Below are 56,387 nucleotides of genomic sequence, written 5' to 3'. Positions count from 1 at the left end.
AGCTCCGGGCTCTACGTCTGCGAAATGATCACCGCGCGCGCCATGGTGGCCCGCAACCCGAAGACACTGCACATGACCACCTTCGCGGACGTGGAGACGCCGCGCTCGATGCAGCTCTACACCGTGGACCCCAAGTTCACGTATGACGCGGTGCGCATGATCGTGGAGGAAAACATCGCCGACCACGTCGACATGAACTTCGGCTGTCCCGTCCCCAAGGTCACCCGCAAGGGCGGCGGCTCCGCTATCCCCTACAAGCGCCGCCTGTTTGGCAACATCGTCGCCGCCGCCGTGCGCGCCACCGAGGGAACCGACATCCCCGTCACCGTGAAGTTCCGCGTGGGCATTGATGCTGAGCACCACACCCACCTCGATTCTGGCCGCATTGCCGCCGAGGAGGGCGCGGCCGCCGTCGCCCTGCACGCCCGCACCGCGGCGGAGCGCTACTCCGGCACCGCGCACTGGAACGAGATCGCCCGGCTGGTCGAGCACATGGACGGCACCGGGGTGCCCGTCATTGGTAACGGCGACATCTTTGCTGCCGGCGACGCGCAGCGGATGATGCAGGAGACCGGCTGCCACGGCGTCGAGGTCGGCCGCGGGTGCCTCGGAAGACCGTGGCTGTTCGCCCAACTCGGCGCGCAGCTACGCGGCGAAGAAGTCCCCGCGGAACCGACGCTGGGCAAGGTTGTCGGGATCCTCTACCGTCACGCGGAACTGCTGGCGGACCACGACGGCGAGGAGCACGCCTGCCGCGACATCCGCAAGCACACCGGCTGGTACCTGCGCGGATTCCCCGTGGGCGGTGAGTTCCGCAAGGAGCTCGCGCAGGTGACGTCACTCGGCCAGCTGTGGGACCGGCTGGCACCGATTGCAGATTCTGATGCGAAGGCGGAGCAAGCTGACAGCGCGCGCGGCCGCCAGGGCGGGTCCTCCAAAGTCGCGCTGCCAGAAGGATGGTTGGATGATCCCGAAGATGACGCGGTCCCACAGGGCGCGGAAATTGAAAACAACGGCGGGTAGCCCGGAGGCACCGAACGCACGCGAGCCCGAGGAGCCCTCGGAGCACGCCGCGCCTGCCCACGCAGGCGAAACGGGTGACGGGGGTGACGGTGGCGTCGATAAGCATGACGGCCCGCCCCAGCTGCGGACCGCGTACCGCGAGCACCTCGAGGCGTTCAACGCGGACCTGCTCGAAATGTGTGACCGGGTGCGGGCGGCGATGGCGCAGGCCTCCGAGGCCTTGCTCCACCAGTCCCTCGAGGGCGCGGAGGATGTGCTGTCGCAGGTCGACGCACTGCGCGAGCTCAAGACCCGGTGCGAGGAGCGCGGCATGAGCCTGCTTGCGCTCGAGAGCCCCGTGGCTTCTGACCTGCGGCAGGTGCTGTCGTCGATCTACATTGTGGAAAACCTGTCGCGCATGAGCTCCCTCGCCATGCACGTGGCCACGCTCACGCGCGCACGCCACCCGGATGCCGTAGTGCCCGGCCCGCTCGCCGGCTTCATGGAGGAGATGGCGCGGCTCTCCGACGCCATGGTGGCCCAGACCCGCGAGCTCCTCCTCCACCCCGACGCGGAGTGCGCGGCGCAGCTGCACACGATCGACGAGGACATGGACGACATGAAGGCGTATCTACTCAACCTGGTCACCGCCCCGGAGTGGGAGTACAGCAACCGGGAGGCCGTGGATGTGGCCATGGTGGTGCGGTACTACGAGCGCTTCGCCGACCGATGCGTCAACGTGGGCAACCGCATTGTCTTCCTGGTCACGGGGCTGCAGCCGGAGCAGTACCGGGAGCAGCGCGACGGCGACTACGACTTGAAGGAAAAGTTCGCCACGATCGAGCGGCGCTTTACCCGCAAGTAGTACCGAGACATGCGACGGCGCCCCGGATTGCTCCGGGGCGCGGTACTTTCTGCAGGGACTGTCGGCCCTTAGCCGAAGCGGCCGGCGATGTAGTCCTCGGTCTCCTTCTTCTCCGGGTTTTCGAAGATGGTGGTCGTGTCGTTGAACTCGACCAGGTTACCCGGCTTGCCGGTTGCCTCGAGGGAGAAGAACGCGGTCTTGTCGGACACACGGGCTGCCTGCTGCATGTTGTGGGTCACGATGACGATTGTGTAGTCGGCCTTCAGCTCGTGGATGAGGTCCTCCACCGCGAGGGTGGAGATCGGGTCGAGCGCGGAGCAGGGCTCGTCCATGAGCAGGACCTCGGGGCGCACAGCGATCGCGCGGGCGATGCAGAGGCGCTGCTGCTGGCCGCCGGAGAGGCCGCCGCCCGGCTTGTCCAGGCGGTCCTTAACCTCGTCCCACAGGTTCGCGCCGCGGAGGGACTCCTCGGCGACCTCCTTGAGCTTCTTCTTGTTCTTCTCGCCGGAGAGCTTCAGGCCGGCGACGACGTTGTCCTCGATGGACATGGTCGGGAACGGGTTCGCCTTCTGGAACACCATGCCGATGGTGTTGCGGACGGACACCGGGTCCACGTTCTTGCCGTAGATGTTGTGGCCGTCGAGCAGGATCTCGCCCTTGACGCTGGCCTTGGGGATGACCTCGTGCATGCGGTTCAGAGTGCGCAGCACGGTGGACTTGCCGCAGCCGGACGGGCCGATGAAGGCGGTGACGGCCTGTGCGGGGATCTTCATGTTGACGTCGCGGACGGCGTGGAAGTCGTCGTAGTAGATGTTGACGTCGTTGAGTTCGAGCTTAGACATCGGGGATTCTCCTCAGATGATGGTTGTGTGGGGCGGTTACTTCTTCACGGAGTACTTCTTGGCAATCGCGCGTGCGAGCAGGTTGAGCACGACGACGATGACTACCAGGGTGAGGGCTGCGCCCCACAGGCGTTCTGCGGCAAAGCCGGTTGCACCGGACTTCCACATTTCGAGCATGAACAGCGGAAGCGAGGACTGCGGCTCGCCGAACAGGCCGAACCAGTTCAGTGCCGGGGTGGAGCCGACGAGGATCAGCACCGGAGCGGACTCGCCCATGACGCGGGCCACTGCGAGCATGATGCCGGTGACGATGCCGGACAGGGCGGTCGGCAGCACGATGCGCAGGATGGTCTTCCACTTCGGCACGCCGAGCGCGTACGACGCCTCGCGCAGGTCCATCGGGACGACGCGGAGCATCTCCTCGGTGTTACGCACCACCAGCGGGACCATCAGCAGGATCAGGGAGAGCGACACGGCGAAGCCGGAGCGCTCCATGCCCAGGATGGTGATCCAAAGTGCGTAGATGAACAGCGCGGCGACGATGGACGGCACACCGGAGAGGATGTCCACCATGAAAGTGGTGAGCTTGCCCAGTTTGTTGCCGTTGGAGTATTCGACCAGGTAGACGGCGGTGAACACGCCGATCGGGATGGAGATCAGCGACGCGATGAGCGTCTGCATCAGCGTACCGGCGATTGCGTGGAGGGCGCCGCCGCCTTCCTTGGACATGCGGACGCCGACCATATCGTCGGTCCACCAGCCAAGGTCGAGCACCGCGGGGGCACCGCGGAGGATCACGGTGATCAGGAGCCAGAGCAGCGGCACGAGCGCGATGATCATGCACAGCCACATCAAGCCGCCCATGACGGAATTCATGGTCTTACGGCCCGAGGAGATGTCGGTGAAGGGGTTGTCTTTCGCGGAGCGAGTGCTTTCCGACGCCACGTTGGCCGTCGCGTTGCCCGCGCCCTGAGCACCGGCGTTGTTGGGAACTGCTGTAGACATTCGCTTGCCTGCCTTACTTCTTGTTGACGATCGCGCGGGCGATCGAGTTGACAACAAAGGTCAGCACGAACAGGACAAGGCCTGCCGCGATGTAGGCACCAGCAGAGATTGGGTTGTTGAACTCTGCGGATGCGTTCGCGATGGCGGTAGCGAAGGTGGTGCCACCGTCAAAGAGCGAACCACGGAAGTCATTGGCCGGCGCGACCACCATGTAGAGCGCCATCGTCTCACCAAGCGCGCGGCCGAGGCCGAGCATGGAGCCGGCGATGAAGCCGGAGAGGCCGAACGGGATGACGGTCATGCGGATGACTTCCCAGCGCGTTGCGCCGAGCGCCAGTGCGGACTCGATCTGCCCCGGAGGGGTCTGGACGAAGATCTCGCGGGCAGTGGCCGCGATGATCGGCAGGATCATGATGGCCAGGACGATGCCACCGGTGAGCATGTTGCGGGCCGTGGAGAACGGCGGGGAATTCTGGTAGGTGGCGAACAGGAAGAAGCCACCGCCCCAGGAGTTGATCCACTCGTAGAACTTGCCCAGGGCCGGGCCGAGCACCTGCGCGCCCCAGAGGCCGTACACGATGGAGGGGACCGCGGCGAGCATGTCCACGAGGGTGCCCAGTGGGCGCACCAGGTTCTTCGGCGCGTAGTTGGAGAGGAAGAGCGCGATGCCGAGTGCGACCGGCATGGCGAGGATCAGCGCGATGAGCGAGATCATCACGGTGGAGAAGAACAGGTTCGGGATACCGAACTGCATTGCGTCCAGGTTGGCAGTCTGCCAGTTGCCGCCGTAGGTGAAGAAGCCACCGACGCCGCCTTCGTTTCGGCTCAGCGGCGGGATCGCCTGGAGCACCAGGAACAGGCCGATCGCGATGATGATCACGGTGATCAGCGTTGCCGAGGCGGTCGAGAGGAATTCAAATACGCGGTCGCCCGGGCGCTTCACGCCCGCGCCGGAGGTCGTTTCCACCGGGGCCGCCTTGGTGGTTTGTACCGGCGTACCGGTAGCGGACTGGACCTCGGGCTGCGCAGGCGCAGCCGTCGACCCCGCTCGGCGGTCGTCCGCCGGAGTCAGTTCGTTGTCAGCCATGGTTACTGGTCCTTATATGGTTGAAAAGAGGGGGAGCCAAGCTCCGAATGTTCAATTTTTTGGTAACGGTTTGCACACTTGGTGTTAACCGTGCCCTCACATGGGCGTGCCCCCCGCAACGGCATTCGCCGCGTTGGGGGGCACCACACCGCCAAGTGGCTTACTGGATGGCGTTGACTGCCTCGCGCAGGCGCTCAGCGTGTGCGCCGGCGACCGGGATGAAGCCCTCAGCTGCGAGCTCGTCATCCTGGGAGTCCAGAGCAACGTTCAGGAAGTCCTTCACCATCTTGGAGGTGGACTCGTCGTAACCAGCGGAGCAGACGATCTCGTAGGTGGTCAGCACCAGCGGGTATGCGCCCTCTGCGTCGGTCTTGAACAGCTTGTCAGCGTCGACGACCATGTTGTGACCCTCGGTCTTGAACTCCAGGGTGTCCAGGGTCTTCTCAATGGACTCGTCGGTCAGCTCGACCGGGCCGGAGCCGAAGTCGATGTTGGCCTTCTTGTCAGCGAAGCCAGCCTCGACGTAGGTGATTGCGCCCGGGGTGTTGTTGACCTCGGTAGCAACGCCGGAGGAGCCGTTCGCACCGGTACCGACCTCGCCCGGGAAGGACTTGCCGGAGCCGGTCCACTTGCCGTCCGAAGCAGCAGCCAGGAACTTCTGGAAGTTGTCGGAGGTGCCGGACTCGTCAGAGCGGTAGAACGGCTTGATCTCCTGGTCCGGCAGTTCAGCGTCCGGGTTGGACTCGGCCAGAGCCGGGTCGTTCCAGTTGGTGATGTTGCCCTGGAAGATGTCGACGATGTTGTCGACGGTGAGGTTCAGCTCGTCAACGCCGTCCAGGTTGTACGCGATGGCAACCGGGCCGATGACGAACGGCAGGTGCCATGCCTCGTTACCACCGCAACGCTCAGCGGCAGCCTCAACCTGGTCGTCCTTCAGCGGGGAGTCGGAGCCAGCGAACGCAGCCTGGTTAGCGATGAAGTTCTTCTGGCCGGAGCCGGAACCGGTGGCGTTGTATGCCAGGGTCGCGCCCGGAACTTCCTCGGCGTAGCGAGCTGCGAAGTAGTCCATTGCGTTCTGCTGAGAGGTAGCACCCTCGCCGACCAGCTGGCCCGTCTGGCCGGAGAGCTCTGCGCCGGCACCCTCGGATTCGGAACCCTCAGCGGCGGAGGAAGCCTCGGAGGAGGTGTCGGTGGAGTCAGAGTCAGAGGAATCGCCACAAGCGACGAGGGCTGCGGAGGAGACTGCGACGGCGCCGATGATGGCGGCGGTGCGCTTAAAGTTGCGGTTCACGGGATACCTTTCCGGTGCTTAGTTAGTTACCACTCGAGCATCGGTGCCACTCTCGGCCGGTTTTGCCCACAGCGAGGTGGACGAAACTCTTTCCGATTACTCACGGTTACTCAACCTAGAAGTCAGCGGTTAACCCCAAGTGTCTGGTTTGGTAAACAGTCGGTGAACTTCGCCAACACGCCCGAAAAAGCCTGATAAAACACTGCAGATGCGATGAATGTCACACACTCAGGGGTTGACTCACGCCCCCTTAGCCCCACTAGCAACAGCAGTTACGCGCTTTCCGACGCCCCGCCGTACACCACGTGCCGCTCCGCCACAGCAAAGCCGAGGCCCTCGTACCGCGCCACAGCCGGCGCGTTATCCGCCTCCACGTACAGGATGACGCGCTCCCTCCCCTCCCCCACCAAGTGGGAGAGTGCAAGCTGCATCAGCGGGGCGCCGAGCCCGCGGCCACGGTAATCATTGGCCAGGCCGACGACGTACAGCTCGCCCGTACCGTCCGGGTGCACCTTGGTCCAGCTGAAGCCCGCGAGCTCGTCCCCGCAGGAGAGGAACCAGACCCCCTCCGGGTCAAACCACTCCGCCCGCATCGCGCGGTGGAGACGCTCCAGGTCCCACCCGCCCTGCTCGGGGTGCCAGGAAAATGCCTCGTTGTTGACGCGCAGCCACTCGCGCTCGACCGCGTCCTGCTCGCCCGCCGCTTTCGCGCTGGCAAGGGTGCGTGCCTGGTAGCCGTCCGGGAGCGTGAGCTGCGCTGCGTCCCGCAGGTGGTCCCCCTCGCACGCCATGACCAGGAGCTCGCGCGTGGACTTCAGCCCCAGCGACTCCGCCAGGGCGCGCGCCCCCGGCAGATTGCCGTGCGCCCACAAGCCGGCGTCGGGGCGCTGCTCGAGCACCCGGCGCGCCAGCTCGGCACCGATTCCGCGGCGGCGGACCTCCGGGTGCACCACCAGCTCCGTGGAGCCGTCCGGGGCGATGGAGGCCAGGCCCGCGAGCCCACCGGGTACGTCGGTGGAAGGGGTGGTGAGGAGGGAGTGGTTGAGGGTGGCGTCGCTAAGCGCCTGCTCGAATGCCTCGGAGAAGGGGGCGACCCCGTCGGCGTCGGTGGCTGCGTGGAGGATGGTGCTGTAATCGTGCATGGACCCAGGCTACGGTACAAGTATGCAATTGAAGCGAAGTGCGGCTGTCGGGGTCGCGGCGATCGCGCTGCTGGGCTACCTCGCGGACACGGCGGCGGGGATGCGCGCCGAGCAGGCACTCTCCGCGCGCGCCGCTGAGCTGGGCGAGCTGTCCACCGCCCCCGCTGCGTATGTCGGCGGCCTGCCTTTCGGCCGCACCGTACCCCGCATCACAGTCGACGCCCTGGATGTGCCCGTTGCCGGCGTCGGCGTGGGCAACGTGGGCGTCAAGCTTGTCGACGTCACCCTGCCCCACCCCCGCACCGCGCACCTCGTGGACGACCTGCCCGGCGCGAAGGCGAGCCTCGTGCGCCGCATCGTCCGGCTCGACGGCGTGGCCTTCGGGCAGCTGCTGGGCATGACGAACCTGGACATCGCGAGCCCCTACGACATCTCCCCGTCCGGCGGCGGCGCGAGCGAGGCGCGGCTGACCGGCACGATCCCGGGCACGGAGGACCCCGTGACGGTGGTGGTGACGCTGCGAATCGACGGCACAAAGTTTGTCATGCGCCCGAGCGAGCTCGTGGACGTCCCCCCAGAGCTCACCGACCGGGCCGTAGACACGTTCAGCCTGGAGCGCGATACCCGGGACCTGCCGCTCGGTGGCCCCGCCGACTGCGTGCAGCTCACCGGCGGATCGATCGAGTTTTCGCGGGACCGTATTAATACCGTCGTGGAGGAGACGGACCTTACCCCGCTCCTGCGGGACCCGTCGACGGACGAGGGCGCCCGGCAGGCGGAGGATTCGCCGCTGGCGTCGGACGCGGAGGATGCCTCGACAGGCTAAGCAGGCGAGGCAGGCGAGGCAGAGTGCGGTCGCGGCACGCCAGCGACTACCCTGGCTGGCATGGCTGATACAGAGAACACCACTCCCGAGAACACCGGCTCGCTCAACGGCAACGACGCCGTCAACCTGGCCGCGGAGCAGTCGAAGAACACGGCGCACCGCAACATCCCGGCGCTGGGCTTTGAGGACTTCCCGCTAGAGGAGGACACGGCGAACCTGCGCCAGGGTCCGAGCCTGCACGACGGGCTGCTGGCGCTGTTGCCGCTGGTCGGCGTGTGGACCGGCACCGGCCAGGCCAACGACAACGGCGAGGAGTACGCCTTTGGCCAGCGCCTGGTGATCTCTCATGACGGCGAGAACTACCTGCGCTTCGAGTCGCGCATCTGGCGCATCGACGAGGACGGCAACGCCACCGGCGCCGACCAGCGCGAGGTGGGCTTCTGGCGCATCTCCCTGAAGGACGAGATCGAGGTGACCCTCACCAACTCCCGCGGCCTCGTCGAGGTGATGTACGGCGAGCCGGTCAACGAGCGCGCCTGGCAGCTGCAGAGCGCCACCACCCTGGCCACCGAGTCCGGCCCGAAGCAGCACGGCGCGGGCAAGCGCCTCTACGGGCTCATGCCCAACAACAACCTGGGCTGGGTCGACGAGCGCGCCGTCGGCGGCGAGATGGTTCCCTACATGTCCGCCGAGCTCAAGCGCATCGCCGGCTAAGCCCTATCCAGCGCGGCGACGATCAGCTTTTGCACCTCCGCCGCGTTGTCCGGCGCCGGCAGCTTCTTCCCGTTCAGCTTGCGCACCCGCGCGTACATGCGCGTGGAACTGACCAGCCAGACGGATTCCGCCTTGAACAGCTCACTGAGGTACATGTCCTTCTGCTTACACTTCCACCCCTTCTTCTCCGCGTGCGCGAACAGCGCCGCTTGGGTGGTGCCGGGCAGGATCCCCGGTCCCGGCTTCGGGGTGCGCAGCCGCCCGCCCTTCTTCACAATCACCACCGTCGAGGTCGCGCCCTCCAGGACACGGTCCGTCTCCGGATCGATATAGATGACGTCGTCGTACCCCTCTCCGCGGGCCCACCGCAGCGCCGCCATGGACGCCGCGTAGTTCAGCGTCTTCGCGCCCACCCGCATCCAGGGGACCTCCGCCTCCCCGCCTTCGCCGCGGTTGATGGTGTAGCCGCGCGGGGTGGTCACCACGCTCACCCCGTTCTTGCGCTCCTCCAGCACCGAGTCCGGGATCGGCCGGATGGTCAGCCAGGCGGTGGGCACGCCGGTAGTCTCGCGCCCGCGCGACATGGTCCAGACGCACTTCGCGTCCACGTCCTGCGCAGCAAGCCCACGTTCACGCACGTAGTCGGCCACCGCCTCCCGGGTCGCCTTAATCCAGTGCTCCCTGCCGGGGTCGGGCAAGTCGAGAGTGGCGGCGGAGCGCCGGAACCGCTCCACGTGCTGCTCCAGGTTCGCGGGCTCGCCCTTGCGGATGAGGATCGTTTCAAAGATCCCGTCGCCGCGCGTCACAGCCGCGTCATCCCAGAAGATGTGGGGCGTGTTCGCGTTTTGTCTGCGCACGGAGCCGCCGAAGGGCTCGACGAGGTAAATGACCGGAGCGGGTGGGAGCATTGATGCCATACTGTCCCATTATGCCCGTATGATCGGGGTCTATGTCGTATTCGTCCGATCTTTTACAACTGCCAGGCGCCACCCCCATCGAGTCCAACCCGCTCGCCGAGGGAGTGGCCTGGCACTACGGCAATCCGCTCGTGGAACAGCAGGGCTTACGCCTCATCGACCGCTCGCACCGCCGCGTCATCGCCGTCTCCGGCCCCGACGCCGCCGAGTTCCTGAACAACCTGCTTTCGCAGAAGCTTATCGACGCCACGCCGTCCCTCACCGCCGCCGCCCTCGACCTGGACATCCAGGGCCACATCCTGCACCACGCCGACCTCGCACTCGTGGATGGCACGTTCTACCTCGACGTCCCGCCCGCGCAGTTCGACTCCTTCGTGGACTACCTGCGCAAGATGGTGTTCTGGTCCGACGTCACCGTGGAAGAGGCCGACTTGGCCATCCTCACCCTGCTTGCAGACGACGCCGAGTTCCCCGCCATCGACGAGGCCGTCTTCACCCGCCGCGTCAGCGACTTTGCGCCCGCCCGTCTGGACGTGGCGGTGCCGCGGGGGGAGGCGCTCGGCGTGGCCAAGCGACTCCACGAGCACGGGGTGGCGTACGCCGGCATGATGGCGTTTACGGCCGCGCGGGTGCGCAACGTCGAGCCCGAGCTGGGCGTGGACCTGGACGAAAAATCCATCCCGCACGAGGCGCCGCGCCTGATCAACCGCGGCGAGCACATCGGGGCCGTCCACCTGAACAAGGGCTGCTACCGCGGGCAGGAGACCGTCGCGCGCGTGGAAAACCTTGGCCGCTCCCCTCGCCTGCTGGTCATGCTGCAGCTCGACGGCTCCGCGCCGCACGACCCGCAGCCGGGCGAGACGATCACCTCCAACGGGCGCAAGGTAGGCCGACTGGGCACCGTCGTCCAGGACGCCGACTACGGCCCGGTCGCGCTCGGTTTGGTCAAGCGCTCCGCCCTCACCGCCCCGCTGGACATCGAGGGGGTCGCTGCGAGCGTGGATCCGGACTCGCTGCCTACCGACGAAGGCGAGAAGCTTGGCCGTCTCGCGGTGGACAAACTGCGCCGCGGGCGTTAATCCCAGCTCAGGGGCCGGGTGAGCATTTTCGTGGCGTACAGGCTATTATGTCCCCCAGGACAATAACTATCGAAAGTATGAGGCCGCCTTCTTAGGCCGCCCTAGAACCACCTCAAGGGGGTCACGCCATGGGCCGCGGACGCGCCAAAGCAAAGCAGACCAAGGTTGCTCGCCAACTTAAGTACAACACGCCTGAAATGGACCTCGATTCTCTGCAGCGTGAGCTTGCAGGCAAGGCACCGCAGCGGCGTTGGGACGAGGACGGTGACGAGGTGGATGACCAGTACGCCGAGTACGCGGACTGGGACGATGATGACGAGGACCGGAAGTAAGTCCGCCCGGCCCCACAACGCCACCATTCACACCGTTTGAGCACAAGCACCCGGCAACCCCGGGTGCTTTGTTCATGTGCGGGGTGCACCGCGCCTAGTACTGCGGGCGGCTAGTACTGCGGGTGCTCGCCCACCAGCACTGCGCGCTGGGTCTCGCCGTTGTCCGCAGCGCGGACCTCGCCGAGGACCCAGGAGTCCACGTGGCGGGCGGCCAGGATCGCCAGCGCGCGGTCCCGGTCCTCCGGCGCGACGACGGCGACCATGCCGACGCCCATGTTGAAGGTCTTCTCCATCTCCTCGTCCGGCACCTGGCCGACCGACTTGATCGTGCGGAAGATCTGCCCCGGCGTCCAGGTGGCGCGGCGCATCTCCGCAACCAGGCCCTCCGGGATGATGCGGACCATGTTGCCCGCCAGGCCACCACCGGTGACGTGGCAGAAGGTGCGGACCTCGCACTCGGAGGCCAGCTCGAGGCAGTCGCGGGCGTAGATGCGCGTCGGCTCCAGCAGCTCCTCGCCGAGGGTGCGGTCGAACTCCTCAATGTGGCCGTCAAGCGGCAGACCGGCCTTCTCCAGCAGGACGTGGCGCGCCAGGGAGTAGCCGTTGGAGTGCAGGCCGGACGAGGCCATGGCGATAATCGTGTCGCCCTCGCGCACGCGGTCCGGGCCGAGCAGCTCATCCGCCTCCACGACGCCGACGGCGGTGGCGGAGACGTCATAGTCGTCGGCCTCCATCACGCCGGGGTGCTCCGCGGTCTCGCCGCCGAGGAGCGCGCAGCCGGCCTGGACGCAGCCTTCGGCAATACCGCCGACGATGTCCGCGATCTTCTCCGGCACGACCTTGCCGGTGGCGATGTAGTCCTGCAGGAACAGCGGCTCGGCGCCGCAGACGACCAAGTCGTCGACGCACATGGCGACCAGGTCGATGCCAATGGTGTCGTGCTTGTCCATCGCCTGGGCGACGGCCAGCTTGGTGCCCACGCCGTCGGAGCCGGCCGCGAGCAACGGCTCGCGGTACTTGCCCAGGGCGAACAGGCCGGCGAACCCGCCGATGCCGCCCTTGACCTCCGGGCGGGACGCACGCTTCGCGTGGCCCTTCAGCAGCTCGACGGCGCGGTCGCCGGCCTCGATGTCAACGCCCGCGGCGGCGTAGGAGACGGAAGGGTCGGAGTTCTGGTTAGTCATGTCGGGTGTCACCTTTCTGGATGCGCCGGACAAGGTCGGCGTTCGGGTTGCCGTCGGGAAGCCCGAGCGGGTAGTTGCCGTCGAAGCAGGCCGCGCAGAGGTTTTCTGCGGGGTGGTTGGTGGCGGCGATCATGTCGTCGATAGGCACGAAGGCCAAAGAGTCAGCGCCGATCATGGTGCGGATGGACTCGGCGACCTCCGCATCGGTGCCGCCGCGGCCGTGGTTCGCAATGAGTTCGCCGGGGCTGGCGAAGTCGATGCCGTAGAAGCACGGCCACTTCACCGGCGGCGACGCGATGCGCACGTGTACCTCGGCGGCGCCCGCCTCGTGCAGCATGCGGATCAGCTTGCGCTGGGTGTTGCCGCGCACGATCGAGTCGTCCACCACCACGAGCCGCTTGCCCTCGATGACGGCGCGCACCGGGTTCAGCTTCAGCCGCAGCCCGAGCTGCCGCAGCGTATCGGACGGCTGGATAAACGTGCGACCCACGTACGCGTTCTTCATCAACCCCTGCTTGAAGGGGATCCCGGACTCCTCGGCGTAGCCGATCGCCGCGGGGGTGCCCGACTCAGGCACCGGCATGACCAGGTCGGCCTCCACCGGGGCGACTCGCGCTAATCGACGCCCAATCTCAACGCGGCTGGCATTCACCGTCTGGCCGTCCAGCACCGAATCCGGGCGCGCCACGTAGACGTACTCGAACACGCAGCGGGCCTGGCGCGGCGCCTCGGCGAAGCGCTCGGAGCGGATGCCGGTGGCGTCGATAGCCACGAGCTCCCCCGGCTCGATGTCGCGCACGAAGGAGGCGCCGACGATGTCCAGGGCGCACGTCTCGGAGGCGACGACCCAGCCGCGCTCCAACCGGCCCAGGGAGAGCGGGCGCACGCCGTGCGGGTCGCGGGCGGCGTAGAGGGTGTCGCCGTCGGTGACCATGAAGCAGAAGGCGCCTTGGAGGCGTGGGAGGAGGTCGAGGGCGGCGTCGATAAGCGTGTGCTCCCCGCGGATTCGGTCAGCGAGCAGCGCGGAAACGACCGCGGTATCGGAGGACGAGCCCTGGCCCTGCACGCCATCGGCCGGGATGAGCTTGCGCTCGATCGCCTCGGCCTGCAGCTCCTGGTAATTGGTCAGGTTGCCGTTGTGCGCGAGCGCGACGTCCGTGCCGTTTGGCGAGGTACGGAACATCGGCTGCACGTTATCCCAGGAATTGCCGCCCGCGGTGGAGTAGCGCGTGTGCCCGATGGCCACATCGCCCTGGAGGGCATCGAGGACGGACTCGTCGAAGACCTGGCTGACCAGGCCCGTGTCCTTAAACACGACGATGTTGGAGTGATCGCCCACCGCAATGCCCGCGCCCTCCTGGCCGCGGTGCTGGAGGGCGAACAAGCCGAAATAGGACAGTTTGGAGACGTCTTCACCAGGCGCCCACACGCCGAACACGCCGCACTCATCGCGCGGTGTGTCGTCGAGCTGCGCCCGGGAGTCCCCGTCATTTTCCATGCTCACGGTATGCACGGCCCTTACTTTAACGGACCGCGCCTACGAAAGGGCAATTACGGGCAACCCCCGCGCGATCTCGCCCGCCCGGGAGCCGGAGGCGTCGATCCTGCCCGCGGCCACCTCATCCTCAAACGTGCTGCGACCGGTGGCGATGCGGAGCCACGTCTCCGGAGCCATCTCCACCACGTTCGGCGGGGTGCCGCGGGTGTGCCGCGGGCCCTCGACGCACTGCACCGCCACAAACGGGGGCACGCGAAGCTCCACCGACTTGCCCGGGAGTTCTTCGGCGAGGGTGCGGGCGGTGCGGCGGGTGGCGTCGGCAAGCAATGCCCTGCCGGGTGTCTCCCCTTGACCATCGAGCCACGCGTCGACCGCCGCCACCGCCTCGCGCGTTGCCGCCGGGTCCTGCTTCGAGCTTCTGCTGGATGCCATGCGCTCCATACTAAGATGCCTAGCCATGACGAACACAGCAGTCCCCATGAACAGGTCGGCGTCCATCACTCTGCGGTTCATGGCATCGCCTACCGACGTCCTCATCGCCGGCGCCCAAGGCGTCTCGGGCGGCCGCGTCCTCGAATGGATTGATAAGGCCGCCTACGCCTGCGCCGCGCAATGGTCCGCCACCTACTGCGTGACCGCCTACGTGGGGCACATCCACTTCACCCGGCCAATCCCGTCCGGCCACATCGTGGAGGTGCGCTCCACGATCGCCATGACCGGGCGCAGCTCCATGCACATTGTCAACGAGGTGCTCTCCGCCGACCCCCGCGAAGGCAAGTTCACCCGTGCCTGCGACTGCCTCGTCATCTTCGTGGCCAAGGACCCGGAGACTGGCAAGTCCATGCCCGTGCCGACGTTCGTGCCGATTACCGACGAGCAGCGCCGCGTCGAGAAGGCAGCGAAGTCCCGCGTGGAACTGCGCAAAGCCATCGAAGCGTCCATGGAAGAGCAGACGTACACCGACGAAGGCACCGCGCCGCGCCTGACCCACCGGTTCATGGCCAAGCCCACCGACGTGAACTGGGGCGGCAACGTCCACGGCGGCACCGCAATGGAATGGATCGACGAGGCCGGCCTCGCCTGCTCCATGGAATGGTCCGGCGAGCGCACCGTCGCCGTCTACGCCGGCGGTATCCGGTTTTACAAGCCCATCCACATCGGCGACCTCATCGAGGTGGAGGCGCGCATCACGCGCACCGACTCCCGTTCCATCCACGTCTCCACCTTCGTCCGGGCCGGCGACCCGCGCGGCGGGCGCGACCAGCTCAGCAACGCCATCCACGCCTCGTTTACCTACATCGGCATCGACGTCGACGGCAACCCGCTGCCCGCGCGCCAGTTCGTGCCGGTAACTGACGAGGACAAGCGCCTCTGGGAGCACACCCAGACGCTCAAGGACCTGCGCGGCCAGTACGAGCCGGAGCCGCTGGTCGAGCGGCCGGGTCCGACGCAGCGGGTGGACTAGGGGCTATTTGGGGGGTGTTGGCTGGGTTGCTGGGGGTTGCTGGGGGTTGCGCCGCTGAGTTTTTCGCTGCGTAACTCCGTCGTCTAAATGGAGCTAGCTCCGTTTAGGGTTTACGGGTCCGTGCGACCTGGGGTTTTACCGGCGGGGCAGGTCTAAATGGAGCTAGCTCCGTTTAGGGTTCACGATTCTGCGCGACCTGGAGTTTTACCGGCGGGGCAGGTCTAAATGGAGCTAGCTCCATTTAGGGTTCACGGTCCCGCACGACCTGGCGATTCACCGGCCGGGCACGTCCAAATGGAGCTAGCTCCGTTTATGCCCCTCGTGCAGCCGCGTCAGCACCCGGATCTGCAACAGCACCGGATAGAGGTGCCCGAGTATCCCAACCACCAGCAAAACAACTGCGGCCACCCACCCGCCAGCCAACGCCGCCCACACCACAGCGACCATATGGAGCACCACCGCCCACGCATGCCCGGCAGCTGCCGCCTGCATATGCCGCGGATTCCTGCGGTCAGCAGCGCGAGACGCAGCAGTGCCAGATTCAGCAGCACCAAACCCGCGCATAGCAACAATCTGCCGGTTCCACCCGACCCGGGTGAGAAACGCATTGAAGTGGTCCACGCCCAGGCCCCGAGCAGTACTGGCTGAGAGAGAAAATCTGCCCCACACCGAGCATGGCAGCAGTCGATGCAAAGAGTCGCCGACGAAAGGCGCCAGCCCGAACCCCAGCAACGTCGCAGAAATGACAAAGCCCGCCGCGCCGGCACCTGTGGCACCGGCGACGACGGACAGGCCGAAGGCAGCGGCGAGCGTCAGCAGTAGCGCAACCACGTGACGCCCGCCTAGGCGCTACACCGCCGCGTTGGGCGCGTGCGCTGCAGCAAAGTGTGACGGGAGGGTTGCGGCCCAGGCGTCGCGAAGCTGCGCAATGGACAGCTGCTCGCCGCCGAAGTGCAGTTCGCCGTCTGCACGCGTGCTGCCGATCACCGCGGCCGGGACGCCCGCAGCATCCGCGCGCTCAACCAGCGCGTCCGCGCGGTCTGCGGTCACGGCGACCAAGACTCGGGACGCGGACTCCGAGAACAGCGCGGTGAACGCGTCCTCGTGCACGGCCGCGAGATCCAGGTCGGCGCCCTTGCCGGAGGCCTGCAGCATCTCGAACACGGCCTGGGACAGGCCGCCCTCGGACAGGTCGTGGGCGGCGGTCACGCCGCCGTGGTCGGCGACGTCGGCGAAGAACTGCGCCAGGCGCTCCTCATTGGCCAGGTCCACCTTCGGCGGCACGCCGCCCAGACCCGCGCCGGAGATGTCCTGCCACACGGAGCCGCCAAACTCGTCGGCGGTCTCACCGAGCAAGACCAGGGAGAACTCCTCCTCCGTCGAAGGCACGGCGTGCGGGTTCGCCTTCGCCACGTCGTCGATGACGCCGAGCACGCCCACGACCGGGGTGGGCAGGATCGGGGTCTCGCCGGTCTGGTTGTAGAAGGACACGTTGCCGCCGGAGACCGGGATGTTCAGCTCGGCGGCGCCGTCGGCAAGCCCGTGCACTGCTTCGCGGAACTGCCACATCACGTCGGGGTTCTCGGGCGAGCCGAAGTTCAGGCAGTTGGTCACCGCGACCGGAGTCGCGCCGGTGACGGCAACGTTGCGGTAGGCCTCGGCCAGTGCCAGGCGCGCGCCCTGGTTCGGGTCGAGGTAGGTGTAGCGGCCGGAGGCGTCGGTAGCGATGGCGACGCCTCGGTTCGTCTCCTCGTTGATGCGCAGCACGCCGGAGTCCGCGCCGTGGGCCTGCACCGTATTGCCGCGCACGTAGCGGTCGTACTGCTGCACGATGTAGTCGCGCGAGCACAGCGCGGGCGAGGCCACCATCTTCAGCCATGCGGCCGAAAGGGCCTCTTGCTTATCGACGCCCCCTCGCTCCCCAACCTCGTCAATCCAGTCAGGGCGGGCGTAGGGCCGCTCGTAGACCGGACCTTCGTCGATCGACGACGGCGGCGCGTCCAGCACGACCTCGCCACCGTGGGTGACCACGTAGCGGTCCTTCTCGTCGGTGACCTCGCCGATGACGGCGGCGCCCACCTCCCACTTCGCGCAGATCTCCATGAAGCGATCCACGTTCTCCGGGGTGACCACGGCGCACATGCGCTCCTGGGACTCGGAGGCGAGGATCTCGGCGGCCGACATGTTCTCGGCGCGCAGCGGGACGTTGTCCAGGTTGACGCGCATGCCGCCGTCGCCAGCCGCTGCCAGCTCGGAGGTGGCGCAGGCCAGGCCGCCGCCACCGAGGTCCTGGATGCCCACGACCACGCCGGCGTGGTAGAGCTCCAGGCAGCACTCGATGAGCACCTTCTCCGCGAACGGGTCGCCAACCTGCACGGCCGGCAGCTTGCGCTCCTCGCCTTCCTCGAAGGTGGCGGAGCCCAGCACGGAGACGCCGCCGATGCCGTCGAGGCCGGTGCGCGAGCCGAAGAGCACCACCTTGTTGCCGGTGCCGGAGGCGAAGGCGAGCTTCAGGTCCTCTACCTTCAGCGTGCCCACGCACAGGGCGTTGACCAGCGGGTTGCCGGCATACGCGGCGTCGAAGACAGTCTCGCCGCCGATGTTCGGCAGGCCGAGCGAGTTGCCGTAGCCACCAATGCCGTGGACCACGCCGGGCAGGACGCGCTTGGTGTCCTCGGCATCCGCCGGGCCGAAGCGCAGCTGGTCCATGACAGCGATCGGGCGCGCGCCCATGGCCATGATGTCGCGGACGATGCCGCCCACGCCGGTTGCGGCGCCCTGGTATGGCTCCACAAACGACGGGTGGTTGTGGCTCTCCACGCGGAAGGTCACCGCGTCGCCGTCGCCGATGTCCACCACACCGGCGTTTTCGCCAATGCCGGCGAGGATCTTGGAGGCCATCTCCTCGGTCATCGTCTCGCCAAAGTAGCGCAGGTGCACCTTGGAGGACTTGTACGAGCAGTGCTCGGACCACATCACGGAGTACACGGTCAGCTCCGCGTCCGTGGGGCGACGGCCCAGGATGGACTTGATCTTGTCGTATTCCTCGTCGCGCAGGCCCAGCTCCGCGTACGGCTGCTGAAGGTCAGGGGTCGCTTGCGCGTTCTCGACGGTGTCGTCGTGCACGGTCATAGTCGTTTACGCTCCGATCTTCGAGATAGCGTCGATGGCGGATTCGAACAGGCCCAGACCATCAGTGGACGGGCCGGTGAGCAGCTCAATCGCGTGTTCCGGGTGCGGCATGAGGCCGACGACGCGGCCCGACTCATTGGTCACGCCCGCGATCGAATTGGCGGAGCCGTTGAAGTTGTCGGTGTAGCGGAAGACCACGCGGCCCTCCTGCTCCAGCTGGTGCACCGTCTCTTGCGAGGCCTGGAAGCGGCCCTCGCCGTGCTTCGCTGGCACCAGGATCTTCTGGCCAGCCTCGAAGCGGGAGGTCCACGCAGTGTCCGCGTTGGCGATCTCCAGGTAGGTGTCCACGCAGTGGAAGTCCAAGTGCTGGTTGCGGGTGAGCGCGCCCGGCAGCAGACCGGCCTCGGTGAGGATCTGGAAGCCGTTGCAAATGCCCAGCACCGGCATGCCCTTCTTCGCGGCCTCCACCACGGCACCCATCATCGGTGCCTGTGCGGCGATCGCGCCGGAGCGCAGGTAGTCGCCGTAGGAGAACCCGCCCGGGACGACGACGGCGTCCACGCCGGTCAGGTCGTCGTCGGCGTGCCACAGCTGCTTCGGCTCGGCTCCTGCGAGGCGGACGGCGCGGAGGGCGTCGACGTCGTCAAGCGTGCCCGGGAACGTGATAACCCCGATGGTTGCCGTCATCGAACAACCTCGAAATCCTCGATCACGGTGTTGGACAGGAGGGTCTCCGCGACGCGAGCGAGCTCCTCATCCGTGACGGAGTCGTCCACCTCGATCTCGAAGCGCTTGCCCTGGCGGACATCCTGGACCCCGTTCACCCCGATTCGCCCAAGTGCGCGCTGGACAGCCTGGCCCTGCGGATCCAGGATTTCAGCCTTCGGCATGACATTTACCACGACACGTGCCATGAGATTCCTTCATTAGTCAGAGGTCAGCAGACGTGGGCAAGTATATCCGACGCCCCCGGGGAACCAATAGCGGTCCAACAGATGAACAATGCCTGAACTTTAAGTTTTTACTGAGTTTATACCCAGCACAGTCTAGCGACCGGCGTTATTTTAGCTGGGAAATCACTCCATCTTCTCAGCAAAGGGTTCCACATGCGTTTCAACCACCACCACGGGTTCTCCGCAGCGTTCATCGTCGCGCTCGCAGCCGGCACCATCACCGTCCCCACCGCGCACGCGGCGACCGACGGCTCCAACGTAGTCATCAACGAGGTCTACGGGGGCGGCGGCAACTCCGGCTCGACCATCTCCAACGACTTTGTCGAGCTGTACAACCCCACCGACAAGGACATCGACCTTGCCGGGTGGGTGCTCGACCAGCAGGCCGCCAACGGTAACTCCGGAAACAAAGCAACGCTTTCCGGTACCGTGCCCGCGGGCGGATACTTCCTGATCAAGGGTGCCGCGGGCAATAACAAGGACAACCCGCTCGAAAATGCCGACTACGAGAGCAAATTCAACTTCAGTGGCAAGGAAGCGAGCGCAGTGCTTACCGACGCCTCCGGCAACCAAGTCGACCTCGTCGGCTGGGGCGGGGCGAAAAACTTTGAAGGCAATGCCGCCAAGGGGACGTCGAACTCCACCTCCATCCAGCGCAAAGAGGCGGGCGTAGACACCGACGACAACGCCGCTGACTTCCACGCAGCCGCGCCGACCCCGCAGGGCTCGGGCAGCGATCCGGTCGTGCCGTCTGAGCCGACCGACCCCGCTGACCCGTCCGACCCCGCGCAGCCAGCCCCGGAGCCCGGCGCGATCACCCCGATCGCTGAGATCCAGGGCACCGGCGCCGCTTCCCCGCTCGAGGGCAAGACCGTGACCACTGAGGGCGTGGTCACCGCCGTGTACGACGAGGGCGGCAAGAACGGCTTCTTCCTGCAGACCGCGGGCACCGGCGGCGCAGAGAAGAAGGCCGGCGACGCCTCCGACGGCATCTTCGTCTACATGGGCGGGAACAACGACTTCCCGCAGCGCGGCGACTCTCTCCAGGTGACCGGCAAGGTCTCGGAGTTTAAAAACCAGACCCAGATCACCGTTTCCTCCAAGCAGGAGCTGGACGAGGCGCTCGAGGCACCGAAGGCAGTGGGGCTCACCGAGCTCCCGGCCGGCGACGACGCCCGCGAGCCCTACGAGGGCATGCTGGTCCGCCCCGGCACTTACACGGTGACCAACAACTACAACCTGAACAACACGGGTGACCTCGGCCTGGTGGCGGGCACCGAGCCGATCTACAACTTCACCGACAAGAACAAACCGAGCGTCGATGGCTACCGCAAGTACGAGGCCGAGCAGTCCGCCCGCGAGGTGTACCTGGACGACGGCCGCACCAAGAACTATTTCCGCACGGATAAGAACACCCCGCTGCCGTACCTGGTCACCTCGGATAAGGGCGTGAAGTCCATCCGCACCACCGACCAGGTGGAGTTCCAGACCGACGTGGTTGTGGACTACTCCTTCGACCAGTGGCGCTTCCAGCCGCTGCAGCCGATCACCGGTAAGAACACCGCGGAAGAACTGCCGATCACGTGGGAGGACTCCCGCGCGAAGTCCATCGACGTGCCGGGCACCGTGAAGGGCGACTTCTCCCTCGGCTTCTTCAACGTCCTCAACTACTTCAACTCCCTGGGCAAGGATGAGGACAACTGCAAGGCTTACAAGGACATGAACGGCACCCCTGTCGGGTCCAACTACTGCAAGGTGCGCGGCGCGTACACCGAGGACGCGTTCAAGGACCAGCAGGCCAAGATCGTCACCGCGATTAACACGCTCGACGTCGACGTGCTCGGCCTCTCCGAGATTGAGAACACGGCGACCGTCACCGGTGACGTGTCCAAGCGCGACGAGACCCTGCAGAACCTGGTCGACGCGCTGAACAAGGCCGCGGGCGAGGAGAAGTGGGACCTGGTGAAGTCCCCGACCGAGCTCGGCACCGACGAGGACTACATCCGCGTCGCGTTCATTTACCAGAAGGACAAGGTCCGCCCGGTCGGCGAGTCCAAGATCTTCGACGACACCGCCTTCACCGGCACCGCCCGCCAGCCGCTGGCCCAGGAGTTTGAGCCGGCCGAAGGCGGCGACAACTTCGTTGCCGTGGTCAACCACTTCAAGTCCAAGGGCTCCGTTGCTAACAACGACAAGGATTCCAGCGACGGCCAGGGCAACAACCCGGACGTTCGTAAGGCCCAGGCACAGGCGCTCATTGATCACCTGAGCAAGGAAGACAAATGGACCGACCTGCCGACCTTCATTCTCGGCGACCTGAACTCCTACACCAAGGAGGACGCCATCACCGCCATCGAGGGCGGCGGCTTCTCCCTGGTCCACCACGAGAAGGACTTTGACCAGGCTTCCTACCAGTTCGGCGGCCGACTCGGCACCCTCGACCACGTGCTGGCCAACGTGTCCGCAAAAGACCTGGTCCAGGACTCCGCAGTGTGGAACATCAACGGCGACGAGTCGGTCGCGTTCGAGTACTCCCGCCGCAACTACAACGCGCAGGATTTCTTCGGCAGCGGCGACGACAAGCTCTACGGCTACGGCAACCCGTTCCGCTCCTCCGACCACGACCCGGTCAAGGTCGGCTTCAACATCAAGGTCGATCCGAAGCTGCTTGACGACGACTCCGCCACCGAAGAACCCACCCCCGCCGAAGAACCCACCGCCGGCCGCTCCATTATCAAGGCCGAGGTGCGTGACGACGGCCACCTCTGGGTGACCTACTCCGACGACAAGGACAACCCGGTCGACCTGGGCAAGGTCACCGGCGAGGACGGCGCCGCAGGCAAAGACGGCCAAGACGGCAAGGACGGCCAGGATGGCAAGGACGGCGAGCCGGGCGCCGCTGGTAAGGACGGCGTTGACGGCGCTAACGGTAAGGACGGCGCCAAGGGCGAGAAGGGCGACAAGGGTGACCCCGGCGAGCCTGGCAAGGACGGTACCGACGGCGTTGACGGCGCTAACGGTAAGGACGGCGCCAAGGGCGAGAAGGGCGACAAGGGTGACCCCGGCGCCGCAGGCAAAGACGGTGCCGACGGCGTTGACGGCGCTAACGGTAAGGACGGCGCCAAGGGCGAGAAGGGCGACAAGGGTGACCCCGGCGAGCCTGGCAAGGACGGTACCGACGGCGTTGACGGCGCTAACGGTAAGGACGGCGCCAAGGGCGAGAAGGGCGACAAGGGTGACCCCGGCGCCGCAGGCAAAGACGGTGCCGACGGCGTTGACGGCGCTAACGGTAAGGACGGCGCCAAGGGCGAGCAAGGCGAAAAGGGCGACAAGGGCGACAAGGGCGAAACCGGCGAGCCGGGCGCCGCAGGCAAGGACGGTGCCAACGGTGCCAACGGCAGCGATGGCAAGGACGGACAGGACGGCAACGACGGCCGTGGCATCGAGTCCGTTGCCATCAATGAGGATGGCGAGCTGATCGTCCACTACAACGATGGCCACGCCGAGAACGCTGGCAAGGTCAACGGCACCAGCGGCGAGGATGGCGCCGACGGTAAGGACGGCGCAGACGGTAAGGACGGGGCTGCTGGTAAAGACGGCCAGGACGGTGAGAAGGGCGACAAGGGCGAGACCGGCGCTGCCGGCCGCGGCGTTGCAGGCTTTGAGGTCGTCGACGGCGAGCTCGAGGTGACTTACACCGACGGCACCACTCAGAAGGTTGGGCCGATCGCTGGCCAGGACGGCGCCACCGGCACCGACGGCCAGGATGGCAAGGACGGCACCGACGGTAAAGACGGTAAGGACGGCGCTGCCGGCCGCGGCGTTGAGAAGGTCGAGGTCGACGACGAGGGCAACCTCGTCATCACCTTCACCGACGGCACCACCCAGAAGGCCGGCAAGGTGCAGCCGGACGCACCGAAGCAGCCGCAGAAGCCGGTCCAGGACGGCGGCGACCAGGGCACGTCCGCGGACGGCAGCTCCACCTTCGGCACGATCCTCGGCATCATCGCTGCGCTTATCGCGGGGCTCGGCCTCGCGGGCGCGGCTGCGTACCACTTCATGCCGCAGCAGGTGAACGATCTGCTCAACCAGCTGGGGTGCGCTAAAGGCCTCGCTGAGTAAGCCGCGAGGAAGCCCGCCCTACAGGAACGCCCTGTAGTCGGCGGGCTCTGCGCCGTTGGCCTGGGCGCACAGGACGGCCGCGGTGAAGTCGCGGCGGACCTTCTTTTTGTGCAGCTCGCGGGCGGAGATAGACAGACGGATCGTGTTGCCCTTCTCCGCGCCGCGGACGGCGGCAGCGATGATGTTGCGTCGCCACCACTTGGCCGTGCCGTAGCCCTCGCCGACGGAGAGGTTTCGGCAGCGGGTGAAGGGGGTGGCGGTGGCGTCGGTAAGCGAATAGATGCCCTTCGTTGACACGGCGAGGCGGAACCCGAAGTCCGGGAGCACGCCGAGTGTGCCTGGGGACATGCGCCAGCGCGGCGGGGCGAACATGTCGAGGTGGAAACCGAGCGCCTCCATCTGGCGGGTCGCGCCGGTGAGGCGCAGGCGCGCTTCGTGCTCGCCGAGCGACGCGAACTCGGAGCGGCGGCCCTGCACCGCCTGGTCGAAACCGTTGAGGAGCAGGGCGCGGTGCGCGGCCTGCTCGAGGAGCCAGCCGCGCGTGCGCGAGTCCTTGGCCAGGTGCCACTTCTTGTCGATGTGCGGCGCGACCAGCAACGACACCGGCACGCGCTTGCGGTCCAGACCCTCGACGATCCGGACCACGTCATCGAGCGTGTCATCAAAAATGGACGAAATTGAGACGAGAACGCGACCAGACATACCCGCTATTCTCCCACAGGCGTCACGGCTTTGCTCTTCACCAACGTCCACGCGTACTCGAACGCCGTCTGCTTCCACTTGGCGTAGCGGCCGGACACGCCGCCGTGGCCCGCGGACATCTCGGTCTTGAGCAGGATCTCGCCGCCGGTGGCGTGCTCGCGCAGCTTAGCCACCCACTTCGCGGGCTCGACGTAGAGCACGCGGGTGTCGTTCAGGCTAGTCACGGCCAGGATGTCGGGGTAGTCCTGCGCGGTGATGTTCTCGTAGGGCGCGTAACCGGCCATGTAGTCGTAGACCTCGGGGTCGTGGTACGGGTCGCCCCACTCCTCCCACTCGCCGACGGTGAGCGGCAGCTCGGGCTTGAGGATAGAGGTCAGCGGGTCGACAAACGGCACGATCGCCTGGATGCCCGCGAACTTCTCCGGCGCCATGTTCGCCACCGCGCCCATGAGCAGCCCGCCCGCAGAGCCGCCCTCGGCGACGAGGTGCTCCGGATCGGTAATGCCCAGCTGGATGAGCGTGTCAGCGCACGCGATGAAGTCGGTGAACGTGTTCGTCTTGTGCAGCATCTTGCCCTGGTCGTACCAGCTGCGGCCCATCTCGCCGCCACCGCGCACGTGCGCGCACGCCCACACCATGCCGCGGTCCAGCAGCGAGAGTCGCGCGATGGAGAAGCCTGGGTCCATCGACGCCTCGTACGAGCCGTAGCCGTACAGCAAGGTGGGCGAAGCGTTCGGGGCAGTCGCTTTTCGACGCACCACCGACACCGGAATCTCCACCCCGTCCTCAGTCTTCGCCCAGATCCGCTCGGCAACGTACTCGTCCGGGTTGTAACCGCCCTCAACCTCCTGCTCCTTGAGCAGGGTGAACGAGCCGTCCTCGACCCGGTAATCCAACAGCTGCGACGGCTGCGTGTACGAGGTGTAGCCCACCCGGACCACGGGCGCGTCCCACTCCGGGTTGCCGGCCAGGCTCGCGGTGTAGAGCTCCTCGGAGAACTCCAGCTCCTCGAAGGGAGCGAAGTCCTCGCCCGTGAGCGGCGCAACGGCCAGGCGCGAGATCCCGCCGCGGCGGTACGACATGAACACGAAGTCGCGGTAGACGTCCAGCCCCTCGATGCGGGTGGTGTCCGAGTGCGGGACGATGACGGGCAGGTCGCGCAGGTCCGGTAGCTCGGTGGCGAGTGCGACCGCGCTCACCGCGAAGTTCGGCCCCGCGGCGTTGTGCGTGACCAGCCAGTACTCGCGGTCCCCCAGCGCGGCGTAGTCCGGGTGGTACTCCACCCCCTCTTCGCGAGGGCGCATTACCTGGAACTCGGCGGTGGGATCCTCGAGCGGGGCGACGCGGTACTCGGTAGTCAGGGACGACGAGGACAGGATGTAGAGGAAGCGCTCCGCGCGGTCACCGCCCACGCCCACGCCGAACTTCTCGTCCTTCTCCTCGAAGACCAGCGCGTCCTCGGCCGCGTCCGTGCCCACCTTGTGGCGCCAGATCTGGTGGGGCCGCCAGGCGTCGTCGCAGCGGACGTAGAACAGGTAGTCATCGCCGGCCCAGGTCGCGCCGTAGAAGACGCCCTCGATGACGTCCGGGAGCAGCTCGCCGGTCTCCAGGTCCTTGATGCGCAGGTCGAAGCGCTCGTCGCCGGTGGTGTCCACCGAGTAGGCCAGGAGGCGGCCGGAGGTGGTGACCGAGGAGGCGCCGATGGAGAAGAATTCGTGGCCTTCGGCGAGCTCGTTGGCGTCGATAAGCACCTGCTCCCCGGGCATCTCCTCCGAGACCTCGGGTGGGGTCCAGGGGTCGTCGGCGGCGGGGACGCGGCACGAGAGGGCGTAGTTCTTGCCCTCGATGGTGCGGCCGTAGTACCACCAGTCGCCCGCGCGCTGCGGCACGGACATATCCGTTTCCTTCACGCGCGACTTGATCTCGCCGTAGATTGCGTCGGTCAGATCGCTCAGGTGCGCGGTGGCCTGCTCAGTGGCGGCGTTTTCCGCCTCCAGGTACGCGATCGTCTCCGGGCTGTCTTTGTCGCGCAGCCACTCGTAGTTGTCCACGAAGTCGCGGCCGTGGAACGAGCGGGTGATCGGGTGCTTCGGTGCCTTGGGGAAATCCATAGGCACCCAGCCTAGGGCACCGCGCTTACGCGTTGGCGCCCGGCCAGTCGCCGAACTTCTCGCCGCTCAGGCGCTCGTACGCCTCGATGTAGCGATCGCGCGTGGCCTCCACCACGGAGCCCGGCAGCTCCGGCGGCTGCGTGCCTTCCGAGGGGCGCCAGCCAGACTTCGGGCCGGTGAGCCAGTTGCGCACGTACTGCTTGTCAAAGCTGGGCTGCTTCTGGCCTTCCTTGTAGGAATCGGCGGGCCAGTAGCGGGAGGAATCCGGGGTCAGGACTTCGTCGGCAAGCACGAGCTCCCCGTTGCTGTCCAGGCCGAACTCGAACTTGGTGTCCGCCAGAATGATGCCCTTGGTCTCCGCGTACTCGGCGGCGCGCGAGTAGACCTCGAGGGTGCGATCGCGCAGGCGCTCCGCCAGCTCGGTGCCGATCTTGCCCGCCATGTACTTGAACGTCACGTTTTCGTCGTGATCGCCCTGCGCGGCCTTCGTCGCCGGGGTAAAAATCGGCTCCGGCAGCTTCGACGCCTCGACGAGGCCCTCGGGCAGCTTCACGCCGCAGACCATGCCGCGCTCGTCGTACTCCTTCTTGCCCGAGCCGGTGAGGTAGCCGCGGGCGACGCACTCGAACTCGACCATGTCCAGCTTCTTCACCACCATCGCGCGGCCCAGCACCTCCTCCGGGATCCGCGGATCATCGATCGGCCCCGCGAGGTGGTTCGGAATCCCGTCCAACAGGTCGAAGAAGAACATCGACGTTGCGGTGAGAATCCGCCCCTTGTCCGGGATCTCGGGCTCGAGCGAGAAGTCGAACGCGGAGATGCGATCCGAGGCCACCATGAGCAAGGTGTCCGCATCTACCTGGTAAATCTCGCGGACTTTGCCGCCGGAAAGGTGAGTGTAGTCAGAAAGCTCTGGACGCATGGCACCAAGCATATACCGCGCCACTACCATGTTCCGCATGGTCTCTCGCCTCCCAGTGTTGCTCGCGCTGCCGGTCGTCGCCGCACTCGCCGCGTGCTCGCCGCAACCCGCCAGCACGGACGCCGCCGACATGCCCGACTTCGCCCCCACCCGCGACAACGCCGTCCTCCGCTTCGGCGACACCGCGCGCGTCGCCACCGAGGACCTCGCAACCGGCACCCAGGTGCAGTGGGAGGTCACCGTCGAGCGCCCGCGCCGCATCACCGGCACCCAAGCCGCCAACAACCTCCGCTCGCCCGACCCGCAGCGGTTCGCCGCGTTCACCTGCTTCCCGGTCACGCTCACGCCCGTCGCCATCGGCAGCAACCCCACCGGCCCCACGGTGCCCGTGCCGGAGCTTTCGCTTATCGACGCCACCCCCGCCCCCTCCACAACCCTCACCGCCAACTCCGTCCCATCCCAGCCGGGCAGCGGCACGGGCCTGGGGGCGGGGTCGGGTTCTGGGTCGCGGGCTGGTGTTGGGGCTGGGTCTGGCGCTGGTGCTGTGCCTGGGGCCGCTTCGCCGTCCGCGGCGGAGGCGTACTGCGACATGGGCAGCGGCGCCCCCTCCGGCTACACCGCTGACCTGGAGGAAGGCCGCGCCTACACCACCGCGCTCGCATCCTGGGAGCGCCGCGTGGACCCCGGCGTTCCCGCCACCGGCGTGCGCCTCGACGCCACCGGCGTCCGCTGGGCGGAGTAGACCCCGCCCCGGGTCGGCGGTCGGCGCTGCTCCTTCCAAACGGAGCTAGCTCCATCTACGCGCGAGAAACCAGCAAAACCCCAGGTCGCCGATCAACACAACCCCCAAACGGAGCTAGCTCCATTTAGACGCAGACCACGCAGACCGCGCAGACTGCACCGACCGCGCCAAACACGCCCGCCGCCCCCCGGCCGCGGCGAGCTACAGGATCTCGCCCGGGCGGTAGTTGGCGGCGTCGGGGTACTTGTGCACGAGGGCGTCGATACGCGTGAGCACGCGGTCGACCTGCGACTCTGCCGCGCCGATAAACGCGTGCCGGTCCGCGAGGGCCTCCTCAAGCTGCGCGAGGTCCAGCGGCAGGCGATCGTCGTCGGCAAGACGCTCGACCAGGTTCTGCTCGGCGCCGTTCTCGCGCATGTCCAGGGCCATGGCGACGGCGTTTTCCTTGATCACCTCGTGTGCGGTCTCGCGGCCCACCCCGGCGCGCACGGATGCCATGAGGATGCGGGTGGTGGCCAGGAACGGCAGGTAGCGGTCCAGTTCGCGGGTGATCATGGCGGGGAACGCGCCGAACTCGTCGAGGACGGTGAGGAAGGTCTCCAGCTGCCCGTCGATGGCAAAGAAGGCATCCGGCAGCGCGACGCGGCGCACGACGGAGCAGAACACGTCGCCCTCGTTCCACTGCTGCCCGGCCAGGTCAGCGGCCATGGTGAGGTAGCCGCGCAGGATGACCTGGAAGCCGCCCACGCGCTCGCAGGAGCGCGCGTTCATCTTGTGCGGCATGGCGGAGGAGCCGACCTGGCCTTCCTTGAAGCCCTCGGTCACCGTCTCGTTGCCGGCCATCAGGCGGATCGTGGTGGCCAGCGAGGACGGCCCGGCGCCGAGCTGGACCAGCGCGGAGATCGCCTCGAAGTCCAGGGAGCGCGGGTAGACCTGGCCGACGGAGTCGAAGACCGTGTCAAAGCCCAGGTGGCCGGCCACCTTGGATTCCAGCTCGGCGAGCTTCGCCTCGTCTCCGCCCATGAGGTCGAGCATGTCCTGCGCCGTCCCCATCGGGCCCTTGATGCCGCGCAGCGGGTAGCCGTCAAGCAACGACTCGATGCGGTCGACCGCGACCAGGATCTCGTCGGCTGCGGACGCGAAGCGCTTGCCCAGCGTGGTCGCCTGCGCCGCCACGTTGTGGGAGCGGCCTGCCATCACCAGCGACTTGTACTCGGACGCCCGGTTGCCCACGGCCTTGAGCAGCGCGACCGCCTTGCCGCGGACCAGTTCGAGCGCGCGCACGATCTGCAGCTGCTCGACGTTCTCGGTCAGGTCGCGGCTGGTCATCCCCTTATGGATGTGCTCGTAGCCGGCGAGCGCGTTGAACTCCTCGATGCGCGCCTTCACGTCGTGGCGCGTGACGCGCTCCCGCTCCGCGATGGAGCTCAGGTCGACGCGGTCGATGACGGACTCGTAGGCGTCGATAGCCTCTTGCGGGATCTCCACGCCGAGCTCACGCTGCGCGCGCATGACGGCGATCCACAGCTGTCGCTCGAGGATGATCTTGTGCTCGGCGCTCCACAGCCTCGCCATCTCCGGCGAGGCGTAGCGGTTGGACAGGACGTTGGGGTTTGCAGGCTTCTCAGTCACGCCCCCAAGTATCGCACAGGGGGCTAGTGCTTCTCGACGCTCACCTCACCCGCCACCGCACGCCGCCCAATATCCTTCCTGTAGAAGGACCCGCGCATCTCGATTCCTTCGATGACGCGGTAGGCGTCCGCGATCGCGTCCTCCAGGCTCGCGCCGTGGCCGAGCACGTTGAGCACGCGCCCGCCCGCGGAGACGTACCCATCATCCCCGCGCGCAGTGCCCGCGTGCAGCACCTTCTCCGGGTTGTCCAGCTCCGCGCCCGTGATCGCGTCGCCTTTGGCGGGGCTGGCCGGGTAGTGCTCCGCGGCGAGCACGACCGTGGCGGCGTAGCCGTCCTTCCACTTCAGCGGCGGCAGATCCGCGAGCGTGCCGGTGGCCACAGCGTACAGCGGCTCGGCGAGCGGGGTCTCCAGCATGGACAGCACGGCCTGGGTCTCCGGGTCGCCGAAGCGGGCGTTGAACTCCACCACGGCCGGGCCCTCCGGGCCCCACGCGGCGCCGACATAAAGCAGGCCCTGGTAGGGGGTGCCGCGGTTGACCATCTCGCGCGCGACGGGGGCGGCGACCTCGTCGACGATGCGCTGCACGCCGTCCGCCGGCAGCCACGGCAGCGGGGTGTAGGCGCCCATGCCGCCGGTGTTCGGGCCCTCGTCGTTGTCGTAGGCGCGCTTGTGATCTTGCGCGGGCAGCAGCGGGACCACGGTTTCGCCGTCGACGAGGCAGAACAGGGAAACCTCGGGGCCTTCGAGGAAGGACTCGAACAGGACCGGGTTGCCCGCCTCGAGCACCGCCTGCGCGTGCGCCGCGGCCTCGGCGCGGTCCGTGGTGACCACTACGCCCTTGCCGCCGGCCAGGCCGTCGTCCTTGACCACGTAGTTCGGGCCGAACTGCTCCAGAGCCTTTTCGACGCCCGCCGCGCCCTCCTCCGGCGCGACGCGCAGCGCGCGGGCCGTGCGCACGCCGGCGGCGGCCATGACGTCCTTGGCGAATGCCTTCGAGCCCTCCAGCTGGGCCGCGGCCTTGGTGGGGCCGAAGACGGGGATACCCGCCTCGCGCAGGGCGTCGGCGGCGCCGGTGACCAGCGGGGCCTCCGGGCCGATCACCACGAGCTCCGCCTGCTCGTCGCGGGCGAGGGTGACGATGGCTTGGGGCGACGTGGCGTCGATAGGCAATTGCTTGGCCAGCGTCGACATACCCGCGTTGCCGGGTGCGACGACGAGCTCGTTGCCAGACAGACCTTTGAGCAGGGCGTGTTCGCGGCCGCCCGAACCGATAACAAGGATGCGCATGGCCTCAAACTTACAGGTACGGTTTGAGTGTATGAGCACAGTCTTTACAAAGATCATTGACGGCGAGATCCCCGGACGCTTCGTGTACAAGGACGAGGACGTCGCCGCCTTCCTCACCATCGAGCCGATCGCGTACGGCCACACCCTGGTCGTGCCGGTCAAAGAGGTGGACAAGTGGACCGACCTCGAGCCCGAACTGTGGGCCAAGATGAATGCGGTGGCGCAGCGCATCGGCGCCGCCATTGTCAGCGAGTTCGAGTGCGAGCGCGCCGGCTACCTCATCGCCGGGTTCGAGGTGCCGCACGCGCACATCCACGTCTTCCCCGCCAACGACATGTCGGGCTACAACCTGTCCACCGTCATGCGCGCCGACGAGACCGACCCGGCGAAGATGGACGCGGCCGCGGAGACGCTCCGCGCGGCGCTGAACTAGTCCTTTTCCGGCGTCTTGGCGTCCTTGGCTGGCTGCGCAGCCTTTGTCGCCTTCGTTGCCTTTGTCGTTGTCGCGCCATTGACCTCGCGCAGCAGCGGCAGCGAGATCTTGAACGTCGCACCCTCGCCCGGCGCGGTGTCGACGGTGATGGTGCCCTCGTGCTGCTCGATGAGCGACTTGGTGATTGCCAGGCCCAGGCCGGAGCCGCCGCCGCCCGCGCGGTGGCGCGACGCGTCCGCGCGGTAGAAGCGGTCGAAGATGCGCGCCGCGTCCTCCTCCGCCATGCCGCGGCCGTTGTCCGCGACCTCGATGACGATGCGGTCCAGGTTTTCGCGCAGCGTGATGGTCACATCCACGTCGGAGCCGCCGTGCTTGAACGCGTTGTTGATCAGGTTCATGAGCACCTGGTGGAGGCGGTCCGGGTCGCCGTTGACCATCGGCGGCCGGGCGCACTGGTTGTCAACCTCGATGGAGCGCTCCGGGTAGGCGGCCCGGGCCGAGGAGACCGCGGAGTCCACGACCTTTTGCATGTCCACGGTTTTGCGGTCCAGGCGGGTGCCCTCCGCGCGGGTGAGCGCGAGCAGGTCCTCCACCAGCAGCTGCATGCGGCCGGATTCTTCCTCGATCTTGTCAATGACCATGTCCGCGTCGGGGGCCATGCCCTTGCGGTAGAGCTCGGCGTAGCCGCGCAGGCTGGTCAGCGGGGTGCGCAGCTCATGGGAGGCGTCGCCGACGAAGCGCCGCATCTGCTCCTCTTTCCCCTGCGCGTCATTGACCGAGTCCTGCAGCTGGCTCACCATCGTGTTGACGGCGTAGGACAGCTTGCCCACCTCGGTGTCGCGCGACCAGGCGGGGACGCGGCGGTCCACATCGCCGTCCGCGATCGCCAGCGCCGTGTCTTCCACTTCGCGCAGCGGCGTCAGCGACCTTCTCACCAGCGTCTTCGCTGCGATGGCGATCGCCAGGATCGCAATCGCGCCCAGGCTCGTCTCGACCACCGCGAGCCAGCGCAGAATGCGGTTTTCTGACTCCAGCCGCTTCGCCACCAGCGTGATGGTGCCGTCATCGCTTTTCGACGCCACCGCCCTCCACTGCGTCAGCGACGCCGAACTATCCACGTTCTTCGACCCGATGGTGCGCGCCTGGTCCAGGACCGTCAGCTGCTCCCAGTCGGGCGGGTTGCCCCGCGGGGTGTAGCGCGAGAACGGGTACGGGTAGCCGGGGAACCAAGTCGCCTGGGCAAACTCGCTGGGCACGCCGATTGACGGGATCCAGGTGCCCTGCCCCGCCCAGCTGTCCAGGCCCTCCTGCAGCTGGTCGTCCACGCGCTGCATGAGGATGCCGCGCATCAGGAAGAAGACCGTGGCAAAACTCAGCACGATGCCCAGGGTGGCCACCACGACCACCAGGGACACCAGCTGCTTTTGCAACGGCCGCGCGGCCTGGTTGTACGACCAGGCCGCGAGCTTCTGCTTCGCCTTCATGGACCGCTACGCCGCAGGTTACTGGCGCGGGGTGCGCAGCACGTAGCCGACGCCGCGCACGGTCTGGATCAGCGGCACGTCGCCGGTGTCAATCTTGCGGCGCAGGTAGGAGATGTAGGACTCGACGACGTTGCCGTCGCCGCCGAAGTCGTAATGCCACACGTTGTCCAGGATCTTCGCCTTGGACAGCACGACCTCCGCGTTGAGCATGAGGTAGCGCAGCAGGTTGAACTCGGTCGGGGAGAGATCGATGATCTCGCCGGCCTTGGTCACCTCGTGGGTTTCGTCATTCAGCGTCAGGTCCGCGTAACGGATGGTGGTGTCGTGGTCGGCGTCATCGGTCACGTTGCCGCGGCGCAGGATGACGCGCAGACGGGTGATGACTTCCTCCAGGGAGAACGGCTTGGTCACGTAGTCGTCCGCGCCGATGGTCAGGCCGTGGATGCGGTCCTCCACCGCGTCCTTGGCGGTAAGGAAGAGCACCGGGCCGTCCAGGCCGTCCTGGCGCAGCTTGCCCAGCAGCTCGAAGCCGTCCATCCCCGGCATCATGACGTCCAAAATGTAGGCGTCCGGGCGGTACTCGCGCGCCATGGTCAGCGCCTCCTGCCCGGAGTTTGCGCTTTCTACCTCGAATCCCTGGAACTTCAGGGAGACGGTCAGCAGCTCGACGATATTGGGCTCGTCATCAACGACGAGCACCTTGATGCCCTTCGGGTTCTCAGCCATGAAATGCACTCCTTTGTATGGGTAATTAACCAGATAGCATTTAACTCCCCTCCACTGTACGTTTGCTGTACGTCGTCTTGGGGCTGTCGAGCAAAAGTGGGGGTATATCCAAAGAGCGAAGGTTTAGCCAAATCAAGGCCTTTAAACGCTGCCCGCGCAGCGCGCGCAAGGACCACCACCCCTCCCCCTCGGCGGCAAAAAATTGGAGCTGGAGACGAGACTTGAACTCGCAACCTACGCATTACAAGTGCGTTGCGCTACCGATTGCGCCACTCCAGCAATGCCCATGGATCTTACACATCGACCGGTGAGTGCGCGAAACACGTCGGCGCGATAGTGTTTCGCGTGTGGCATCACTAGAGCAGTATTGGCAGCGGCTGCGTGGCTCGCGCGACCACGTGGCCACGATTGACGAGTCCCGCACCTCCCCACCCCCGTCCGTCCTCGCGCCCGTCGATCTGACGGACCCCGCGCAGGTGGCCGCGGTCATGAACATCGCCGCGCGGATCGGCGAGATCCTCGTCGCCAACGGCACGACGTCCTCGGACGCGATCGCCCAGATCCGCACGGTCACCTCGTCGTACGGCCTGCACTACTGTCACGTGGACATCACGGTGAACACCATCACCATGAACGCCAACGTGGGCGTCCAGCGCCGCACTCCGGTCAACGTGTTCCGCGTGGTCACGATGATGAGCGAGAACTACCACAAGCTGCAGGAGGCCGATCGCCTCATCCGCTCGATCCGCGCGGGCGCCACCCGGCCGGAGATGGCGGAGAAGATTCTTGACGACATCGACAACGAGCCCATCCCCTACCGCAACGCCCGCAACCTGGCCGGCTGGGCGGTCATGGGCGCGTCAGTGTCCATCCTCCTCGGCGGCGACCTCCTCATGGCGCTCGTCGGCGGGCTCACCGCCTTCCTCATCATGGGCTTTAACAAGGTCCTGTCTCACAACTCGCTGCCGTACTTCTACCACTGCGTCATTGGCGGCTTTATCGCCACCATTCCGGCCGCCATCTTCTACGACTTCTCCACCTCGATCGGCCACACGATCGTGCCCAGCCAGGTCATCGCCACCGGCATCATCGTGCTCTTGGCCGGCCTGACGCTGGTGCAGTCGCTTTTCGACGGCATCACCGGCTCCCCCGTCACCGCGGCCTCCCGCTTCTTCCAGACCATGTTGTCGTCCGGCGGCATCGTCGCGGGCGTGGCCATCGGCCTGTACGTGGCGGAGCTGTTAGGAGTGCCCCTGCCGCCGCTGGAAACCATGTTAGGTAAGCCGTCGTTAAGCAGCGCCGGCTGGCGCATCATCGGCGGGGCGCTGGCCGCCGCCTCGTTTGCCGTGACCTGCTTTGCGGAGCGCCTGGCCATCATTGTTTCTGGGCTCACTGCCGCCGCGGGCTCCGCGATGTACTACATCTTCCTCATCCCCTTCGGCACCGATAAGTTCATCGCCACCGCGGCCTGCTCCATCGTGGTTGGCCTGGCCGGCGGTCTCATCTCCCGCCGCTACTTGGTCAACCCCGTGATCACCGCGGTGGCGGGCGTGACGCCGTTCCTCCCCGGCTCAGGCATCTACCGCGGCCTCTACGCGGTGCTCAACGAGCAGATTGTGGTGGGGATGAGCAACATCTTCAACGCCATCGCCGTGTGCATGGCGCTGGCCGGCGGCGTGATCTTCGGCGAGTGGGTGGCGCGCCGCATCCGCGCGCCGCAGCTGTACATCCCGTACCGGGCGTTCAAGCGGGCGGGGCGCGTGACGTTCCAGCAGATTCGGCGCGCGGAGCAAGCCGCCCTCCGCCCGAGGCGCCGGAAGCACTAGCTTTGGCGTAGAATCGCCGTTTGAGATTTGCGTTTCGTACAAGGAGGAACCTGTAGTGCCACCGAAGATCACCGACTCCCGCCCCTCTCCCGAGGCCATCAATGAGATGGAGGAGCAGACCGCTTCCGGCGCCCGGCGAATCGTGGCAACGTACGCCGAAGATTTCTTCGACGGAGTAACCCTGATGTCCATGCTCGGCGTGGAACCGAAGGGCTTCAACTACAAGAAATACGCCGAGGAGGTCCTGGGCGACCCGGAGGACGAGGAAGACTCCAAGTCCGCCAAGAAGGCGACGAAGAAGAAGTCGTCCAAGAAGGCCTCGAAGAAGAAAGCCTCGAAGAAGAAGGCGTCGAAGAAGAAGGCCACCAAGAAAAAGGCGACCAAGAAGAAGGCGTCGAAGAAGAAGTCCACAAAGAAAGCAAAGAAGTCCTAGGTGAACGACTTCGTCGTAGTAGCCAACCGCCTGCCCGTGGACCGGGTGGGCGACTCCTGGCAGGCCTCCCCGGGCGGCCTGGTCGCCGCGCTCGCGCCGGTGCTGCGCGCTCGCTCGGGCTGCTGGGTCGGCTGGCCCGGCGAGACGGACACCCACCTCGAGCCGTTCCACGCCGACGGCATCGACCTGGTCCCCGTGGCGCTGGACGCGCAGGACTACACCGACTTCTACGAGGGGTTTTCCAACTCCACCCTGTGGCCGCTCTACCACGACCTCATCGTTGCGCCGCAGTACAACGAGCAGTGGTGGGACCGCTACGTAGCGGTCAACGAGCGCTTTGCGGCCGCGGTCTCCGCTGTCGCCGCCGAGGGCGCCACCGTGTGGGTGCAGGACTACCAGCTGCAGCTCGTCCCCGGCCTGCTCAAGCGGGAGCGCCCGGACCTGCGCATCGGGTTCTTCCTCCACATCCCGTTCCCCTCCCCCGATCTGTTCCGCCAGCTGCCGTGGCGCGAGCCCATCCTGCGCTCGCTGTCGGCCTGCGACCTCATCGGCTTCCAGCGGGCCGCCGACGAGTCGAACTTCCGGGGGCTCCTTGAGCTTATCGACGCCACCGCGGTGCGCACCGGGACGTTCCCGATCAGTATTGATGCGTCGATAGTCGCCCCCGGCGACCCCGCGCCCGTCCGCGAGCTGGTGGGAAACCCGACGCTGCTCATGCTCGGCGTGGACCGGATGGACTACACCAAGGGGATCCTGCAGCGGCTCCTGGCGTTCGAGCAATTCCTGGAGCGCGGCGGCGAGGCAACCCTGATCCAGCTGGCCACGCCGTCGCGCGAGCGCATCGACCACTACCGGCGCACCCGCCGCGAGGTGGAAGAGGCCGTGGGGCGCATCAACGGGCGCTTCGGCCGCATCGGCCGGCCCGTGATTCACTACGTGCACCACGGCGTGCCCAAAGACCAGCTCGGCGCGTACTACGCCGCCGCCGACATGATGCTGGTCACCCCGTTCAAGGACGGGATGAACCTGGTGGCCAAGGAGTACGTGGCCTGCCACCCGGACGGCAGCGGCGCGCTCGTACTGTCCGAGTTCGCCGGCGCCGCCGTGGAGCTCCACCAGGCGTACCTGTGCAACCCGTTCGACGTGTCCTCCATCGTCCGCGCGATGGAGGACGCCGCCCAGCCCGACCCGCAGCGGATGCGTGCGATGCACGACTGGGTGACCACCCACGACGTCGCCGCCTGGGCCGCATCCTTCCTGGAGGCGCTATGAACCGCTTACTCGCACTCGGCCTGACCGCCGCGCTCACCCTCCCGCTGGCGGCGTGCGGCGGCGAACAGACCTGGCAGGTCGTCGCCGTGCACACCGATCCCGCCGAGCCCGGGGCGCTGCTTGCCGACGCCGCGGGGCTGGCCAACTTCACCATCACCGATTCCTCCCTCACCGGCACCACGGCGTGCGCGGACCTGGACGCGGCCATCACCACGGAGGACGACGCGGAGGACGACGCGTTCACCGTGGACAGCGTCGAGGTGGGCGACGCCGCCGACTGCGACGGCGGGGCGCGCCACGTCCACGAGCAACTGACCAGCATCATCGTGCCCGGCGCGCGCTTCCGCGTGGATCACCTCACCGATTCTGAGATGGTGTTCACCGCGACGAGTGACGGCCCCGAGGGCGAGCCTGTGGTGGACCCGCCGAGCATCCGACTGATGGCACTGTGATGGCCACGCTGACCGCCGCTACCGAACGGGCGGCGCACGCGGAGTCGCTGCTGGTCTGCCTGGATTTCGACGGCACACTCGCCGAGTTCAACACGGACCCCTACGCGGTGGCCCCGCACCCGGCCGCGGTGGACGCCCTCCGCACCCTCGCCGCGCTGCCGCACACGCAGGTTGCCATCCTCTCCGGCCGGCACCTCGACGGCCTGCGCCGGGTGCTGCCGGAGATTGCGGGCAACGTCGTCCTCGCCGGGTCCCACGGCGCGGAGCCCGGCCCGGAACTTTCCAGCGACGACGCCGCCTACCTCGACCGCATCGGGGCGGCGCTCGAGCGCATCGCCGCCGCCCCCGCGTACGTGGAGGTTAAGCCGTACCAGCGGGTGCTGCACGTCGCGCCGATCGCGGGCACCCCTGACGCGGAGCGTATGCTCGCCGCCGCGCGCTCTCTGGACACGGGCGGGCGCCCCGTGACGCCGGGGCACAACGTGGTCGAATTCTCCGCGGTGGAGATCACCAAGGGCACCTGGCTTTCCCAGCACAAGCACGAGTTTGCCGCGACGCTCTTTGCCGGCGACGACACCACGGACGAGACCGCGCTGCGCGTCCTGAATCCCCGTTACGACGTGGGGATTAAGGTCGGCGATCAACCGAGCGTGGCCGCGCACCGGGTCGCCGACGTGCCCGCGATGGCGCAGGTGCTCAGCGAGCTGGCTCGCGCACGGTCCGCCCGGGCAAGTACTGCGTCGGCAGAATGATGCGCTCCTGGCGCTGCGGCCGCCCGTTCATCGCGGCGCGCAGCAGCATCGCCGCCGTCTCCCCCTTGCGCTGCGTGGGCTGCGCGACGGTGGACAGGCCGTCCACGCCGATGCCGTCGAAGCCGGTCACGGACAGCTCCTCCGGCACGCGCCGCCGCCCGCGGCAGTACTCGAGCACCCCGAGCGCCATCGAGTCGGTGGTGCACAGGATCGCGGTGAGGTCCGGGTGGGCCTCGAGGAGCTCGCGCGCGCCATCGGCGGCGGAATCCACGTCGTTGAGGTCGCGCGCGACCACCGGCACGTCCGCGATCCCCGCCGCCACGAACACGTCCAGCGCCCCGCGCACCCGGGCGCGCTGCACGTGCAGGTCTGCCGCCTCCAGTTCCTCCGGCGTCACCGGCCCGTTCTTCGGCGCGCTGAACAGGCGCTTGGTCAGGATCCCCACGCGCGTGTGCCCGGTGCGCACCAGGTCCTCGGCGGCCGGGGCGATCGCGGCGGCGTCGTCGATGCCCACGTACGGCACGCCGGGGACGTCGACGGGCTGATCGCAGATGATGAGGGGGAGGTCGCGCGAGTGGGCGTCGATAAGCATCTGCGCCTGGGCCGGAACCGAGTAGATGATGTAGCCGTCAACGATGGCATCGTGCACGCTCACACCGGTCGGGATGAGGGTGAGCGAGTAATCGCTCCGCTTAGCGACGCCCGCGAGGAAGTCCACCGACGCCCGGTCCTCAAAGGCGAACGAGAGCTGCTCGGTGAGCACGACCCCGATTGTGGCGGTGCGGCTGGTGCGCAGCGAGCGCGCGTGCGGGTTGGGGCCGACGTATCCCTTTGCCTTGGCGTGGGCGAGGATGCGGCGGCGCAGCGCTGGCGAGAGCTGGTCGGGGTGGTTGTACGCGTTGGACACGGTGGTGCGCGAGACGCCGAGGTCGGCGGCGATGGAGGCGAGCGTCGCTGGCATACCGATATGCTACCTGCACCTTTTGCGCAATCTCAGGCCGCATTTCTTTGAAAAGCTTTTTCATTACTGGTTGGATGAGTGCCCTGATGAAACGACTCGCCGCAACCGCGTTTGCGCTCACACTCACCCTCACCGCCTGCGGCACGCAGGGCTCCGAAAGCTCCGGGGACGCCACCACGGGCGCCTCCGACGAAGGCGCCGACGCAGCCGCCATGGTGGCCACCACCCAGGTGTGGGCCGACGTGGCCTCCGCCGTAACTGGTGACGAGGTGCCGGCGATCATCGACAACCCGTCGACCGACCCCCACGACTACGAGCCGACCGCCGCCGACCTGGCGGAGATCGCGCAGGCCAAGACCGTCGTGGCTAACGGCGGCGCCTACGACGCGGCCCTTTACAACGCCGCGAAGGGCAACCTCATCACCGCGCTCGAGCCGACCGAGGCGCACGACCACGATCACGAGCATGAGCACGGCGAGGAAGGCCACGACCACGCGCACGAGGGACACGACCACGCGCACGGCGAGGAGAATGAGCACATCTGGTACTCCACCGAGGCCATCCGCGACGTGGCGGAGCAGATCGGCGGCAACCCGATCGACGACAAGCTGGCCGGCATCGACGAGTCGCTCACCGCGCTGCCCGAGGCGCACGTCATCCAGACCCACCCGATCGCCGACGCCATCGTGGAGGAGTCCGCGCTGGTGGACGACACCCCCGAGTCCTACCGCCACGCCACGCTCAACCACTCCGAGCCGTCCGCGGCCGCCGTGGCCGAGGCGCTCGAGGCGATCAAGGACGCTGACATCCTGATCAACAACTCCCAGTCCCCCAACGCCGTCTCCGAGCGCCTCGTCGCGGCGGCGAAGGAGGCCGGCGTGCCGGTCGTGGACATCACCGAGACCCCACAGGACGGCAAAAACTTCTTCGACTACTTCCAGGAAGTCCTTGACCAGCTCAATGCTGCAGCTGCGTAGCGCCACCGTCGCGCCGCTGTGGCGCGACATCACGTGTGACCTCGCCGCCGGCGACTTCCTCGCCATCCTCGGCCCGAACGGCTCGGGCAAGTCGACGCTCCTGCGCGCCGCGCTCGGCACGCAGCGCCTCGACGCCGGCTCGATCGAACTCGGCGGTCGCGTCGGCTACATCCCGCAGCAACAGATGTTCCCCGCCCACCTCCCGGCGCGCGTGCGCGACCTCGTCTCGCTCGCTGGAGGCGACCCCGAGCGGTTGCTCGCGTACGTCGGCACCCCCTCGCTTATCGACGCCCACGTCGGCCGCCTCTCGGGCGGCCAGCAACAACTCGTACGCCAGGCCCAGGCCTTCGCGCAGGACCCCGAGATCATCCTGGCCGATGAGCCCTTCCTGTCCCTGGACGTGGCGCGCCAGCGCCAGACCATCGCCCGCTTCCAGGAATCGGGCGCCGCGGTCGCCATGGTCACGCACTCCATCGACCCGGTCATCGACGTCGTGGACAAGGTCCTCTATATTGGCCCCAACGGCCACGTCCTCGGCACCGCCGACGAGGTCCTCCAATCCGACGTCCTCTCCGAGCTCTACGGCGCGCCCGTCCAAGTCGTCCGCGCCGGAGGAAAGACAGTGATCATCTGATGTGGGACACCACCACGTACCTGCTCTCGCAGGACTTCGTCATCACCGCCCTTGTGGCGTGCGCCTTCCTCGGCGTGCTCTCCGGGGTGCTCGCCCCCTTGATCGTGATGCGGCAGATGTCGTTTGCTGTGCACGCCACCTCAGAGCTCGCGCTCATGGGCGCCGCCGCGGCCCTAGTCCTCGGCCTCAACCTGTCGCTCGGCGCCGTGCTCGGCTCCATCGCCGCCGCCATCGCGCTCGCGCTGCTCGGCTTCAAGGGCGGCAACGACTCCGCCGTCGGCGTGATCATGAGCTTTGGCATGGGCATCTCCGTGCTGTGCATCTACCTGTACCCAGGCAACTCCAGCATCGCGATGTCCCTGCTCACCGGCCAGGTGGTTGGGGTGGCGCAGACGAGCGTCTGGGCACTGGCCGTCACCACCGTCATCGTCGTGGCTGCGGTGGTGGCGCTGTGGCGCCCGCTGCTGTTCTCCTCGATCGACCCGGTCATGGCCGCCGCGACCGGCGTACGCGTGCGCACCATGGCCACCGTCTTTGCCATCCTGGTCGGGCTGGCTGCGGCGAACAGCGTGCAGATCGTCGGCGTCCTGCTCGTCATGGCGCTGCTCATCACGCCCGGCGCGAGCGCCGTCGCGGTCACCGCGAACCCGAAGCTGGCGGTCCTGCTCTCGGTCGTGTTCGCCGAGGTGTCCGCCGTCGGCGGCTTCATCCTCTCGCTCGCGCCAGGCCTGCCGGTCAGCGTGCTCGTCGCGTTCGTGTCCTTTGGCATTTACGTGGTCTGCCGAGGGATCGGAGCGGTGCAGGCGCGGCGGATTCAGGTTCGCAATTAGCACTTGTCGCGCTTTTACAAATCTGCGCAGTCCCATCCTTCGGGTATCCCGAGGCTGAATCGCTTGACCATGGGGTTATCCAGGAAGGAGTCCTCGAGAAGTGTTGCTACCTTGTCCGGCCACGTAGTCCCTGGACATACTGTTCGCAGGACATGAGACATCATCACTAAAGCACCAAAGATACGTTCGCTCTGTCCCGGCGGCAGTGCCGCGAATGCAGCATCAGTCCGGACGGCTGTAGTGGACGCTGGCGTAAAGGATTTGTTCCATAGCCGTCCGTGATGGGCGCATGTGTTCCTTATGACAGTCAGCTGCTCTAACCAGCTTGCCCAAGGATGACGCCGCAACACACTTCTCTGCTGATTGCGGCTCAGTTGATCATACTGGATTGCGATTCCCATTCGTTCTGCGATTTTGAACTGCTCCTCGGATTTGAGCCCACTGAACAGTTGTGACACGTCTCGAAAGTCCATCGACTCCGCCACAACCCATAAAGGAAACTTTTTCCCGTATTTCTCGGAATAGTGCTTGAGCGGTTCACTTCGGCCATACTCGCGGTTCACTCGCCTGTAGATGGTGGATAGCCACGCAACATGATGAAACGACGGGCGAAATCTATCAGCGTCGAGATAAGCGCGAGGATCGTTGAGGGGTTCGAGACATATTGTGTCTGTAACAAGAGCCCTCACCGCGATTTCGATGCGTTCCATCCCGTCATGAACGAGCGTTCTCAATTTTCGATCAGCCTCATAGAGGTGCACTGCGTCGGAAAACGTGGTACCTGGCAAGAAATTGTCAGTGCGCGATTGCCCATCACCAGCAATTTCGCGAGCAGGGTACCAATACGCGCTCAACCGGTAGTATCCAACGAACTGCAACCACTGACTTGCAAGTTCCTCGTCCACCAACATGTTTCTGGCTTTGAGGATGGCAATTTGCTGCTCCACTGTGGCAGCCGGCTTCAATGATCTGGCGCTCAACGCTCCCCCAATACGTTGATAAAGATCCAGCCCACACTTAAGAATAATTCTTAAGGCGGGCTGAACGATTGGGCATAATGCTAGTGTTCTTACGGCCTCACGTCAACTGGAGGTTAAAGTGCGCCCCCTACTTCGCCGCGCGGCGCTGGCGGGCAAACTCGCTGAGCACTACCGACGCCGCGACCGAGGCGTTGAGCGATTCCACCCAGTCCGCGGTGGGGATGGACATGATCACGTCGCAGTTCTCGCGCACCAGGCGGGAGATCCCCTTGCCCTCGGAACCGACGACGATGACCACCGGATCGCAGGCGCCGTCGAAGGTGTCCAGCGTGTGCTCGCCGCCTGCGTCCAGGCCCACGACCATGTAGCCGTTGTCCTTGAACTCCTTGATGGTGCGGGTGAGGTTGGTCGCCTTCGCCACCGGCAGGCGCGCCGCGGTGCCGGCGGAGGTGCGCCAGGCCACGCCCGTGACCTGGGCGGAGCGGCGCTCCGGGATGATCACGCCGTCGCCGCCGAACGCCGCCACGGAGCGGATCACCGCGCCAAGGTTGCGCGGGTCCGTGATGTTGTCCAGCACCACGAACATGCCGTTGCCCTGCACCTGGCCCATCAGGTCGAAGACGTCGGCGTACTTGTACGGCTGGATCTTCAGGCCGATGCCCTGGTGCATACCGTTGCCGGTCATCTCGTCCAGGGTGCGCTTCGGCACCTCGGCGACCGGGATCCCGCGCGACTGCGACAGTGCCACCGCCTCGCTCAGCCGGTTGTCGTGGCCAGTGCCCTGCGCCACGTAGAGCGCCTCGGCCGGCACCTTGGCGTGCAGGCACTCGATGACCGGGTTGCGCCCCACCACCATGTCCGCCACCTCGCGCTCGTGGCGCCCCTGGTTGCGGCGCTGCTGCGCCTGCTTGCGCTTGTGGGCCGCGTGGTAGACGCGGTCCTCCGCCTTCGGCGTCGCGCCCTTGCCGCGCAGCCCGCGGCGGCGCTGGCCGCCCGAGCCCTTCGTGGCGCCCTTCTTGCTCGTCTTCTGCTTATCCGGACGCTGGTACGGCTTTGCCATCTCGTCTCCTACTCCTTGATCTGCCAGGTGGGGCCGTCGGCGGTGTCGGTGACCTCGATGCCCGCGGCGGCGAGGCGGTCGCGCACCTCGTCTGCAACCGCCCAGTTCTTCGCGGCGCGCGCCTCCGTCCGACGCTGAAGCTCCGCCTGCACAAGCGTGTCCAGGGCCTCGAGCGTGCGGTCAGTGTCGCCGCCTGCGTTTCCGCCAGCATTGTCCCACGCCACCGGGTCAACGCCCAACACGGCGGCCATCGCGCGCACCTGCGCCGCCAGCGCGGACGCCTGCTCGGCATCACCGGACGCGAGCGCGCTGTTGCCAGCCCGGACCGTGTTGTGGATTTCGGCGAGTGCTTTGGGGACGGAGAAATCGTCGTCAAGCGCCTGCTCGAAGGCGGCAGTCCACGACGACGGTTCGGGCGAGCCCGCGCGGTGCACGAAGTCCTCGATGCGGCGGTACCCGGCGGCTGCCTCTTGCAGGGCCTCCGGCGAGTACTCGAGCACGCTGCGGTAGTGCGCGCTGCCGAGGTAGTAGCGCAGCTCGACCGGGCGGACCGACTCGAGCATGTTGTCGATGGAGAGCACGTTGCCCAGCGACTTCGACATCTTCTCGCCGGCCATGGTCACCCAGTGGTTGTGCATCCAGACCTGCGCGAAGCCGTCGCCCGCGGCGTGGGACTGCGCCTGCTCGTTCTCGTGGTGCGGGAACTGCAGGTCAAGCCCGCCGCCGTGGATGTCAAAGCGCTCGCCCAGGTACCAGGTGGACATCGCCGAGCACTCCAGGTGCCAGCCCGGGCGGCCGTCGCCCCACGGGGTCGGCCAGCTCGGCTCGCCCGGCTTCGCCGCCTTCCACAGCGCGAAATCGAGCGGGCCGCGCTTGCCGGCGCCCGTCTCGCTGCGTGCCATGTCCTCCGGCCGGTTGCCGGACAGCGAACCGTAATCGGAGCCGTCGGCGGCGACCCAGGCGTCCACGTCGAAGTACACGGACCCGTCGGAGGCGTAGGCGAAGCCGCGGTCAATGAGCCGCTGCATGTACTCCACCATCTGCGTCACGTGGCCCGTGGCGCGCGGCTCCACCGACGGCGGCAAAACGCAAAGCGTGTTGTAGGCGCGGGTGAACTCGCGCTCGTAGGTGGACACCCACTCCCACCAGGGGCGGCCGTGTTCGGCGGCCTTGTTCAGGATCTTGTCATCAATATCGGTGACGTTGCGCGCGAACGCCACGTCCATGCCCTTCGCCGCAAACCAGCGCCGCACGATGTCAAAGGCCACACCGGAGCGCAAGTGCCCGATGTGCGGCGCGGACTGCGGAGTCGCGCCACACAGGTAGATCGAGACGTGCCCCTCGCGGAGGGGCGTGAAGTCTTGCAGCGTGCGGGTTTTGGTATCGAAGATGCGTTGAGTCACGCCAGCTAGCTTAGTTCAACCAGCGCCGTCGCAATCGCAGCCCTCCCCTGGCCCGCGCCGGTAAAGCCCATGTGGTCCGTCGTCGTCGCCGACACGGTTACGGGCGCGCCGAGCGCCTCGCTCAGAACCTGCTCCGCCTGCTCGCGCACCGGGCCCATCTTCGGGCTCTGCCCGATGAGCTGGGCAGAAGCATTAACAACGCTCACCCCTTCCCGACCCAGCAACTCGCGCAACTCCCTGAGCAGCTCGGTGCCCTTCACGCCGTCGTACTCCGGGCGCCCCACGCCCACGAAGGAACCCAAGTCCCCCAGGCCCGCGGCCGAGAGCACCGCGTCCACGATCGCGTGCGCGACCACGTCGCCGTCGGAGTGCCCCTCGCAGCCGTCGACCCCCTCGTGCAGGATTCCCGCGATCCAGCACGGCTTGCCCTCCTGGATCTGGTGGGCGTCGAACGCGTTGCCCACGCGCAGCTTGGTCATCTGGTGTGTCATGCCCGCCACCTTACCGGGGCAACGGCGAGTCGCCCGGGATCTCAAAGACGGTGGGCTCGGCCTCGTCGGTGATGCTCGTGGCCAGGCGCAAATCGATCGGGGTGGTGATCTTGAACGCCATCGGGTCGCCCTGCACGGTGACGACGTCCGCCCCGAACCATTCCATCAGGGAGGCGTCGTCAGTAGCCACGAAGGACTGTGTACCACCGAAGTAGGCCTCGTTGGCCGCGCGGAGTGCGCGCAGGTCGAAGCCCTGCGGTGTCTGGACCGCCCGCAGACGCGAGCGGTCCGGGGTGGCGACCACGGCGCCGGCGGCGTCGACCTCCTTGATCGTGTCCGCGACCGGGAGGACCGGGACGACCGCGTCCGCGCCGTCCAGCACGCGGCGCGCCACGCGCGCGATCATTCCCGGCGGGGTGAGGGCGCGGGCGGCGTCGTGGACGAGCACGCAGGCGTCGTCAAGCGGAATGGCCCGCAGCGCCGCGAAGATGGAGTCGGCGCGCTCGGCGCCGCCGTGGACAAAGCGCACTTCGTGGCCGCGCAGCGCGCGCCTGGCCACGTCCTCCATCGACGGGCTGACCACGACGAAGATTGCGTCGACGATCTCGGCGGTCTCCAGCGCGGTGACGGAGCGCTCGAGCAGGCTGCGGCCGCGCAGCGGCACGTACGCTTTCGGCACGGCCGCCCCCAGGCGCGTGCCCTGACCCGCGGCCGCGACGACCGCGACGACCCGGCGCGTCACGGTGCTACTTCTCGTCGTCGAAGGACAGATCCCCGTAATCCAGGTCGTCCTCCCCGGCATCCTCCGGCTCCGGGGCGAAGGAGATGCCGGCCTTGACCTGCTCGTCGATGATCTTCTGGATGCCCTGTTCCAGCTCCGCGACCTTCTTCTCATCCACCGGTTCAGCCAGCGCGAGCTCGCCGACCAGGATGTGGCGCGCCTTGCCCAGCATGCGCTTCTCGCCCGCGGACAAGCCCTTGCCCTGGTCTCGGCGCCAAAGGTCGCGCACGACCTCCGCCACCTTATTAATGTCACCCGAGGCGAGGCGCTCCTGGTTCGCCTTGTAGCGGCGGGACCAGTTGCCGGCCTCCTCCACGTCCTCCTCGCGCAGGACGGAGAAGACCTTCTGCAGGCCTTCCTCGTTGACCACATCGCGCACACCGACCAACTCGGTGTTCTTCACGGGCACGCGGACCTCCAGGTCGGATTGGAGGATTTGCAGCACGAGGTAATCCAGCTTCTCCCCGCCGATCTCGCGCTGTTCAATATCGGCGATCTTCGCCGCGCCGTGGTGCGGGTAGACCACAACTTCTCCGACCTTGAATTCCATGGCAGCTCCTTCAGACATCGTTGACCAACCCTACCACCGTAGCTTTCGGGTGTTTTGCTTCGCAGAGGGGGCGGGGAGCGAAGTCAAGCAAGAGCCCGCGAAAGGATCCGAAAGTTTACCCCCGGATGCCCCAGCTCCCCTGGGGCAGCCCGGGAAACTGGGAAAACTAGGACAGCTGGGACTAAGGTAAGGCGGAGAAATCTACGCGCACTATTACGATGGAGGACACCCACGTGAAGTCCCTGAAGCCGGTTGCCGCTCTGGTGGCCGCGTCCGCATTGGCACTGTCCGGCTGCTCCGCCGGTCAGATCACCCAGACCTCCGACCAGGTCGCCGCCGTCGACGGCGCTACCGCCTTCACCGACAACCGGGAGGTTTCCGTCCAGGACGCCACCGTTATCCTGCAGGAAAACGGCCAGGCCGCGGTGAAGTTCACCGCCACCAACCAGGACACCGCAATGAAGGACCACACCCTGCGGTCCGTGAAGGTCAACGGCACGCCGGCGAACGTCCAGGGCGCGAAACCGATCGAGTACAACTGCGTGCTCGTCGCCGACGCCGCCGAGAGCCTGGCCAACGTGCCGCAGTCCGAGGACGCGTGCATCCAGTACGTGCCCACCACCGTTGCCAACGACGATTTCGCGTACGGCGGCACCGTGCCGGTCGAGTTCGACTTTGACAGCGGCTCCGTGACCGTGGACGCGACCGTGTCCGCACCGCTGCTGGAGTCCGGCCAGGTGGAGCGCGAGGCAGATCGCTAAAAAACCGCGCAGCGTCCACACCTGCACCGAGTGTGGATACACTGCACCGAAGTGGCTCGGGCGCTGCCCCGAGTGCGGGTCGTGGGGGACCCTGCAGGAACAAACACCCGTCGCCACCAGCTCCGCGCTGACGCCCACGTCTTCAGCGGAGCCCATCACGCTTATCGACGCCACGTCGACCCACACCATCGCCTCCGGCATCACCGAGCTCGACCGGGTGCTGGGCAGCGGCGTCGTCCCCGGCTCCGTGGTCCTCATGGCGGGCGAGCCGGGCGTGGGCAAGTCCACGCTCCTGCTGGAGGTCGCGTCGCGCTGGGCCGCCCAGGGGCGCAACACGCTGTACGTCACCGCCGAGGAATCGGCCGGCCAGGTGCGGGGGCGCGCCGAGCGCACCGGGGCCCTGCACGACAGCCTCTACCTGGCGGCGGAATCCAACCTAGACGTGGTGTTCGGGCACGTCGAGCAGGTGAAGCCGTCGCTGCTCATCGTCGACTCCGTGCAAACCATGCAGGCCAGCGGCGTCGAAGGCGTCGCGGGCGGGGTGGCGCAGTCGCGCGCGGTGACGGCCGCGCTGACCAGCCTGGCAAAGCGGACCAACCTGCCCGTCCTGCTGGTGGGGCACGTGACCAAGGACGGCAACGTCGCCGGCCCGCGCGTGCTGGAGCACCTGGTGGACGTGGTACTGAACTTTGAGGGCGACCGGCACTCCACGCTGCGCATGCTGCGCGGCATCAAGAACCGGTTCGGGGCAACCGATGAGGTCGGCTGCTTCGAGCAGACCGCCGACGGCATCCGGGAGGTGCCGGACCCGTCCGGCTTGTTCCTCTCGCACCGGGGGAAGACGCCAGACGGGTCCGCGGTGACGGTGGCGATGGACGGCGTGCGCCCCATGCTCGCCGAGGTCCAAGCGCTGACCGTCGACCCCGTGAACAAGAGCCCGCGGCGCGTCGTTACCGGCCTGGATTTCAACCGGGTGCCCATGGTGCTCGCGGTCCTGCAGGCGCGCTGCGGCCAGCGCACCAACGACAAGGACGCGTACGTGGCCACCGTCGGCGGGGTGCGCATCACCGAGACCGCCACCGACCTGGCCGTGGCGCTGGCCACCTGGTCGAGCCTGCACGAGACTCCCCTGCCACCGAAGACGGTGGTGATCGGCGAGGTCGGGCTCGCCGGCGAGCTGCGCCGCGTCCCCAGCCTGCAGCGGCGCCTGCAGGAGGCGGCGCGGCTGGGCTACGAGCGCGCGATCGTGCCCGCCGGCGGCGACGCGGACGCGCCCGGCATGGACATCACGCGGGTGTCCACGCTCGGCGCGGCGATCGCCGCCGTCTCCCCCGCTAAGTGATGTTAAACGGCGCCGGGTCGGAGGCGTTATCGCCGATCACGGCGTGCAGGAAGTAGGACCCGGCCGGCACCGGCTGGCGGTTCTCGCACGCCTCCGGCGCGGACCCGGTGGCGGACCAGCGCGCCTCGAACCCGCGGGTCGCGCCCGGAGCGAACGTCTGCATCCCGCCGACGACGGGCTCGTAGCAGTCCGTGTCCGCCCAGACGCGCTCGTTGGTGCCCATCGCGTACACCTCGAAGCGCAGCTTCGCCTCGTCGAGGTTGATGTTGCAGTCCACGTCGGTGGGGTTGCGCACCTCCATGTACAGCACCGGCTCCGTGCCCGCCGGGTAGGACGGCTGGTTCGTCGTCGCCGTGATCTGAAGGTCCTTCAGCGAGCACTCGCCCGGGTTCGCGGGCGCGGCCGCGACGCTCGACTCGGAAGACGCTGTCTCGCTGGCAGAGCTGGTCGAGTTGGCAGCACTCGTGCCGGATTCCTCACCGACGACGGTCTCGGTCGGCTCCGCCTTCGGCTTCTCCTCGCTGGGGCTCGGGCTGGCGGTCGCCTCGACCGAGCTGCTCGCCGTGTCGGCGCCATCGCCGCCGGAGCGCGCCACCGCGGACAGGCCCCACACGATCAGCCCGACGAGGACCAGGAGCGCCACGAGGACGACCACGCGGCGTCGCATGTAGATCTCGGGCGGAAGCGGACGCTTCGGCGGGCGCTGGGCTGGTCGGCGCTGGTCGGTGGGGCGCTGGTAAGTCATGCCTTTACCTTAGCCACCGAAGTTCTCGTACACGGTCTCGACGCGGCCATCCTCCAGGCGGTAGCGCGCGCCGACCAGGCCCACGGTGCCGTCGTCAATGCCCTTGCGCAGCGACGGGATCCGGTCGAGGAGGTGCGTCGCAGTGACGCGGGCGTGGGTGCGCTCGATTTCCGACGAATCCACGGGGCCGTCCGCCTGCGCCGTCAACACGGAGGGAGCGATCTTCTCCACGAACACTCGGGTCAGGCCCGTGGGCAGCTTCGCACTGTTCACGCCCTGGATCGCGGCGCCGACCGCGCCGCAGCGCTCGTGCGACAGGAACAGGACCAGCGAGACGCCGAGGTCCTGCACCGCGAAGTCGACGGAGCCGGCGACGGAGGAGTCGATGCAGCCGCCTGCGTTGCGGATGACAAAGACGTCGCCGAAGCCGGCGTCGAGCAGCAGCTCGACCGGCACGCGCGAGTCGGAGCAGGCGATGACGGCCGCGACCGGGTTCTGGCCCGCGGTGAGCGACTGGCGGCGGGCCGTGTCGCGGTTCGGCGCCAGCGTCTCGTCGGTGGCGAAGCGCTCGTTGCCCTCCTTGAGCACGGCCCAGACGTCGGTCGGAGTGGATGGGGTGGCTGTCGTTTGTTCAGTCATGTGCCTATTCTGTCACTCATCGTGGATGAATCGAAGCAATATGAACATTTAATCGCCTGGTACGAGGCCAACGCGCGCGACCTGCCGTGGCGCGCCCCCGGCACCACCGCCTGGGGCGTGCTGCTTTCCGAGGTCATGAGCCACCAAACCCAGGTCGACCGCGTCGCCCCGATCTGGCAGGAGTGGATCGCGCGCTGGCCCACCCCGCGCGCCTTCGCGCAGGCGGGGGCGGACGAGGTGCTGCGCGCCTGGGGCAACCTGGGGTACCCGCGGCGGGCGCTGCGGTTGCTGGAGTGCGCGCGGGTGATCGTCGATAAGCATGGCGGCGACGTGCCGGCGGACGTGGACGCGCTGCTCGCGCTGCCCGGCATCGGCGACTACACCGCGGGCGCCGTGGCCAACTTCGCGTACGGGCGCGACGTGCCGGTGGTGGACACCAACGTGCGGCGCGTGCACGCGCGGGCGGTGCGCGGCGAGGCGACCGCGAAGCCATCGAAGCGCGAGCTCACCGAGATCCCGCACGGGCCGCGGCTGTCGGTCGCGCTCATGGAGCTCGGGGCGCTCGTGTGCACCGCCCGCGACCCGCGCTGCGGCGAATGCCCAGTCGTCGACTGCGCGTGGCTCGACGCCGGGAAGCCGCCGGCCGCGGAGAAGCCGCGCTCGCAGAAGTTCGCGGGCACCGACCGGCAGGTGCGCGGCAAAATCATGCGTCTGCTGCGCGAATCGACCGAGCCCGTGGAGCAATCGCTTATCGACGCCACGTGGCACCACCCCGCACAAACCCACCGCGCCCTCTTCTCGCTGCTCGACGACGGTCTCGCGGTGCAGGACGAGGACGGTCGCTTCCGCCTGCCGCGGTAGCGCTATATTCGAGCCATGTTCGCAACCGCCTTCGCCATCTCGATGCTCGCCGGCCTGTCCACGGGCCTCGGCGGCGTCATCGTCGCGCTGAAAGGAAACATCGGCGACCGCTTCCTCGCGGGCTCGCTCGGGTTCTCCGCGGGCGTCATGGTTTATATCTCGCTCGTGGAGCTGCTGCCGGAGGCGATGGACTCGCTGCGCAGCGGCTGGACCGCGATCGCGGCGTTCTTCGCGGGCGTGGCGCTCATCGCGGTGATCGACCGGCTCGTCCCGGACGACATCAACCCGCACGAGCCGGAGACGTCGGGCGCGACCGGCGCGCTGCGCCGCGCGGGCGTGCTCACCGGCATCGCCATCGCGCTGCACAACTTCCCCGAGGGCTTCGCCACCTTCATGGCCGCCTACACCGACCCCGTTCTCGCCGTCCCGATCGCCATCGCCATCGCGCTGCACAACATCCCGGAGGGCGTCGCCGTTGCCGTGCCCCTGTCGCGCGGGACCGGCAATCGGTGGCGCGCCGCCGGCTGGGCCACCCTGTCGGGCCTGGCGGAGCCGCTCGGCGCGCTCGTCGGCTTCGCGCTCATCGCCCCGTTCATGGGCCCGCAGACGATGGGGCTGTCGTACGCCGCCGTGGCGGGGATCATGGTGTTTATTAGTATCGACAAGCTGATGCCCAGCGCGATCCAGACCGGCCACCACCACACGTCCGTCTACTGGATGATGGGCGGAATGGGGTTAATGGCTGCCAGCCTGCTCATGTTGGCCTAGCATCAGCCTGGTGAAGACCACTACATTCATCGTTCCGACCGCGGCCGTGGCGCTGGTGTGCGCGGGGAGTCCGGTGGCGGGGGCGTCGATAAGCGAACCGCCCGGAACACTCCTGAGCACCGCCGACGTGCCGGCCAGCGACGGCCAGCGCATCCGCTACACCACCCAGAACGAGGCCGGCGAGACCGTCGAAGTCTCCGGCGCGCTCTACGACACGCCCAACGCGCGCGGCCTCATTGCCGTCGCCCCCGGCACGCGCGGCATGGCGGATCACTGCGCGCCGTCGGCGGGCGAGGCGATGCTCTCGTCCATCAAGGACGGCTCGATCGGCATCAACTACGAGGCGCCCATCGTGGGCACGCTCATCGACGCCGGCTACCGCGTCGTAGTCACCGACTACATCGGCCTCGGCACCCCCGGCACCCACACGTACCTCAACCGAATCGAGCAGGGCCACGCGCTTATCGACGCCGCCCGCGCCACCGCCCACGACGACGAAGCCATCGCGTTTTGGGGCTACTCCCAGGGCGGGGGCGCCTCCGCCGCAGCCGCCGAACTGGTCGCCGGCTACGCGCCCGAGCTCGACGTGCGCGCCACCTTCGCCGGCGCGCCGCCCGCCGACCCGCTGGCCGTGATGGAGCAGGGTAGCACCGGGCTGCTCGAAACCGTCGTGGGCTACTCCACGATCAGCTACGCGTCGACCTACCCCGACTTCCGCGAGGCGCTCGAGGAGCACCTCACCGACGAGGGCCGCCGCTGGTTCGCCGCGCTGGAGAAGTCCTGCATCACCGACCCGCCGATCCCCCACGGCGACCTGTTCGAGGGCGGCGAGACCCTCACCGAGCTCGTGCTCACCGACGACCGCTTCACCCGCACCCTCAACCACAACAAACTCGGCACCGTCCCCGTCAGCGCGCCGATCATGGTGATGACCAACCCGGACGACGACCTCGTTGCCGAGCAGCAAGCCACGCAGCTGGCGCGCGACTACGAGGCGCTCGGCTCCGACGTGGAGTACCGCCTCCTGTCGGTCCCGGGCACGAAGACGGCGCCGCTGTCCTCCGGCAGCTCGCTCGCGCCTTTCGACGACGCCGACGCCCTCACCCGATTGAGCTCCTACCCCATCTCCAACATTCCGGTCGCGGGCCACGCCGCCCCGATCGTGCTCAACGCCGGCGACGCCCTGGCGTGGCTCGCCGACTACATGCCGCCGAAAAAAATCGACGCCACCCGCGTTGCGGTGACGTCGATTTTGGCGGTACTCGCGGTCCTTGCAGGCGTCGGCTCCGTGCTGGCGCCGAGCCTGCGCGGACTGGCTTAGACCGGCTTAGACCGGCTCGGGGCCGCGGCCGTCGGAGCTGCCGTCGGTGCCCTCGGTGCCGTTCTCGCCCGACTCATCGGGGAAGCGCGACGCCTCGGACTCCGGCTGCTCGCGGGACGGGTCAATCTCGCGGACCTCGTCGGCGGGCTCGCCCTCGGCGGTCTCGGTGGTCTCGGTGCCGTCGAAGGTCTCCGCCGGCAGCGGGCGCGGGCGCGGCGTGAAGGTGAACTTCGCGTTCTTCTCGTCCCCCTCGACATCGCCGTCGACGTCGACGGTGATGATCTCGCCGGCACCGATCTCGCCGAACAGGATCTTCTCGGACAACACGTCCTCGACCTCGCGCTGAATGGTGCGGCGCAGCGGACGGGCGCCCAGGACGGGGTCGAAACCGCGCTTGGCCAGGAGGTTCTTCGCAGCGTCGGTAAGCTCGATGCCCATGTCCTGCGCAGCGAGGTTGAGGTCGACGCGGCTGATGAGCAGGTCGACCATCTGCACGATCTCCTCCTGCGACAGCTGGCGGAAGACCACGATCTCGTCGATGCGGTTGAGGAACTCGGGGCGGAAGTGCTTCTTCAGCTCGTCGTTGACCTTGTGCTTCATGCGGTCGTACTGCGCATCGGCGTCGGTGGCGGTGTTGCCGGTGAAGCCGAGGCCGACCGGCTTCGAAATGTCGCCGGTGCCCAGGTTGGACGTGAAGATGAGCACGGTGTTCTTGAAGTCCACGACACGGCCCTGGCCGTCGGTGACGTGGCCCTCCTCGAGCACCTGCAGGAGCGTGTTGTAGATCTCCTTGTGCGCCTTCTCGATCTCGTCGAAAAGCACGACGCTAAACGGCTTGCGGCGCACCTTCTCCGTGAGCTGGCCACCCTCCTCGTAACCGACGTATCCCGGAGGCGCACCGAACAGGCGCGACGCGGTGAAGCGGTCGTGGAACTCGCCCATGTCCACCTGGATCAGCGAATCGTCGTCGCCGAAGAGGAACTCGGCCAGCGCCTTCGACAGCTCGGTCTTACCCACACCGGACGGGCCGGCGAAGATGAACGAACCGGACGGGCGCTTCGGGTCCTTCAGGCCCGCGCGGGTGCGGCGGATGGAGCGCGAGACGGCCTTGACCGCCTCGTCCTGGCCGATGATGCGCTTGTGCAGCTCGGCCTCCATGTGCAGCAGGCGCGAGGACTCAGACTCGGTGAGCTTGAACACGGGGATGCCGGTCCAGTGCGCGAGCACGTCCGCGATCTGGTCCTCGCCCACCTCGGCGATGTCCTCGAGGTCGTCGGAGCGCCACTTCTTTTCCTTCTCCGCGCGCTCCTCGCCCAGCTTGCGCTCCGTGTCGCGCAGGCCGGCAGCCTTCTCAAAGTCCTGGGCGTCGATCGCCGCTTCCTTTTGCTTGCGGACCTCCGCGATGCGGTCGTCCACCTCGCGCAGCTCCTCGGGCGCGGTCATGCGCTTGATGCGCATGCGGGCGCCGGCCTCGTCAAGCAGGTCGACGGCCTTATCCGGCAGGAAGCGGTCGTTGATGTAGCGATCCGACAGGTTCGCAGCAGCCTTGAGCGCGTCGTCGGTGTAGGACACGCGGTGGTGCGCCTCGTAGCGGTCGCGTAGGCCCTTGAGGATCTTCACGGTGTCCTCGAGGCTCGGCTCGTCCACCTGCACCGGCTGGAAGCGGCGCTCCAGCGCGGCGTCCTTCTCGATGTGTTTGCGGTACTCATCCAGCGTGGTCGCGCCGATGGTCTGCAGCTCGCCGCGCGCCAGCTTCGGCTTGAGCAGCGACGCCGCGTCGATCGCGCCCTCGGCGGCACCGGCGCCGACGAGCGTGTGGATCTCGTCGATGAACAGGATGATGTCACCGCGCTGGTTGATCTCTTTGAGCACCTTCTTCAGGCGCTCCTCGAAGTCACCGCGGTAGCGCGAACCCGCCACCAGCGAGCCGAGGTCGAGCGAGTAGACCTGCTTGTCCTTCAGCGTCTCCGGGACCTTGCCGTTAGCAATGTCCAGCGCCAGACCCTCCACCACGGCCGTCTTACCCACGCCGGGCTCGCCGATGAGCACCGGGTTGTTCTTCGTACGGCGGGAGAGCACCTGCATGATGCGCTCGATCTCCTTGTCGCGGCCAACGACCGGGTCCAGCTTGCCTTCCTTGGCGGCCGCGGTGAGGTTGCGGCCAAACTGGTCCAGCACCAGCGAGTTGGAGCGCTCGCCCTGCTGGTTGCCGCCGCGCGGGCCGGGACCGGATGCGACCGGGCCGGGGCCCGCCTGCGGCACCTCGGGGTTCTGGTTGTCGCCCTCGTAGCCGGAGAGCAGCTGGATGACGGTTTGGCGCACCGTCGGCAAGTCTGCCCCGAGCTTGGTCAAGACCTGCGCGGCGACGCCATCGCCCTCGCGGATCAAGCCGAGCAGCAGGAACTCGGTGCCGATGTACTTGTGGCCCATCTGGAGGCCCTCGCGCAGCGACAGCTCGAGCACCTTCTTCGCGCGCGGCGTAAACGGGATGTGCCCGGAGACGGGTTGCGAGCCGTGGCCGATAATTTCGATGACCTCGCGGCGCACGTCGTCGAGATTGATGCCCATTTGCTCGAGCGCCTTCGCGGCGACGCCCTCGCCTTCCTTAATCAGGCCGAGCAGGATGTGCTCCGTGCCCATGTAATTGTGGTTGAGCTCGCGCGCTTCTTCCTGCGCCAGCACGATCACGCGCCGTGCTCGGTCCGTAAACCTCTCGAACATGGTGTGCCCCTTCTTGTCGTGAGTTTTCACCTACTCTAACGCGCCACAGCCCCAATCCATCCCGTGTTCGCCACTGGCGAACACGCAAACCCCCAACCCTATTTAGACGCACCAAACCGGCCCGCGGTTCCCTCCCGGGCCGAAAATGGGTGAATCCTCACAACCCATTGTTTCCCCAGCTCAGAGCCGGTAACGTGGCTGCCATGAACGCACTGGCAGACCTCGTATCCATCGACCGCCGCGGCATGCAACTTGTCGCGGCGGCCGCTGGCATGACCCTCGAGGACCTCACCGGACTCGGCCTGCCACGCGACCGCGCCCGCCAACTCC

Annotated in this window: 53 protein-coding genes and 1 tRNA gene (1 of these 54 running past the window's edge); 23 read left to right on the top strand and 31 right to left on the bottom strand. The window is 67.3% G+C overall.

All coding sequences use genetic code 11. From position 1 onward, the window contains the following. Both dusB and FPP74_RS09430 read left to right on the top strand, forming a co-directional pair. Positions 1-1,023 carry the 3' portion of a tRNA dihydrouridine synthase DusB gene (gene dusB, locus FPP74_RS09435; RefSeq protein WP_122085311.1) on the top strand. 150 nt of this gene lie to the left of the window's left edge, so only the last 1,023 of its 1,173 coding nucleotides appear in the window; the start codon falls outside the window, past its left edge; the stop codon is at positions 1,021-1,023. 121 nt (positions 1,024-1,144) lie between these two features. After that, positions 1,145-1,867 (top strand): PhoU domain-containing protein, encoded by a 723-nt coding sequence (locus FPP74_RS09430; protein ID WP_095547925.1) that lies wholly within the window; start codon positions 1,145-1,147, stop codon positions 1,865-1,867. 68 nt (positions 1,868-1,935) lie between these two features. On the opposite strand, the gene pstB is transcribed toward FPP74_RS09430, so the two are convergent. The 5 genes from pstB to mshD form a co-directional block, all read right to left on the bottom strand. Beyond that, positions 1,936-2,709, bottom strand: a complete 774-nt coding sequence (gene pstB, locus FPP74_RS09425) for a phosphate ABC transporter ATP-binding protein PstB (RefSeq protein WP_095278685.1) — start codon at positions 2,707-2,709, stop codon at positions 1,936-1,938. A gap of 36 nt (positions 2,710-2,745) precedes the next feature. Next, positions 2,746-3,585 carry a phosphate ABC transporter permease PstA gene (gene pstA / locus FPP74_RS09420; protein ID WP_233127033.1) on the bottom strand — a complete coding sequence of 280 codons (840 nt, stop codon included), beginning with the start codon at positions 3,583-3,585 and terminating at the stop codon, positions 2,746-2,748. Positions 3,586-3,727: 142 nt separating this feature from the next. Continuing rightward, positions 3,728-4,801 (bottom strand): phosphate ABC transporter permease subunit PstC, encoded by a 1,074-nt coding sequence (pstC, locus tag FPP74_RS09415; RefSeq protein ID WP_144718186.1) that lies wholly within the window; start codon positions 4,799-4,801, stop codon positions 3,728-3,730. Between the two features lie 160 nt (positions 4,802-4,961). Beyond that, on the bottom strand, positions 4,962-6,092 hold the full coding sequence (gene pstS, locus FPP74_RS09410; RefSeq protein WP_122085313.1) for a phosphate ABC transporter substrate-binding protein PstS: 1,131 nt from the start codon (positions 6,090-6,092) through the stop codon (positions 4,962-4,964). A gap of 272 nt (positions 6,093-6,364) precedes the next feature. Beyond that, entirely contained in the window at positions 6,365-7,234 is an 870-nt protein-coding gene (gene mshD / locus FPP74_RS09405; RefSeq protein ID WP_144718183.1) for a mycothiol synthase, read from the bottom strand. A 22-nt stretch (positions 7,235-7,256) separates the two neighbouring features. Between mshD and FPP74_RS09400 the strand changes: the two genes are divergently transcribed. After that, positions 7,257-8,060 (top strand): LmeA family phospholipid-binding protein, encoded by an 804-nt coding sequence (locus tag FPP74_RS09400; RefSeq protein ID WP_186439425.1) that lies wholly within the window; start codon positions 7,257-7,259, stop codon positions 8,058-8,060. 60 nt (positions 8,061-8,120) lie between these two features. Beyond that, positions 8,121-8,774 carry an FABP family protein gene (locus FPP74_RS09395; RefSeq protein ID WP_095278690.1) on the top strand — a complete coding sequence of 218 codons (654 nt, stop codon included), beginning with the start codon at positions 8,121-8,123 and terminating at the stop codon, positions 8,772-8,774. On the opposite strand, the gene FPP74_RS09390 is transcribed toward FPP74_RS09395, so the two are convergent. Beyond that, positions 8,771-9,682 (bottom strand): aminodeoxychorismate lyase, encoded by a 912-nt coding sequence (locus FPP74_RS09390; protein WP_370511804.1) that lies wholly within the window; start codon positions 9,680-9,682, stop codon positions 8,771-8,773. The two genes, FPP74_RS09395 and FPP74_RS09390, sit on opposite strands and share 4 nt — an antisense overlap. Before the next feature lie 41 nt (positions 9,683-9,723). On the opposite strand from FPP74_RS09390, the gene FPP74_RS09385 reads away from it, so the two are divergent. Together FPP74_RS09385 and FPP74_RS09380 are read left to right on the top strand one after the other, a co-directional pair. Next, on the top strand, positions 9,724-10,770 hold the full coding sequence (locus FPP74_RS09385; RefSeq protein WP_144718178.1) for a folate-binding protein YgfZ: 1,047 nt from the start codon (positions 9,724-9,726) through the stop codon (positions 10,768-10,770). A gap of 128 nt (positions 10,771-10,898) precedes the next feature. Continuing rightward, positions 10,899-11,102, top strand: coding sequence for a DUF3073 domain-containing protein (locus FPP74_RS09380; protein ID WP_095537883.1), 204 nt, complete (start codon positions 10,899-10,901; stop codon positions 11,100-11,102). Between the two features lie 110 nt (positions 11,103-11,212). Here FPP74_RS09380 and purM read toward each other — a convergent pair whose 3' ends face one another. Genes purM through FPP74_RS09365 form a run of 3 tightly spaced genes read right to left on the bottom strand, consistent with a single transcriptional unit; the run spans position 11,213 to position 14,216 of the window. Further along, a complete protein-coding gene (gene purM, locus FPP74_RS09375; RefSeq protein WP_144718176.1) occupies positions 11,213-12,286 on the bottom strand; it encodes a phosphoribosylformylglycinamidine cyclo-ligase in 1,074 nt (357 codons plus the stop codon). Next, the gene (purF, locus tag FPP74_RS09370; RefSeq protein WP_144718206.1) at positions 12,279-13,784 is read right to left on the bottom strand and encodes an amidophosphoribosyltransferase; all 1,506 of its coding nucleotides are present in this window, start codon (positions 13,782-13,784) and stop codon (positions 12,279-12,281) included. The genes purM and purF overlap by 8 nt, the downstream gene beginning before the upstream one ends. Before the next feature lie 39 nt (positions 13,785-13,823). Then, on the bottom strand, positions 13,824-14,216 hold the full coding sequence (locus tag FPP74_RS09365) for a sterol carrier family protein (protein WP_095278696.1): 393 nt from the start codon (positions 14,214-14,216) through the stop codon (positions 13,824-13,826). A gap of 25 nt (positions 14,217-14,241) precedes the next feature. Here FPP74_RS09365 and FPP74_RS09360 point away from each other — a divergent pair, with 25 nt between their 5' ends. Continuing rightward, positions 14,242-15,249, top strand: a complete 1,008-nt coding sequence (locus FPP74_RS09360; RefSeq protein ID WP_144718173.1) for an acyl-CoA thioesterase — start codon at positions 14,242-14,244, stop codon at positions 15,247-15,249. A 300-nt stretch (positions 15,250-15,549) separates the two neighbouring features. Here FPP74_RS09360 and FPP74_RS09355 read toward each other — a convergent pair whose 3' ends face one another. Genes FPP74_RS09355 through purS form a run of 4 tightly spaced genes read right to left on the bottom strand, consistent with a single transcriptional unit; the run spans position 15,550 to position 19,295 of the window. Further along, positions 15,550-16,080 carry a hypothetical protein gene (locus FPP74_RS09355; protein ID WP_144718171.1) on the bottom strand — a complete coding sequence of 177 codons (531 nt, stop codon included), beginning with the start codon at positions 16,078-16,080 and terminating at the stop codon, positions 15,550-15,552. A gap of 18 nt (positions 16,081-16,098) precedes the next feature. Next, a complete protein-coding gene (purL, locus tag FPP74_RS09350) occupies positions 16,099-18,381 on the bottom strand; it encodes a phosphoribosylformylglycinamidine synthase subunit PurL (protein WP_144718169.1) in 2,283 nt (760 codons plus the stop codon). A gap of 6 nt (positions 18,382-18,387) precedes the next feature. Beyond that, positions 18,388-19,068 (bottom strand): phosphoribosylformylglycinamidine synthase subunit PurQ, encoded by a 681-nt coding sequence (gene purQ / locus FPP74_RS09345; RefSeq protein ID WP_095278702.1) that lies wholly within the window; start codon positions 19,066-19,068, stop codon positions 18,388-18,390. Then, positions 19,065-19,295: a phosphoribosylformylglycinamidine synthase subunit PurS gene (purS, locus tag FPP74_RS09340; protein ID WP_095278703.1), complete on the bottom strand. Its 231-nt coding sequence runs from the start codon at positions 19,293-19,295 to the stop codon at positions 19,065-19,067. Before purS ends, purQ begins: the two co-directional genes overlap by 4 nt. 192 nt (positions 19,296-19,487) lie before the next feature. Between purS and FPP74_RS09335 the strand changes: the two genes are divergently transcribed. Beyond that, positions 19,488-23,456: an ExeM/NucH family extracellular endonuclease gene (locus FPP74_RS09335; RefSeq protein WP_144718167.1), complete on the top strand. Its 3,969-nt coding sequence runs from the start codon at positions 19,488-19,490 to the stop codon at positions 23,454-23,456. 18 nt (positions 23,457-23,474) lie between these two features. Here the strand turns inward: FPP74_RS09335 and FPP74_RS09330 are convergent, their stop codons facing one another. Genes FPP74_RS09330 through FPP74_RS09320 form a run of 3 tightly spaced genes read right to left on the bottom strand, consistent with a single transcriptional unit; the run spans position 23,475 to position 27,191 of the window. Then, a complete protein-coding gene (locus tag FPP74_RS09330; protein ID WP_144718165.1) occupies positions 23,475-24,158 on the bottom strand; it encodes a DUF2334 domain-containing protein in 684 nt (227 codons plus the stop codon). 5 nt (positions 24,159-24,163) lie between these two features. Next, positions 24,164-26,269, bottom strand: coding sequence for a S9 family peptidase (locus FPP74_RS09325; protein WP_144718162.1), 2,106 nt, complete (start codon positions 26,267-26,269; stop codon positions 24,164-24,166). Between the two features lie 25 nt (positions 26,270-26,294). Beyond that, positions 26,295-27,191, bottom strand: a complete 897-nt coding sequence (locus FPP74_RS09320; RefSeq protein WP_095536342.1) for a phosphoribosylaminoimidazolesuccinocarboxamide synthase — start codon at positions 27,189-27,191, stop codon at positions 26,295-26,297. A gap of 37 nt (positions 27,192-27,228) precedes the next feature. On the opposite strand from FPP74_RS09320, the gene FPP74_RS09315 reads away from it, so the two are divergent. Next, entirely contained in the window at positions 27,229-27,933 is a 705-nt protein-coding gene (locus FPP74_RS09315) for a hypothetical protein (protein WP_144718160.1), read from the top strand. Between the two features lie 201 nt (positions 27,934-28,134). Here the strand turns inward: FPP74_RS09315 and purB are convergent, their stop codons facing one another. Both purB and purD read right to left on the bottom strand, forming a co-directional pair. Further along, entirely contained in the window at positions 28,135-29,565 is a 1,431-nt protein-coding gene (gene purB / locus FPP74_RS09310) for an adenylosuccinate lyase (RefSeq protein ID WP_144718159.1), read from the bottom strand. A gap of 23 nt (positions 29,566-29,588) precedes the next feature. After that, the gene (purD, locus tag FPP74_RS09305; protein ID WP_144718157.1) at positions 29,589-30,854 is read right to left on the bottom strand and encodes a phosphoribosylamine--glycine ligase; all 1,266 of its coding nucleotides are present in this window, start codon (positions 30,852-30,854) and stop codon (positions 29,589-29,591) included. Positions 30,855-30,885: 31 nt separating this feature from the next. On the opposite strand from purD, the gene FPP74_RS09300 reads away from it, so the two are divergent. Further along, positions 30,886-31,287 (top strand): HIT family protein, encoded by a 402-nt coding sequence (locus tag FPP74_RS09300; protein WP_095546726.1) that lies wholly within the window; start codon positions 30,886-30,888, stop codon positions 31,285-31,287. Here the strand turns inward: FPP74_RS09300 and FPP74_RS09295 are convergent. From FPP74_RS09295 to FPP74_RS09285, 3 genes are all read right to left on the bottom strand, one after another. Continuing rightward, positions 31,284-32,771, bottom strand: a complete 1,488-nt coding sequence (locus FPP74_RS09295) for a cell wall metabolism sensor histidine kinase WalK (protein WP_095554195.1) — start codon at positions 32,769-32,771, stop codon at positions 31,284-31,286. The two genes, FPP74_RS09300 and FPP74_RS09295, sit on opposite strands and share 4 nt — an antisense overlap. An 18-nt stretch (positions 32,772-32,789) precedes the next feature. Beyond that, entirely contained in the window at positions 32,790-33,497 is a 708-nt protein-coding gene (locus FPP74_RS09290; RefSeq protein ID WP_095278712.1) for a response regulator transcription factor, read from the bottom strand. Positions 33,498-33,700: 203 nt separating this feature from the next. Next, positions 33,701-33,776, bottom strand: a tRNA-Thr gene (locus FPP74_RS09285). 68 nt (positions 33,777-33,844) lie between these two features. Here FPP74_RS09285 and FPP74_RS09280 point away from each other — a divergent pair. Genes FPP74_RS09280 through FPP74_RS09260 form a run of 5 tightly spaced genes read left to right on the top strand, consistent with a single transcriptional unit; the run spans position 33,845 to position 38,232 of the window. Continuing rightward, entirely contained in the window at positions 33,845-35,323 is a 1,479-nt protein-coding gene (locus tag FPP74_RS09280) for a threonine/serine exporter ThrE family protein (RefSeq protein WP_370511803.1), read from the top strand. A 55-nt stretch (positions 35,324-35,378) separates the two neighbouring features. Further along, positions 35,379-35,756 carry a hypothetical protein gene (locus FPP74_RS09275; RefSeq protein WP_095537902.1) on the top strand — a complete coding sequence of 126 codons (378 nt, stop codon included), beginning with the start codon at positions 35,379-35,381 and terminating at the stop codon, positions 35,754-35,756. After that, positions 35,757-37,028, top strand: coding sequence for a trehalose-6-phosphate synthase (locus FPP74_RS09270; protein ID WP_095537903.1), 1,272 nt, complete (start codon positions 35,757-35,759; stop codon positions 37,026-37,028). Next, positions 37,025-37,480 carry a hypothetical protein gene (locus FPP74_RS09265; protein ID WP_144718155.1) on the top strand — a complete coding sequence of 152 codons (456 nt, stop codon included), beginning with the start codon at positions 37,025-37,027 and terminating at the stop codon, positions 37,478-37,480. The genes FPP74_RS09270 and FPP74_RS09265 overlap by 4 nt, the downstream gene beginning before the upstream one ends. Beyond that, the gene (locus tag FPP74_RS09260) at positions 37,480-38,232 is read left to right on the top strand and encodes a trehalose-phosphatase (RefSeq protein ID WP_144718153.1); all 753 of its coding nucleotides are present in this window, start codon (positions 37,480-37,482) and stop codon (positions 38,230-38,232) included. The genes FPP74_RS09265 and FPP74_RS09260 overlap by 1 nt, the downstream gene beginning before the upstream one ends. On the opposite strand, the gene FPP74_RS09255 is transcribed toward FPP74_RS09260, so the two are convergent. Then, positions 38,177-39,193, bottom strand: coding sequence for a LacI family DNA-binding transcriptional regulator (locus FPP74_RS09255; RefSeq protein WP_144718151.1), 1,017 nt, complete (start codon positions 39,191-39,193; stop codon positions 38,177-38,179). The two genes, FPP74_RS09260 and FPP74_RS09255, sit on opposite strands and share 56 nt — an antisense overlap. 86 nt (positions 39,194-39,279) lie before the next feature. Between FPP74_RS09255 and FPP74_RS09250 the strand changes: the two genes are divergently transcribed. From FPP74_RS09250 to FPP74_RS09240, 3 genes are read left to right on the top strand one after another with little or no spacing between them, the layout of a single operon-like run. Beyond that, entirely contained in the window at positions 39,280-40,170 is an 891-nt protein-coding gene (locus FPP74_RS09250) for a metal ABC transporter solute-binding protein, Zn/Mn family (protein ID WP_255456117.1), read from the top strand. Further along, positions 40,154-40,804 carry a metal ABC transporter ATP-binding protein gene (locus tag FPP74_RS09245; RefSeq protein WP_144718202.1) on the top strand — a complete coding sequence of 217 codons (651 nt, stop codon included), beginning with the start codon at positions 40,154-40,156 and terminating at the stop codon, positions 40,802-40,804. The genes FPP74_RS09250 and FPP74_RS09245 overlap by 17 nt, the downstream gene beginning before the upstream one ends. Then, the gene (locus FPP74_RS09240; protein ID WP_095555432.1) at positions 40,804-41,634 is read left to right on the top strand and encodes a metal ABC transporter permease; all 831 of its coding nucleotides are present in this window, start codon (positions 40,804-40,806) and stop codon (positions 41,632-41,634) included. Before FPP74_RS09245 ends, FPP74_RS09240 begins: the two co-directional genes overlap by 1 nt. Before the next feature lie 14 nt (positions 41,635-41,648). Here the strand turns inward: FPP74_RS09240 and FPP74_RS09235 are convergent, their stop codons facing one another. The 6 genes from FPP74_RS09235 to FPP74_RS09210 all read right to left on the bottom strand — a co-directional run bounded on the left by FPP74_RS09235 (position 41,649) and on the right by FPP74_RS09210 (position 46,899). Beyond that, on the bottom strand, positions 41,649-42,581 hold the full coding sequence (locus FPP74_RS09235) for an Abi family protein (RefSeq protein ID WP_243389138.1): 933 nt from the start codon (positions 42,579-42,581) through the stop codon (positions 41,649-41,651). Positions 42,582-42,741: 160 nt separating this feature from the next. Next, positions 42,742-43,674 (bottom strand): 23S rRNA (guanosine(2251)-2'-O)-methyltransferase RlmB, encoded by a 933-nt coding sequence (gene rlmB / locus FPP74_RS09230; protein ID WP_095536277.1) that lies wholly within the window; start codon positions 43,672-43,674, stop codon positions 42,742-42,744. An 8-nt stretch (positions 43,675-43,682) separates the two neighbouring features. Beyond that, positions 43,683-45,077 (bottom strand): cysteine--tRNA ligase, encoded by a 1,395-nt coding sequence (gene cysS, locus FPP74_RS09225; RefSeq protein ID WP_144718147.1) that lies wholly within the window; start codon positions 45,075-45,077, stop codon positions 43,683-43,685. A 5-nt stretch (positions 45,078-45,082) separates the two neighbouring features. Beyond that, complete coding sequence (ispF, locus tag FPP74_RS09220) at positions 45,083-45,568, bottom strand: 2-C-methyl-D-erythritol 2,4-cyclodiphosphate synthase (protein WP_144718145.1); 486 nt, start codon at positions 45,566-45,568, stop codon at positions 45,083-45,085. Positions 45,569-45,578: 10 nt separating this feature from the next. Continuing rightward, positions 45,579-46,310 carry a 2-C-methyl-D-erythritol 4-phosphate cytidylyltransferase gene (ispD, locus tag FPP74_RS09215; protein WP_186439424.1) on the bottom strand — a complete coding sequence of 244 codons (732 nt, stop codon included), beginning with the start codon at positions 46,308-46,310 and terminating at the stop codon, positions 45,579-45,581. 4 nt (positions 46,311-46,314) lie between these two features. Next, complete coding sequence (locus FPP74_RS09210; protein ID WP_095555428.1) at positions 46,315-46,899, bottom strand: CarD family transcriptional regulator; 585 nt, start codon at positions 46,897-46,899, stop codon at positions 46,315-46,317. Positions 46,900-47,117: 218 nt separating this feature from the next. On the opposite strand from FPP74_RS09210, the gene FPP74_RS09205 reads away from it, so the two are divergent. Next, entirely contained in the window at positions 47,118-47,660 is a 543-nt protein-coding gene (locus FPP74_RS09205) for a hypothetical protein (protein ID WP_095278726.1), read from the top strand. Next, a complete protein-coding gene (radA, locus tag FPP74_RS09200) occupies positions 47,653-49,002 on the top strand; it encodes a DNA repair protein RadA (protein WP_144718143.1) in 1,350 nt (449 codons plus the stop codon). Before FPP74_RS09205 ends, radA begins: the two co-directional genes overlap by 8 nt. Here the strand turns inward: radA and FPP74_RS09195 are convergent. Together FPP74_RS09195 and FPP74_RS09190 are read right to left on the bottom strand one after the other, a co-directional pair. Further along, positions 48,995-49,747 (bottom strand): hypothetical protein, encoded by a 753-nt coding sequence (locus FPP74_RS09195; protein WP_186439423.1) that lies wholly within the window; start codon positions 49,745-49,747, stop codon positions 48,995-48,997. The genes radA and FPP74_RS09195 overlap by 8 nt on opposite strands. 9 nt (positions 49,748-49,756) lie before the next feature. Beyond that, positions 49,757-50,386: a carbonic anhydrase gene (locus FPP74_RS09190; RefSeq protein ID WP_144718141.1), complete on the bottom strand. Its 630-nt coding sequence runs from the start codon at positions 50,384-50,386 to the stop codon at positions 49,757-49,759. 21 nt (positions 50,387-50,407) lie between these two features. On the opposite strand from FPP74_RS09190, the gene FPP74_RS09185 reads away from it, so the two are divergent. From FPP74_RS09185 to FPP74_RS09175, 3 genes are read left to right on the top strand one after another with little or no spacing between them, the layout of a single operon-like run. Next, positions 50,408-51,247: an A/G-specific adenine glycosylase gene (locus tag FPP74_RS09185; RefSeq protein WP_255456116.1), complete on the top strand. Its 840-nt coding sequence runs from the start codon at positions 50,408-50,410 to the stop codon at positions 51,245-51,247. 15 nt (positions 51,248-51,262) lie between these two features. Next, complete coding sequence (gene zupT, locus FPP74_RS09180) at positions 51,263-52,015, top strand: zinc transporter ZupT (protein WP_144718138.1); 753 nt, start codon at positions 51,263-51,265, stop codon at positions 52,013-52,015. Between the two features lie 10 nt (positions 52,016-52,025). Then, complete coding sequence (locus FPP74_RS09175) at positions 52,026-53,336, top strand: lipase family protein (RefSeq protein WP_144718136.1); 1,311 nt, start codon at positions 52,026-52,028, stop codon at positions 53,334-53,336. Positions 53,337-53,342: 6 nt separating this feature from the next. Here FPP74_RS09175 and FPP74_RS09170 read toward each other — a convergent pair whose 3' ends face one another. After that, positions 53,343-56,057: an ATP-dependent Clp protease ATP-binding subunit gene (locus FPP74_RS09170; protein ID WP_144718134.1), complete on the bottom strand. Its 2,715-nt coding sequence runs from the start codon at positions 56,055-56,057 to the stop codon at positions 53,343-53,345. Positions 56,058-56,387: the final 330 nt, after the last annotated feature.

Source organism: Corynebacterium sp. NML180780 (assembly GCF_007786415.1).
GTDB classification, from domain to species: domain Bacteria; phylum Actinomycetota; class Actinomycetes; order Mycobacteriales; family Mycobacteriaceae; genus Corynebacterium; species Corynebacterium gottingense.
The sequence above is the reverse complement of the archived record's forward strand: the minus strand, read 5'-3'. Positions and strand labels throughout refer to the sequence as shown.

Excerpts from the sequence above, each read along its gene's own strand:
- pstA (WP_233127033.1), bottom strand. The coding sequence starts at position 3,585 with ATGAATTCCGTCATGGGCGGCTTGATGTGGCTGTGCATGATCATCGCG.
- FPP74_RS09290 (WP_095278712.1), bottom strand. The coding sequence starts at position 33,497 with ATGGCTGAGAACCCGAAGGGCATCAAGGTGCTCGTCGTTGATGACGAG.
- FPP74_RS09300 (WP_095546726.1), top strand. The coding sequence starts at position 30,886 with ATGAGCACAGTCTTTACAAAGATCATTGACGGCGAGATCCCCGGACGC.
- purQ (WP_095278702.1), bottom strand. The coding sequence starts at position 19,068 with ATGACGGCAACCATCGGGGTTATCACGTTCCCGGGCACGCTTGACGAC.
- FPP74_RS09330 (WP_144718165.1), bottom strand. The coding sequence starts at position 24,158 with ATGTCTGGTCGCGTTCTCGTCTCAATTTCGTCCATTTTTGATGACACG.
- FPP74_RS09325 (WP_144718162.1), bottom strand. The coding sequence starts at position 26,269 with ATGGATTTCCCCAAGGCACCGAAGCACCCGATCACCCGCTCGTTCCAC.
- FPP74_RS09245 (WP_144718202.1), top strand. The coding sequence starts at position 40,154 with ATGCTGCAGCTGCGTAGCGCCACCGTCGCGCCGCTGTGGCGCGACATC.
- FPP74_RS09320 (WP_095536342.1), bottom strand. The coding sequence starts at position 27,191 with ATGCGTCCAGAGCTTTCTGACTACACTCACCTTTCCGGCGGCAAAGTC.
- FPP74_RS09380 (WP_095537883.1), top strand. The coding sequence starts at position 10,899 with ATGGGCCGCGGACGCGCCAAAGCAAAGCAGACCAAGGTTGCTCGCCAA.
- purD (WP_144718157.1), bottom strand. The coding sequence starts at position 30,854 with ATGCGCATCCTTGTTATCGGTTCGGGCGGCCGCGAACACGCCCTGCTC.
- purS (WP_095278703.1), bottom strand. The coding sequence starts at position 19,295 with ATGGCACGTGTCGTGGTAAATGTCATGCCGAAGGCTGAAATCCTGGAT.
- FPP74_RS09255 (WP_144718151.1), bottom strand. The coding sequence starts at position 39,193 with ATGCCAGCGACGCTCGCCTCCATCGCCGCCGACCTCGGCGTCTCGCGC.
- purF (WP_144718206.1), bottom strand. The coding sequence starts at position 13,784 with ATGGAAAATGACGGGGACTCCCGGGCGCAGCTCGACGACACACCGCGC.
- FPP74_RS09400 (WP_186439425.1), top strand. The coding sequence starts at position 7,257 with ATGCAATTGAAGCGAAGTGCGGCTGTCGGGGTCGCGGCGATCGCGCTG.
- FPP74_RS09195 (WP_186439423.1), bottom strand. The coding sequence starts at position 49,747 with ATGACTTACCAGCGCCCCACCGACCAGCGCCGACCAGCCCAGCGCCCG.
- FPP74_RS09385 (WP_144718178.1), top strand. The coding sequence starts at position 9,724 with ATGTCGTATTCGTCCGATCTTTTACAACTGCCAGGCGCCACCCCCATC.
- ispF (WP_144718145.1), bottom strand. The coding sequence starts at position 45,568 with ATGACACACCAGATGACCAAGCTGCGCGTGGGCAACGCGTTCGACGCC.
- purM (WP_144718176.1), bottom strand. The coding sequence starts at position 12,286 with ATGACTAACCAGAACTCCGACCCTTCCGTCTCCTACGCCGCCGCGGGC.
- FPP74_RS09170 (WP_144718134.1), bottom strand. The coding sequence starts at position 56,057 with ATGTTCGAGAGGTTTACGGACCGAGCACGGCGCGTGATCGTGCTGGCG.
- mshD (WP_144718183.1), bottom strand. The coding sequence starts at position 7,234 with ATGCACGATTACAGCACCATCCTCCACGCAGCCACCGACGCCGACGGG.
- FPP74_RS09210 (WP_095555428.1), bottom strand. The coding sequence starts at position 46,899 with ATGGAATTCAAGGTCGGAGAAGTTGTGGTCTACCCGCACCACGGCGCG.
- FPP74_RS09295 (WP_095554195.1), bottom strand. The coding sequence starts at position 32,771 with ATGAAGGCGAAGCAGAAGCTCGCGGCCTGGTCGTACAACCAGGCCGCG.
- FPP74_RS09335 (WP_144718167.1), top strand. The coding sequence starts at position 19,488 with ATGCGTTTCAACCACCACCACGGGTTCTCCGCAGCGTTCATCGTCGCG.
- zupT (WP_144718138.1), top strand. The coding sequence starts at position 51,263 with ATGTTCGCAACCGCCTTCGCCATCTCGATGCTCGCCGGCCTGTCCACG.
- FPP74_RS09390 (WP_370511804.1), bottom strand. The coding sequence starts at position 9,682 with ATGCTCCCACCCGCTCCGGTCATTTACCTCGTCGAGCCCTTCGGCGGC.
- FPP74_RS09265 (WP_144718155.1), top strand. The coding sequence starts at position 37,025 with ATGAACCGCTTACTCGCACTCGGCCTGACCGCCGCGCTCACCCTCCCG.
- FPP74_RS09250 (WP_255456117.1), top strand. The coding sequence starts at position 39,280 with ATGAAACGACTCGCCGCAACCGCGTTTGCGCTCACACTCACCCTCACC.
- FPP74_RS09360 (WP_144718173.1), top strand. The coding sequence starts at position 14,242 with ATGACGAACACAGCAGTCCCCATGAACAGGTCGGCGTCCATCACTCTG.
- pstB (WP_095278685.1), bottom strand. The coding sequence starts at position 2,709 with ATGTCTAAGCTCGAACTCAACGACGTCAACATCTACTACGACGACTTC.
- rlmB (WP_095536277.1), bottom strand. The coding sequence starts at position 43,674 with ATGGCAAAGCCGTACCAGCGTCCGGATAAGCAGAAGACGAGCAAGAAG.
- FPP74_RS09190 (WP_144718141.1), bottom strand. The coding sequence starts at position 50,386 with ATGACTGAACAAACGACAGCCACCCCATCCACTCCGACCGACGTCTGG.
- FPP74_RS09260 (WP_144718153.1), top strand. The coding sequence starts at position 37,480 with ATGGCCACGCTGACCGCCGCTACCGAACGGGCGGCGCACGCGGAGTCG.
- FPP74_RS09240 (WP_095555432.1), top strand. The coding sequence starts at position 40,804 with ATGTGGGACACCACCACGTACCTGCTCTCGCAGGACTTCGTCATCACC.
- FPP74_RS09315 (WP_144718160.1), top strand. The coding sequence starts at position 27,229 with ATGGTCTCTCGCCTCCCAGTGTTGCTCGCGCTGCCGGTCGTCGCCGCA.
- purL (WP_144718169.1), bottom strand. The coding sequence starts at position 18,381 with ATGACCGTGCACGACGACACCGTCGAGAACGCGCAAGCGACCCCTGAC.
- FPP74_RS09365 (WP_095278696.1), bottom strand. The coding sequence starts at position 14,216 with ATGGCATCCAGCAGAAGCTCGAAGCAGGACCCGGCGGCAACGCGCGAG.
- FPP74_RS09205 (WP_095278726.1), top strand. The coding sequence starts at position 47,118 with ATGGAGGACACCCACGTGAAGTCCCTGAAGCCGGTTGCCGCTCTGGTG.
- pstC (WP_144718186.1), bottom strand. The coding sequence starts at position 4,801 with ATGGCTGACAACGAACTGACTCCGGCGGACGACCGCCGAGCGGGGTCG.
- FPP74_RS09395 (WP_095278690.1), top strand. The coding sequence starts at position 8,121 with ATGGCTGATACAGAGAACACCACTCCCGAGAACACCGGCTCGCTCAAC.